Raw genomic sequence first — 56,934 nt, forward strand, 5'->3', positions numbered from 1 at the left:
TTCCCGGTGGTGCCCCGGGCGGCCGCGCCGGACGCGCTGCCGGACGTGCTCGGCGCGGCGGACGCGGCAGCGGCCGACCCCGTCGCGGGCGCGCCCTTGCGCATGGACCAGCGAGGCGCGCGAGGCCGCTCCCCGGCCTCGTCGCCCCGCTTGGTCCCGAGCGCGCCGAACCCGCCCTTCTTGGGCCGCTCCTGAGGCACCACCGGCAGCGGCACGAGCTGTGTCGCGTCCAGCGGCGCGGCGTCCTTCGGGTCGGGCGCGTGGATGACCGTGTTGAGCATCGCCCGCGCGCCCGCGTCGTCGAGGCGCCGCTCGGGGTCCTTGGTGAGCAGCCCGAAGATGACGTCCTTCAGGGGCCCGCCGCGCTTCGGCTCCGGGACCGGCTCGGTCATCACCGCGGTCAGCGTCGCTATGGCCGACCCCTTGTCGTACGGCGGCACGCCCTCGACCGCCGCGTACAGCAGACCGCCGAGCGACCACAGGTCCGCCGCGGGGCCGGGCTTGTGCCCGCGCGCCCGCTCCGGCGAGATGTACGAGGGGGCGCCCACGAGCATGCCGGTCGAGGTGATGGACGGGTCGCCCTCGACCTGCGCGATACCGAAGTCGGTGAGGACGACCCGGCCGTCGTGCTTGTCGATCAGCACGTTCGACGGCTTCACGTCCCGGTGCAGGATGCCCTCGCGGTGCGCGGCGCGCAGCACGTCGAGGATCGCGAGCCCCACCTCGGCGGCGCGCCGCGGTTCGAGCACCCCGTCCTCACGGATGACCTCGGCGAGCGACTTGCCCTCGACGAGTTCCATCACGATCCACGGCCGGTCGTCCTCGTGGACGACGTCGAACACCGTCACCGCGCCGTTGTTGCGGATCCGTGCGATCGCCTTGGCCTCGCGCAGTGTGCGCGTGATCAGCCGCCGCTTCTCGTCCGCGTCGATGCTCGACGGGAACCTCAGCTCCTTGACGGCGACCGTACGGCCCAGCGTCTCGTCCTTGGCACGCCACACCGTGCCCATGCCGCCCCGACCGAGCACCCCTCCCAGCCGGTACCGCCCGGCGAGGAGACGTGCGTCCTTGTCCTGACGGGATTCCCCAGCCCGCTCCGCCTCCGACATGCGTCCCCTCATGCAACCCGCCCTGACAGAGCCTCCATTGTCACCCACCCGCCAAGCGCCCCTCGCCCAGGGTGCCCCTCAACCAGCCACCGCATCTCCCAAGACCCTCACTCCGCCCACCCACACTTCACAGCCGGGTCGGGCATAGTCGGCCCGTCGGCCCGGTTCACGCACCCCGTCCGGCGTGCGGGAAAGCGCTTCTGAGGCGTCGGACAGGGTTCCCGGGCACGCCCTCGGGAGGCGGGTCGGGACGGCACGGCGGGGACGACGAAAACCGGCCAGCGCAGGCGTGGCACGTCGGGCCGCCCCGGAGTCGGCCCCCGCCCCGGCGCCGCCCGGAGCCGTCCCGCATGATGTGCCGCGACAGGAAGAACCGATGCCACCGACCAGGACGCCCATGACACTCAGGAAGCCCATGGCGCACCTGGCCGTCCCCGTGGCCCTGTTCCTCCTGGCCGTGACCCCGACGGCCTCCCGGGCGCAGGTCGTTGCGGGCACGGACGCCGCCCTCCCCCTCCTGGTCACCCGGGGCCACGCCCCCGCCGCCGCCCTCCTCGCCGACGACCCGTCCGGCACCCGTTACGCCCACGCCGAAGCGGAGGCCCAGGACGAGGACGAGGGCGCGGCCGAAGTCGGCCGAGAAGGCACGCCCGAGCAGAGGCCCGAGCCGCTCCGCCGCGCCGACCGCTTCCGGGCGGGCAGCATCACCAAGACGTTCATCGCCACCGTCGTGCTCCAGCTGGCCGCGGAACACCGGCTGTCGCTGTCGGACTCGGTGGAGGACCACCTTCCGGGCCTGGTCCGAGGCGAGGGCGCGGCCCGGGCCGACGACGGCCGCCGCATCACGTTGCGCGCACTGCTCACGCACACCAGCGGCCTCGCCGACTTCACGGCGGTCACCGGGGGAACCACCCCCGTGACCCCGCGTCAGGCCGTACGCCTCGCGCTCGCCCTCCCCCCGGCCGTCCCCGGCCGCTTCTTCTACTCGAACACCAACTACGTGCTGCTGGGCCTGGTCATCGAGCGGGTCACCGGCAACTCCTACGCCACCGAGGCCGAGCGCCGCGTCATCGCGCCCCTCCGTCTGACGGGGACGTCCTTCCCGGGTGCCCGCTCCTCGCTGCCGGAGCCGCACGGCCGCGCCTACTCCGCCGACGGCTCCGACGTCACCGACCTCGACCCGCGCGCCGCGGGGGCGGCGGGCGAACTCGTCACCACGCTGCCCGACGTGAACCGCTTCTACGGGGCGCTGCTCGGCGGCCGACTCCTGCCTCCCCGTCAGCTCCGCGAGATGCTCGACACCGGGACGGCGCACGGCGCGTACGGCATGGGCCTCTACCCCGTGAGGCTGCGGTGCGGCACGACGGTGTGGGGGCACAACGGCAGGATCTCCGGCAGCTACGTACGCACCGCGGCGACCGTCGACGGCCGTCACGTCCTCACCTACCGCGTGAACACGGACGCGCCCGAGGACCCGGACCTGGAACCGGCGCTGCTCACCGTTGAGTTCTGCCCCCGCATCCTCAAAAGGCCTTAGGTCGCCACAGCGGCACGCTGCTACAGGGGCACATTGCTACAGCGGCACGATGTCCGGTGCGCCCAGCCGTGCCGCGTCGGCCGTCAGGTCGTCCGGCTGGCGCTGCGACTCCCGCTCGGCCTCCACCCTCTTCTCGTAGTGCTGGACCTCCCTCTCGATCTGGTCCTTGTCCCAGCCGAGCACCGGCGCCATCAGCTCCGCCGCCTCGCGCGCACTGCGCGTCCCCCGGTCGAAGGTCTCGATGGAGATCCGGGTGCGCCGGGTGAGCACGTCGTCGAGGTGGCGCGCGCCCTCGTGGGAGGCCGCATAGACGACCTCGGCCCGCAGGTAGTCGTCGGCGGCCTGGAGCGGCTCGGCCAGGGAGGGGTCGTCGGCGATGAGGTCGAGGAGTTCCTCGGTCGCGGACCCGTACCGGTTCAACAGGTGCTCCACGCGCACCACATGGAGCCCGGTGCCGGCCGCGATCCGCGCCCGCGCGTTCCACAGCGCCCGGTATCCCTCGGCCCCCAGCAGCGGCACGTCCTCGGTGACGCACTCGGCGACCCGCTGGTCGAGCCCGTGCACGGCGGCGTCCACCGCGTCCTTCGCCATCACCCGGTACGTCGTGTACTTGCCGCCGGCCACGACCACCAGCCCCGGTGCGGAGTGGGCGACGGTGTGTTCGCGCGAGAGCTTGCTGGTCGCCTCCGACTCGCCGGCGAGGAGCGGTCGCAGCCCGGCGTACACGCCCTGCACGTCGTCACGGGTGAGCGGCACCGCGAGGACGGAGTTCACCTGCTCCAGCAGGTAGTCGATGTCCGCGCTGGACGCGGCCGGATGGGCCTTGTCCAGGTCCCAGTCGGTGTCGGTGGTACCCACGATCCAGTGCCGGCCCCAGGGGATGACGAACAGCACGGACTTCTCGGTCCGCAGGATGAGCCCGGTCGTGGAGTGGATCCGGTCCTTGGGTACGACCAGATGGATGCCCTTGGACGCCCGCACATGGAACTGGCCGCGTTCCCCGACCATCGCCTGGGTGTCGTCGGTCCACACCCCGGTGGCGTTCACGATCTGCTTGGCGCGGATCTCGTACTCCCCGCCCCCTTCGACGTCCCGCACCTTGGCGCCGACGACCCGCTCGCCCTCGCGCAGGAACCCCGTCACGCGCGCGCGGTTGGCGACCTTCGCGCCGTAGGAGGCGGCCGTGCGCACCAGGGTGGCCACGTAGCGGGCGTCGTCCATCTGGGCGTCGTAGTACTGGAGGGCTCCGACCAGCGCGTCCTTCTTGAGGCAGGGCGCGATGCGCAGGGCGCGGCGGCGGCTGAGATGACGGTGCAGGGGCAGGCCCCGGCCGTGGCTGCGGGCCATCGACATCCCGTCGTACAGGGCGACGCCGGATCCCGCGTAGAACCGCTCCCAGCCCTTGTGCTGCAAGGGGTAGAGGAACGGCACGGGCTTCACCAGATGGGGTGCGAGGCGCTCCAGGAGGAGCCCGCGCTCCTTCAGGGCCTCCCTGACGAGGGCGAAGTCGAGCATCTCCAGATAGCGCAGGCCGCCGTGGATGAGCTTGCTCGACCTGCTCGACGTGCCCGACGCCCAGTCACGCGCCTCGACGAGGCCCGTGGACAGGCCGCGTGTCACGGCGTCCAGGGCCGTACCCGCACCGACCACGCCACCACCCACGACCAACACGTCCAGCTCGCGCTCGGCCATACCCGCCAGTGACTCGGCGCGCTGCGCCGGTCCCAGTGCCGCTGTCCTCACCGCTGCCTCCCGCTGTTTGTCGCGCCGGTCCCACCTGTCGATGCCCGTCAAGCAAGACCCTGCTCACATCCCCCTGCCCAGAATTCTGACCGTGTTGCCTGACATCGGCCACCACCCGCCCCCAGCCTGTGGACAACCCTCCGGGACGCGCGACGACATACCCCAACCAATCCAGCACATCGGTCATATTTACTCCTAGTCTGACATTGCGCTCGCTCATCCAGTCCACAGGGCTTGCGCGTCTGTCCCGCTTCGGTTATTGGGAAGGACGGCTCACGCCATGCCCGCAGATCTCGCCGTCATCGGACTCGGCCAGCTCGGCCTGCCGCTGGCCCAGGCCGCCGTCGCCGCCGGCATCCCCACGCTCGGTTACCGCACCGGCCCCGAACGCGGCTCCCTCACCCCCGCCGAACTGCGCCGCATGCTCGCCAGCGGCTTCAGGCCCGGCACCAGCCCCGCGGAACTCGGCCGGGTCCGTACGGCGGTCATCTGTGTCCCCGTGCCCATGGGCGCCGACGGAGCGCCGGACCTCACCCAGGTGGAGGAGGCCGCCCGGGTCCTGGCCGCCCGTCTGCGCCCGCACACCACGGTCATCCTGGAGTCACCGGTCCACCCGGGCACCACCGAGGAGTTCCTGCGTCCGCTCCTCGAAGAGGGATCGGGTCTGCGCGCGGGCCGCGACTTCCACCTCGCCTATTCGCCCGCCCGTGTCGACCCGGGCAACCGCGACTTCGGTCCCGCGAACATCCCCAAGGTGATCGGCGGCGTCACCCCGGCCTGCACGGAGTCGGCGGCCGCCTTCTACGGCCGGCTCACCGACAAGGTGGTACGCGCGCGTGGACCGCGCGAGGCCGAGACGGTGCAGTTGCTGGAGACCAACTACCGGCACGTCAACATCGCCCTCGTCAACGAGATGGCCGTCCTCTGCCACGATCTCGGCGTCGACCTGTGGGACGTCATCCGCTGCGCCGAGACCAAGCCGTTCGGCTTCCAGGCGTTCCGCCCGGGACCCGGCGTGGGCGGCCACGCCCTCGCGCAGGACCTGTCGGGCCAGGCCCCCCACTCACTGCGCATGGTCGAACTGGCCCAGCGGGTCAACCACCGCATGCCCCAGTACATCGTCCAGCGCGCCGCCACCCTCCTCAACGAGCACGGCAAGTCGGCCCGCGGAGCCCGCGTCCTCCTCCTCGGCGTCACGTACAAGCCCGATATCGCCGACCAACAGGGCACCCCTGCGGAGGAGATCGCCCGCCGGCTCCTCCAACTCGGCGCGCACGTCAGCTACCACGACCCGTACGTCCCCGCGTGGAGCGTCCTCGACCGCCCGGTCCCTCGTGCCGACTGCCTCTACGAGGCCACCGCCGACGCCGACCTGACGATCCTCCTCCAGCACCACCGCACCTACGACCTCCAGGGCCTGTCGGTGAAGGCCCAGCTCCTCCTGGACACCCGCGGAGCCACTCCGACGGGGGCGGCGCACAGGTTGTGAACGGGGCGCACGCCGCCGCCCGAACACTCCGGGGCCGGTGGCAGAGGTGCCCCCACGCCGGTACCGTACAGACCCAGGTGGAGCCCACCGCAGCGGCTACTGCGACAGGCTCCTGGATGGTTCACGGAGTGTCCGCCCCCAGTCTTCGTGGGGGCGGCCGCTCACCGCCTCACAAAAAGGTGGAGCCCACCGCAGTGGCTGCTGCGGCAGGCTCCTGGATGGTTCACGGAGTGTCCGCCCCTACTCTTCTTGGGGGCGGCCGCTCACCATCCGTAAAGCCGCAAGACCCACCTCCTCCGGCACTGCACCATCCGAAGACGGAGTCGGTCCCAGCGGGTGGGCTTGCGGTGACGTCCCATGGGCGCCCCCTTCCACGACACCGCCCAGTAGCCCGGTGGACGGTTCGTCGGAATCGGGCCGGGCCCCGAGGGCGGGGTCCGGACCATGTCCTTGGAAGGGGGCCCCAGAAGAACTGGGGCGCCGATCACGAACGCTATCGGCCCACTTCGCCCGTTCGGCCCACATTCGCCCCGAACGCAACCGCGCGCCCCGCCCGCAACTCACGCCCCCACCAGTCCCTTTGGGCACACGAAAAGGGGCCCGGTCGCCCCCGTGGGTGACCGGGCCCCTCTCTCCGCTCAAATCGAGCGCGGTGTCATGTTCACCGCTTGTGCTGCGAGTCGGCGATCGTCACCTCGACGCGCTGGAACTCCTTCAGCTCGCTGTACCCGGTGGTGGCCATGGCCCTGCGCAGTGCGCCAAAGAGGTTCATCGAGCCGTCGGGCGTGTGCGAGGGTCCGGTCAGGACCTCCTCGATCGTGCCGACGGTGCCGAGGTCGACCTTCTTGCCGCGCGGCAGCTCCTCGTTCACCGCCTCCATGCCCCAGTGGTGCCCCTTGCCGGGCGCGTCCGTGGCGCGGGCCAGCGGGGAGCCCATCATCACCGCGTCGGCGCCGCAGGCGATCGCCTTGGGGAGGTCGCCGGACCAGCCGACACCGCCGTCGGCGATGACGTGCACATACCGGCCGCCGGACTCGTCCATGTAGTCGCGGCGGGCCGCGGCCACGTCGGCCACCGCCGTCGCCATCGGGACCTGGATGCCCAGCACGTTCCGCGTGGTGTGGGCGGCGCCGCCGCCGAAGCCGACGAGGACGCCGGCCGCGCCGGTCCGCATCAGGTGCAGGGCCGCCGTGTACGTGGCGCAGCCGCCGACGATCACCGGGACGTCCAGCTCGTAGATGAACTGCTTCAGGTTCAGCGGCTCGTGCGAGCCCGAGACATGCTCCGCCGACACGGTCGTACCGCGGATGACGAAGATGTCGACGCCCGCGTCCACGACGGCCTTGGAGAACTGGGCCGTGCGCTGCGGGGAGAGCGCCGCCGCGGTGACCACACCGGAGTCGCGCACCTCCTTGATGCGCTGCCCGATCAGCTCCTCCTTGATGGGAGCCGCGTAGATCTCCTGGAGGCGGCGCGTCGCGGCCTCGTCGGGCATGCCGGTGATCTCGTCGAGCAGCGGCTGCGGGTCCTCGTACCGCGTCCACAGACCTTCGAGGTTCAGTACGCCGAGGCCACCCATCTCGCCGATACGGATCGCGGTGGCCGGGGAGACGACCGAGTCCATGGGGGCGGCCAGGAAGGGCAGCTCGAAGCGGTAGGCGTCGATCTGCCAGGCGATCGAGACCTCCTTCGGGTCGCGCGTACGACGGCTGGGGACGACGGCGATGTCGTCGAAGGCGTACGCCCGGCGGCCGCGCTTGCCGCGCCCGATCTCGATCTCAGTCACGTGTGTGGCCTTTCCCTGAAGCGTTCAGCGTCTTCCAGTATCGCCGACATGCACGACGAAGGCGGCCCCGGATGCACCGGGACCGCCCTCACCAGGTCCGTTGCCCACCTACGGCTGTCTACTTACGGCTGTAGTTCGGCGCCTCGACGGTCATCTGGATGTCGTGCGGGTGGCTCTCCTTCAGACCCGCGGAGGTGATCCGGACGAAGCGCCCGTTGGCCTGGAGGTCCGGGACCGTCCGGCCGCCGACGTAGAACATCGACTGGCGCAGGCCGCCGACCAGCTGGTGGACGACCGAGGAGAGCGGGCCGCGGTAGGGCACCTGGCCCTCGATGCCCTCGGGGACGAGCTGCTCGTCGGAGGCGACACCCTCCTGGAAGTAGCGGTCCTTGGAGAACGACTTGCGGTCGCCGCGGGACTGCATGGCGCCGAGCGACCCCATGCCGCGGTACGACTTGAACTGCTTGCCGTTGATGAACATCAGCTCGCCCGGCGACTCCTCGCAGCCCGCGAGCAGCGAGCCGAGCATCACCGTGTCGGCGCCCGCGACCAGGGCCTTGGCGATGTCGCCGGAGTACTGCAGGCCACCGTCGCCGATGACCGGGATGCCGGCCTCCTTGGCGGCGAGGGACGCCTCGTAGATCGCGGTGACCTGCGGGACGCCGATGCCGGCGACGACGCGGGTCGTGCAGATGGAGCCGGGGCCGACGCCTACCTTGATGCCGTCCACGCCGGAGTCGATGAGGGCCTGGGCGCCGTCCTTGGTGGCGATGTTGCCGCCGATGACGTCGACGCCGGTCGAGTTCGACTTGATCTTGGCGACCATGTCGCCGACCAGGCGGGAGTGGCCGTGCGCGGTGTCGACGACGATGAAGTCGACGCCTGCCTCGATGAGGGCCTGGGCGCGCTCGAAGGCGTCACCGGCCACACCGACGGCCGCGCCGACGAGGAGGCGGCCCTCGCCGTCCTTGGCGGCGTTCGGGTACTTCTCGGCCTTCACGAAGTCCTTGACCGTGATGAGGCCCTTGAGGATGCCGGAGTCGTCGACCAGCGGCAGCTTCTCGATCTTGTGCTTGCGCAGCAGCTCCATGGCCTCGACGCCGGAGATGCCGACCTTGCCGGTGACCAGCGGCATCGGCGTCATGACCTCGCGGACCTGGCGCGAGCGGTCCGTCTCGAAGGCCATGTCGCGGTTGGTGACGATGCCCAGCAGCTTCTTGTTGCCGTCGGTCACCGGGACACCGCTGATGCGGAACTTGGCGCACAGCGCGTCGGCCTCGGCGAGCGTGGCGTCCGGGTGCACGGTGATCGGGTCGGCCACCATGCCGGACTCGGAGCGCTTCACCAGGTCGACCTGGTTGGCCTGGTCCTCGATGGACAGGTTGCGGTGCAGGACACCCACGCCGCCCTGGCGGGCCATGGCGATGGCCATGCGGGACTCGGTGACCTTGTCCATCGCGGCCGAGAGCAGCGGGATGTTCACCCGAACGTTCTTGGAGACGTACGAGGCGGTGTCGATCTCGTCGGGAGCCATGTCCGACGGGCCCGGCAGCAGCAGCACGTCGTCGTAGGTCAGCCCGAGCGTCGCGAATTTGTCGGGCACTCCGTCGACGTTGGCAGTCATGACACCTTCCCCAAATGGCCTTGATCGGTGCGGATGTCCATGCTAACGGGAAGCGCGGAGCACACATTCCACGGTACGAAGTCATCCCGGGCTTCGTATGTTCGTACGGACTTCATACGGAAAGGGCACCCCGCCTGTTCAGACGGGGTGCCTTCCGGGCTACGACACGAACGTCGGCCCTCCTGCTCGACCGACGTGGTTCCTATTGGTTCCTGCTGGTTCTTGCTGGTTCCTACTGTTCGGCGAGGGCCCTGAGCCTGCTCAGTGCCCGGTGCTGCGCCACCCGGACCGCGCCGGGCGACATGCCGAGCATCTGTCCCGTCTCCTCGGCCGTGAGCCCGACGGCGATCCGCAGCAGCAGCAGTTCCCGCTGGTTCTCGGGCAGGTTGGCCAGGAGTTTCTTGGCCCACTCGGCGTCGCTGCTGAGCAGGGCGCGCTCCTCCGGGCCGAGGGAGTCGTCGGGGCGCTCGGGCATCTCCTCCGAGGGCACGGCCGTCGACCCGGGGTGACGCATCGCGGCGCGCTGAAGGTCGGCGACCTTGTGGCCGGCGATGGCGAAGACGAAGGCTTCGAACGGCCGTCCGGTGTCCTTGTAGCGCGGCAGCGCGAGGAGGACGGCGACGCAGACCTCCTGCGCCAGGTCCTCCACGAAGTGCCGCGCGTCACCGGGCAGCCGGGACAGACGGGTGCGGCAATAGCGCAGGGCCAGGGGGTGGACATGGGCGAGCAGATCGTGGGTCGCCTGCTCGTCCCCGTCGACGGCGCGATGCACGAGCGCACCGATCACTGTCGTCTCGTCGTCGCGCATCGGTCCATGGTGCCTTGCGGCCGTCCGGTCCGTGGCGCCACGTCCATGGTTGTGCACCGAAGCGTTATGAGTAGGCGCGCCGGAACTCATCTCCTGCGCCCTCCCCTCCCGCTCGTTCGACTGCTCCCCGAGGAACTCCACACCTCAAGGATGCGGCATCCGCGGCGAAACGAGCAGCGGGCATCCGGTGGACCGCTCGGCCACCCCCGCCCACCTGGTGGTGAGCGGGGATTCTCCTACCCCCGTCACGGCTCAACTCAGCGGACCAGACCCCAGCGGAAGCCGAGCGCAACGGCGTGCGCGCGGTCCGAGGCACCGAGCTTCTTGAACAGCCGCCGCGCGTGGGTCTTCACGGTGTCCTCGGAGAGGAACAGTTCGCGCCCGATCTCCGCGTTCGAGCGGCCGTGGCTCATGCCTTCCAGCACCTGGATCTCCCGCGCGGTGAGCGTCGGCGCGGCGCCCATCTCGGCGGACCGCAGCCGGCGCGGGGCAAGCCGCCAGGTGGGGTCGGCGAGCGCCTGCGTCACGGTGGCGCGCAGTTCCGCGCGGGAGGCGTCCTTGTGCAGATAGCCACGGGCACCGGCGGCGACGGCGAGCGCCACGCCGTCCAGGTCCTCGGCGACGGTGAGCATGATGATGCGCGCACCGGGGTCGGCGGACAGCAGCCGCCGAACGGTCTCGACGCCGCCCAGACCGGGCATGCGTACGTCCATCAGAATCAGGTCCGAGCGGTCGGCCCCCCAGCGGCGGAGGACTTCCTCGCCGTTGGCCGCCGTGGTCACGCGCTCGACGCCGGGCACGGTCGCCACCGCACGGCGCAGCGCCTCTCGGGCAAGCGGGGAGTCGTCGCAGACGAGGACGGATGTCATGGCCGTCCTCCGCAGCTGATGCGCGTCACCTTGAGCCTCCAGGCTGGTACGAAATCGTCACCTGTGCGGTCGATACTCACGAGCGGACACGAACGCCTGCCCGAGCGCTTGTTCCTTCAACCGCCTCCGACCTCTCAACGATGGTCACTCGAAAGAGTTACGGGATGGCTGGCCACCTTCGGCACTCTACGTGAGGGCACGGACACGGTGCAGACATGCGCAACAGACCCTCAACGTTTCATCACAACCTATGCCCCATTCAGCCGTTTTTGTTCCTATTTGCTGGCGTCTGGAGCTAGATTCGCAATGAGTCATATTTTCATCTCCTTAGATAGTCCATGTACGGTCATGGGCACCATCTCCTCTCAGAACGGCAACAAGGGGACACGTAATGGCAGATTTCTCCCGCCTTCCCGGACCGAACGCTGATCTGTGGGACTGGCAGCTCCTCGCGGCCTGCCGAGGGGTGGACAGCTCGCTGTTCTTCCACCCCGAGGGAGAGCGCGGCGCGGCGCGGAGCGCTCGTGAGAACTCGGCCAAGGAGGTCTGCATGCGCTGCCCGGTACGCGCCCAGTGCGCGGCCCACGCCCTCGCGGTCCGTGAGCCGTACGGCGTGTGGGGCGGGCTGACCGAGGACGAGCGCGAGGAGCTCATGGGGCGCGCCCGGCACCGCCTGGTGTCGGCGTCCACACCCGTCGGCGATGCCGGTTCGAACAACTGAAGGAACGTTTCACCAGGCGCCGCCCTGCGGACGCCCACGACAGCGCGTACGACCGCTCCACGACCGGGCGGTCGCTCGGGGGGAGACTCCAGCTCCGGAGAGGCCCGGCCCCAGCCCGGCACCAGCACCAGCACCAGCACCAACTCTGGCTTCAGCCGGCTCGAGCCTGGTCGGCCGGGAGCGACCAAGGCGGCCGGAAGCCGCGGCTAGCGGGTCGCCGCCTTCGTCAGTTGGTCCAGGGTCGCGGCGACCGTGGGGACCTGGGCCAGGTCCGGGAGGGTGAGCGCCACGATCTCGCGGTGCACCACCGGCTCCACCGTGATCATCCGTACTCCCTTGGGCCGCACGGACTCGATGGCCAGTTCCGGCAGGACCGCGACGCCGAGGCCCGCGCCCACCAGGCCGACCACCGCCGGGTAGTCGTCGGTGGCGAAGTCGATACGCGGGGTGAAGCCCGCACTCTCGCAGACCCGCACCAGCTGGCCCCGACAACGGGGGCAGCCGGCGATCCAGGGTTCCCCGGCGAGTTCCCCGATGCCGATGGACCGCGTGCTGGCCAGCCGGTGCCCCTGCGGGACGAGGCCGACGAGACGGTCGGTGAGCAGGGGGCGTACGACCAGGTCCTCCCACTCCTCGGCGTTCGCCGCGCCCTCGTAGCGGAAGGCGAGCGCGATGTCGCAGTCGCCCTCGCGGAGCAGTTCGACGGAGCGGGGCGGTTCGGCCTCCTCCAGGGAGACCCGGGTGCCGGGGTGGGCGGCGCGGAGCGCGGCGAGGGCGGTGGGGACGAGCGTGGAGCTGCCGCTGGGGAAGGAGACCAGCCGGACCCGGCCGGCGCGCAGACCCGCGATCGCGGCGACCTCCTCCTCTGCCGCCGTGAGACCGGCGAGGATTCCGGCGGCGTGCCGCACGAGCGCCTCGCCCGCCTGGGTCAGCCGCATCTCGCGGCCGCCGCGGACCAGCAGGGGCGTGCCGACGGACGATTCGAGCGCCTTCATCTGCTGGCTCACGGCGGGCTGGGTGCAGCCGAGTTCTCGGCCGGCCGCCGAGAAGGAGCCGGTGGCGGCGACGGCGCGCAGGACGCGGAGATGACGGGCCTCGATCACGGGTCGAGCATAAGGGTGGCTTGGAAGGGACGGCGAATATTGCGTCGACGCTTTGACCGGTGCTCGCCTAGCGTGCCGGTATGAAGCTTTTGTCACTGAACCTCGGGCAGGCCGCCGCGGTCGACGTTCCCGAGGAGTCGAAGAGCGTGACAGGGATCGACAAGCGGCCGGTGGCCGGGCCGGTGCGGGTGGCCGCGCCCGGGCCGAAGGGGGTGGGCGGCAGCGGGCTGGCCGGGGACGCGGTGTGCAACAGACGGCATCACGGCGGGAACGACCAGGCGGTCTACGCGTTCGCCCGCGAGGACCTCGACGCGTGGGAGCGGGAGCTCGGCCGCGACCTGCCCAACGGGTCCTTCGGGGAGAACCTGACGACCGAGGGCCTCGACATCTCCGGAGCGCTCATCGGGGAGCGTTGGCGGATCGGCGCGGAGGTCGTGCTGGAGGTCACCGCCGGTCGCGTCCCCTGTCTGACTTTCCAGCGGCACCTCGGGGAGCGCGGCTGGGTCAAGCGTTTCGCGGGGAAGGCCGAGCCGGGGGCGTATCTGCGGGTGGTGCGGCCGGGCGAGATCCGGGCGGGCGACCCGATCGAGATCGTCCACCGCCCGGACCATGACGTCACCGTCGCCCTCACCTTCCGCGCCACGATGAACGAGCGGGCGCTGCTGCCGCGTCTGCTGGCCGCGGGCGAGGCACTCCACCCGGAGATCCTGGAGTCGGCCCGGACGTACGCGGCCCAACTGGACGGAAACACCGACTCCGCAACTCGAGGATGACGCCGGACATCTGAGACACCGTGACCCGTGAAGGCCTTGCGCCGCACGGCTCTCAGGGGGCACGTCGAGGAGACGGTCACCCGGAGGACGACGGAGGTGTGGACGGTCCGCGACGGCAACGGGATGCCGCACAACTTCCATGTGCACGACGTGCAGTTCCGGGTGCTGGAGGTCGACGGGGAGAAACCACCGTCCGCGCTTCGAGGGGTTGGAGAGGGGACGGCGGGCCCGCATACCGGCGCCGCACCCGACGCACGCGCGGCACGCCCACGGGCGGGGATGATCGGGGAGGGTTCCCGCCGCCGTGGGCAGCGGATCAGCGCAGTCCGGGTCACTACCCTTGCGCCATGACAACGGCTCTGATTACGGGATCGACCGCGGGCATCGGCGCAGCCTTCGCGCGGCGGCTGGCGGCGGACGGGCACAACCTGGTGCTGGTGGCGCGGGACACGAAGCGGCTGCGGGAGCAGGCCACGGAGTTGCACGACCGGCATGGCATCGAGGCGGAGGTCCTGACGGCGGATCTGGCGACGGACGACGGCATCGAGGCGGTGGCGAAGCGGCTGTCCGACCGTAAGAACCCGGTCGACCTGCTGGTCAACAACGCGGGGTTCGGCAACAAGGGCCGCTATCTCGACGTCGCGATGGCCGACGAGTTGAAGATGCTCAAGGTGCACTGCGAGGCGGTGCTCCGGCTGACCTCGGCGGCGACCGAGGCCATGCGGGAGCGCGGCCGGGGCGGTGTCGTGAATGTGGCGTCGGTGGCGGCGTTCGTGCCGCGGGGGACGTACGGCGCGTCGAAGGCGTGGGTGGTGCAGTTCACCCAGGGCGCGGCGCGGGACCTGGCCGGCAGCGGTGTCCGTCTGATGGCGCTGTGCCCGGGCTTCGTCCGTACGGAGTTCCACGAGCGGGCGGGCATGGGCACGGACAACATCCCGGGCTGGATGTGGCTCGACGCGGACAAGCTGGTCACGGCGGCCCTGGCCGACCTGTCCCGCGGCAGGACGGTCTCGATCCCCGACCCGCGCTACAAGGCCCTGATGGGTGTGGTGAAGGTGATGCCGCGGGGGCTGCTGGGTGGGGTCAGCTCGAAGACGGGACGGAAGTACGGCCCCCAGTAGCGGGGCGGGCCGGGGCGGCCTCGCGGCGCAGCGGGTGAGAGGGAGGCGGCGCGGGGTGAGAATGGAGCTGTCCGACCGGACCCAGGGGGGCCGGAGGTGGTCTTGTGACGTTTGTGCAGCTCATCGACTGTAGGACAAGCCGGTTCGACGAGATGGACCGGCTGATGGACAGGTGGGTCGAGCAGACCAAGGGAAAGCGGACGGCGACGCACAACATGATCGGGAAGGACCGGTCCGACGAGGCGCACTTCGTCGAGATCGTGGAGTTCCCGTCGTACGAGGAGGCCATGCGGAACTCCCAGCTGCCGGAGACGGACCGGATCTTCAACGAGATGGTGGCGCTCTGCGACGAGATGCCGACCTTCACGGATCTGGACGTGGTGCGGGACGAGCAGCTGAACGCGGACACCGTGCGGATGTTCTTCGAGACGCTGGGGACGCGCGGCGAGCTGCCGCCGATGAACGATCTGCTGGTGGAGGACTATCACGACCACGATCCGGCCAACCCGCAGGACGTGATCGGCATGGACGCGGCCCGGCGTGAGTTCGCGATGTGGCGGGCGGGCTTCGACTTCTCGTTCATCATCGAGGACCAGATGGCCCAGGGTGACCGGGTGTGCACGCGATGGACGTGGAACGCCACGCACAAGGGCGAGTTCCTCGGTATCGCGCCCACCGGGAGGAAGGTCTCCATGACCGGGACGACCATCCACCGCTGCTCGCCGGACGGGAAGCTCGCCGAGGGGTGGTGGCAGTACGACCGGCTCGCGCTGATGGCGCAGCTGGGGGCCCTGGAAGCGCTGGAGCGCTGAGCGAGCGGTAGGCGAGCGCTGGGCAGGGCGGCGGCCGGGGTTTTCCGAGGGCCGCGGTAGGGCGCACGTGCACCGTGCACGGGAGAAGCCCCCGTTCCGGCGGGCGGAACGGGGGCTTCTCTCAGGCTTCCGGGCGGTGTCCGGCCTCAAGGGGCGACGTCGCCTCGGAGGGCGGCTTGCCTCAGTGGGCGTGGCCGTGACCGTGGCCGTGGCCCGCGTCGGCCGGCTCCTCTTCCTTCTTCTCGACGACCAGGGTCTCGGTCGTGAGGAGGAGGGAGGCGATGGAGGCGGCGTTCTCCAGGGCGGAGCGGGTGACCTTGACCGGGTCGATGACGCCGGCCTTGACCAGGTCGCCGTACTCGCCGGTGGCGGCGTTGTAACCGCTGCCCTTCTCCAGTTCGGCGACCTTGGAGACGATGACGTAGCCCTCCAGGCCGGCGTTCTCGGCGATCCAGCGCAGCGGCTCGACGGCGGCCTTGCGGACGACGGAGACACCGGTGGCCTCGTCGCCGTCCTTGCCGAGGTTGCCCTCGAGGACCTTCACGGCGTGGACGAGCGCGGAGCCACCACCGGAGACGATGCCCTCCTCGACCGCGGCGCGGGTCGCGGAGATGGCGTCCTCCAGACGGTGCTTCTTCTCCTTCAGCTCCACCTCGGTGGCGGCGCCGACCTTGATCACGCACACGCCGCCGGCCAGCTTCGCGAGGCGCTCCTGGAGCTTCTCGCGGTCCCAGTCGGAGTCGGTGTTCTCGATCTCGGCCTTGATCTGGGCGACGCGGCCCTGGACGTCCTCGGAGTTGCCGGCGCCGTCGACGATCGTGGTGTCGTCCTTGGTGACGGTGACGCGGCGGGCGGAGCCGAGCACGTCGATGCCGACCTGGTCGAGCTTGAGGCCGACCTCCTCGGAGATGACGGTGGCGCCGGTGAGGACGGCCATGTCCTGCAGCATCGCCTTGCGGCGGTCACCGAAGCCGGGGGCCTTGACGGCGACGGCGTTGAACGTGCCGCGGATCTTGTTGACCACGAGGGTGGAGAGGGCCTCGCCCTCGACGTCCTCGGCGATGATCAGCAGCGGCTTCGAGGCGTTGGTCTGGATGATCTTCTCCAGCAGGGGCAGCAGGTCGGCGATGGCGCCGATCTTGCCCTGGTGGATGAGGATGTAGGGCTCGTCGAGGACGGCCTCCATGCGCTCCTGGTCCGTGACGAAGTACGGCGACAGGTAGCCCTTGTCGAAGGCCATGCCCTCGGTGAAGTCCAGCTCCAGACCGAAGGTGTTGGACTCCTCGACGGTGATGACACCGTCCTTGCCGACCTTGTCCATCGCCTCGGCGATGAGCTCGCCGACCTGCTGGTCCTGGGCGGACAGCGCGGCGACGGCGGCGATGTCGGACTTCTCGTCGATCGGGCGGGCCGAGGCGAGCAGGTCCTCGGAGACCGCGGCGACGGCGGCGTCGATGCCCTTCTTCAGGGCGGCCGGGGAGGCGCCCGCGGCGACGTTCTTCAGGCCCTCGCGCACCAGCGCCTGGGCGAGCACGGTGGCGGTGGTGGTGCCGTCACCAGCGATGTCGTTGGTCTTGGTCGCCACCTCCTTCACCAGCTGCGCGCCGAGGTTCTCGTACGGGTCCTCGATCTCGACCTCGCGGGCGATGGTCACACCGTCGTTGGTGATGGTGGGGGCGCCGAACTTCTTGTCGATGACGACGTTGCGGCCCTTGGGGCCGATCGTCACCTTCACCGTGTCGGCAAGCTTGTTGACGCCGCGCTCGAGGGCGCGACGGGCGTCCTCGTCGAACTTCAGGATCTTCGCCATGGCAGCGGGAGCCCTCTCGGAAATCTCGGGTGAATGCAGGCTGCGCCCCGGGCGCCCGGGTTTTTAGTGGTCGCGGGGGCCAGGGGCGCAGCTCAAAGCAATGTGTTTCGCGAAGTGACGCGCCGCTGTGGGCGGCGGCTGCCTCGCGAGAGGTGAACTACTTCTTGTCGATGATCGCGAGGACGTCGCGAGCCGACAGGACGAGGTACTCCTCGCCGTTGTACTTCACCTCGGTGCCGCCGTACTTGCTGTACAGCACGATGTCGCCGGTCTGGACGTCGAGCGGCAGGCGCTCGCCGTTCTCGAAGCGGCCCGGGCCCACGGCCAGGACGACGCCCTCCTGGGGCTTCTCCTTGGCGGTGTCCGGGATGACCAGGCCAGAGGCGGTGGTCTGCTCGGCGTCGAGCGGCTGGACCACGATGCGGTCCTCGAGCGGCTTGATGGCAACCTTGGAGCTGGTGGTCGTCACGATCCGACCTCCCCCTTCGGAGATCTCACGGGGTTAACTGTCTGAGGTGGCGACCAGGTGGATCCGTCGTCGCGGGTGCCGGACCTGCCCGTCGCTTAGTTGGCACTCTCCAGGGGGGAGTGCCAGACCTGAGACTATGACCGTGGTTAGCACTCGGTCAAGCGGACTGCTAATTGCGGCCGCGTGGCGTGGTGCGGGACCCCGGGTTGCCGCGAGGTTCCGCCCCGCGGAGGCGGCCCTCAGAGGTAATCCTCCAAACGACCCACCGTCAGGCCTTGTTCCTGGATGCGGCGCAGGAGATCGGTCGTCATGCGGGTGAGCGCGGCGCCGTCCGGCCGGCCCGGCCCCTGGCCCCGGACATGGACACGGACATCGACGTGGACGTGGACGATGTCGCCGGGCCGGAGCCGGTCGCCGGGGGCGGCGGTCGCGGAGCCAGTGGCGGTGTCAACGGTGGCGGTCGCGGTGCCAGCGGGGCGGAAGCCGTCGGCGCTCATGGACACGCGCCACAGGACGACGGCGGCGATGCCGCAGTCGGCGGCGGCGCGGAGCGTGGTGGTGTCGTAGACGCCGTACGGCGGGCGGAACAGGGTGGGGCGGACACCGAAGCGCTGCTTCAGCTTGTCCTGCTGGCCGCAGATCTCGGCCCGCTGCCCGGCGTACGGCAGGCCGCGCAGGGCGGTGTGGTCGAGGGTGTGGTTCTGCACGGTGGCGCCGACCTCGCGGAGCCGGGCGAGACGGCCGTAGCCCGGCCCGACGACGCTGTCCGTGAGGAACATGCTGACCGGCAGCCGCAACTCCCGCACCATCCACACGAATCCCGGGTCCTTCTCCGCCCCGTCGTCGAACGTCAGGAACACGACGTTGTCGCGCGTCGCGACGCGATCGACGACAGGGGCCAGACCGGGGCGCACGGCTCGGGGCACGGGTGGCCGGTCGGGCTTCTCGGGAGCGGGGACGAGCGGCCTGACGAGCCCCCAACGACGGTACGCGGGCGGACGGGCGGGGGCGTGGGGCGAGTCGGTGTGACGACGGGGCGGGTCGGTGCGGTGATCGGACAGATCGGCGCGGTGCCCTGGCGCGTCGCCATGGTGACCGGACGGGCCATCCCGGTGACCTGGCGCGCCAGCGCGGGGCCCTGGCTGGTCGGCGCGGGGCCCTGGCTGGTCGGCGCGCTGACCCGGCGACGGGGCCGCGCGACCATGGGCCGGGGCCGCCGTCTGCCGCCCTCTCTCCATGGATCGTCGCGTCGCGGGGGCGCCGTCCTCCGAGGTGCTTCCGCCAGTGCCGCCGACCCCGGCACCCCCGGCGGCACCCCCGGCGCACCCGGACACGACGATCGCCACGATCACCACGGCGAGCGTCAGCGCAGACATGGCACATGTGCGCCGGAGGCCGCCGGCCGGTCTCCGACAACTCGTCCGCTTCACCCTCGTTTCATCATTTTGTCGCACGAGCCGCATGGCGCCGCATCCTCGCAGGGCACGTCCAGCGCCCCGGCCCGACACCGCCGCCACCGGCGCGCCGTCCACCGAGTGGCCCACAATGGCCCGGTGAACGACCTCTCCCCCGACTCCTTCCTCGCGCCTCTGCTGACCCCCGAGGGCCGTGCCCTCCTCGACGAGGTGCGCGGTGTGGAGCCGGCACGGGAGCTGGCCGTGGCGACCCGGCTGCGCCGCACGCACCCGGCGGAACTCGTCTCGGCGGCCATCGCCCAGGCGCGGCTGCGGCAGCGGGCCGTGGCGAAGTTCGGGGCCGAGGACGCGGCGCGGATGTTCTTCACGCCGAACGGGGTCGAGCAGTCGACGCGGACGAGCGTGGCGACGTACCGCGCGGAGTGCTTCCAGGCGCTCGGCGTGCGGTCGGTCGCCGATCTGTGCTGCGGGATCGGCGGGGACGCGATCGCGTTCGCGCGGGCCGGCATCCGCGTCCTGGCCGTCGACCGCGACCCGCTGACCGCGGCGGCGGCCCGTGCCAACGCGGACGCGCTCGGGCTCGCCGATCTGATCGAGGTGTGCGAGGCGGATGTGACGGAGGTGGACACGGCCGGGTACGACGCCGTGTTCGTGGACCCGGCCCGGCGTTCCTCCAAGCGCGGCCGGATCTTCGATCCGGAGGCCTACTCACCGCCCCTGTCGTGGGCCGTGTCGGCCGCGCTGAAGGCACCGCTCGGCGCGCTCAAGATCGCACCGGGCATCCCGCACGAGGCGATTCCGCCCGAGGCCGAGGCCGAGTGGATCTCGGACGGCGGGGACGTGAAGGAGGCCGTGCTGTGGTTCCGCGCGAGCGGGACGCCGGGGGCGCGGCGGGCGGTGCTGCTCCCCTCGGAGTCGGCGATCCACGCCGCCCCCGACACGATGCTGCCCGACCCGCCGGTCCGGCCGGTCGGGCGGTACCTGTACGAGCCGGACGGCGCCGTCATCCGCGCCCATCTGGTCGCCGAGGTCGCCGACGATCTGGAGGGCGGGCTGATCGACCCGACGATCGCGTACATCACCGCCGACGAGCACCACGTCACCCCGTACGCGACCGCGTATGAGATCACCGACGTGCTGCCCTTCAACGTGAAGAAGCTCAAGGCGCTGCTGCGGGAGCGCGGGATCGGCATCCTGACGGTGAAGAAGCGCGGGTCGGCCGTCGAGCCGGAGGAACTGCGCCGCAAGGCCCTGCCGAAGCCGCACGGCACCGCCTCGACGACGGTCTTCCTGACACGGGTGGCAGGCGCGCCGACGATGCTGCTCGGCCGCCCGGCCTGAGCCGACCGGGTCGGAGCGACGCCCGCGCGGCGCAGGGCCGAGGACGACCCTCTTCGACGCGCCGCCCGCAGGGGTGGCCGGCCGGGTTGACCGGCAGGGCCAGGCACACGCGCCGAGCCCTCTGCGGGGGCCGATCCGGTCTAAGGGGGGCGCCCCGGTCTACGGGGGCGCCGGTCTACGGGGGCGCCGGTCTACAGGGGCGCCGACCGGTCTGCGGGGGGCCGATCCGGCCCAGGGCTCACGCGCCGGGCCGCGTCAAAGGCGGCCGGCTCTCCGGCCTCCTGCGCCCTCACCCGCCTTCTCCGCCCTCCCCGCCTCCTTCGCCCTCACCCGCCCTCTCCACCCTTCCCAACCCCCGGCTCCGCCCGCTCCCCCGGCTCCCCCATCTCCGCCCCCTCCCCCGCCGCCCGCTCCCCCACCCGCTCCGCCCGTGCCAGCAGCAGCCGGCGTTCTCGTTCGTTGCGGGCGAGGGTGGCCGCTCGTGCGAACTCCTCTCGGGCCTCGTCCGGGCGGTCCAGGCGGGCGAGGAGGTCGCCTCGTACGCTCGGCAGCAGGTGGTAGTCGCTCAGGGCCGGTTCCGAGGCCAGGCGGTCGACGATCTCCAGGGCGGCGGCCGGGCCCTCGGCCATCGAGACGGCGACCGCGCGGTTCAACTCGACCACCGGCGAAGGGGAACGGGCGGCCAGCAGGGCGTACAGGGTCGCGATGCGCGGCCAGTCGGTCTCCTCGTAGGTGTACGCCTGGGCGTGGCACGCCGCGATCGCGGCCTGGAGCGCGTACGGGCCGGGGCTGCCCTGGGCCGCGGAGGTGGCCCGGCCCAGCGCGGTGAAGCCGCGGGCGATGAGGAGGCGGTTCCAGCGGCGGCGGTCCTGGTCCTTGAGGAGCACCGGCTCACCGGTCGGGCCCGTGCGGGCGGCGGCCCGTGACTCCTGGAGTTCCAGCAGTGCCACCAGCCCGTGCACCTCGGGTTCCTTCGGCATCAGCTCCGCGAGGACGCGGGCGAGCCGCAGCGCGTCCTCGCACAGCGCGGGGCGCAGCAGGTCGTCGCCGGCGGTGGCCGCGTACCCCTCGTTGAAGATGAGGTAGATGACCTCCAGGACGGAGTCGAGGCGGGCCTCGCGGTCGGGGCCGTAGGGCACCTCGAAGGGGACGCCCTTCTTCGCGAGGGTCCGTTTGGCGCGGACGATGCGCTGGGCGACGGTGGCCTCCGCGGAGAGGAAGGCGCGCGCGATCTCCGTGGTGGTGAGGCCGCCGAGGAGGCGGAGGGTGAGAGCGATGCGGGCCTCGGCGGAGAGCACGGGATGGCAGGCCGTGAAGACGAGGCGCAGGAGGTCGTCGTCGATGTCGTCGGGGTCGGACGGCGTGTCCTGGTACTGCCCCGCCGGGTTCGCCGCCTCCAGGTCCCGGCCGACCTCCGCCAGCTTGCGCGCGTAGCGTTCCCGGCGGCGCACCAGGTCGATCGCCCGGTGCTTGGCGGCGGTCATGAGCCAGGCGCCCGGGTTGTCGGGGACGCCGTCGCGCGGCCACTGCTCCAGCGCGGCGACCAGCGCGTCCTGCGCCAGTTCCTCGGCGATCCCGACGTCCCGCACGATCCGGGCGACCCCGGCGATGACGCGGGGCGCCTCGATACGGAAGACCGTCTCGATGGCCTTCCGGGGGTCCGCCGGGGCACGCCCCGCACGGTCGGCGTCGGTGGTGGGCTGTGCTGTCACAACCCACCATCAGACACCCGCGGGGCGCCCCGGCCAAGCGGGTTCAAGGACCCCTCAGCCCTCCGCGATCTCCCGCACCTCGCAGGTCACCGTCCAGTGCTCCTCGTGAACCTTCAGGAACCGCGAGGCCCACTCGACGGCCTCGTCCATGTCCTTGCACTGCATGAGGGCGTAGCCGCCGACGACCTCCTTGGTCTCGGTGAACGGCCCGTCGGTGACGGACAGCTCGCCGCCCGCCCAGTGGACCCGCTTGCCCTGGGCGCTCGGCAGCAGTCCGGCGGTGTCGAGCATGACGCCGGCCTTGGTGATCTCCTCCAGCAGGTCGCCCATCCGCTGCATCAGCTCGGGGCTCGGGCCCTCGGCGGGGGCGGTGGACTCGTCGATCCGGACCATCGACAGATAGCGCGGCATGGTGGCTCCTTCGGTAGGGGAGGCGGGGTCTCTCCCCGCCTCTCACCCCTTGCGTCGAACGAGGAGACACCGGATCGACACGCGAGCCGAACTTCTTCGAAGAATTTTCGCGACGGGTCCTCCGCGCCGGTCACCTCACCTCAGTGACTTCACCTCAGTGACTTCACCTCAGTGACTTCACCTCAGTGACTTCACCTCAGTGACTTCACCTCAGCGACTCCCACAGTTCCTTCGCCTCCGGCTCGTCCGCCACGACGCGGTTGGGGTCGTAGGGGGCGGGGACGACCGGCATCATCACCGTCCTCGTCGCGTCGGACGACAGTCCCTTCAGGCTCTGGCCCAGTCGCACCAGATCGTCGAGGGAGTCGAGGCCGGTGTCGGTGGTGAGACTGCGGGTGACCGCGTCGGCGGCCCGGTACAGCTCGGCGGGGTCGGTCAGGAGGCTGGTGGCGGCGATCTGGTCGAGCAGGGCCTTCACGAGCTTCTGCTGGAGCCCGATGCGGCCGAGGTCGCTGCCGTCGCCGATGCCGTGGCGGGTGCGGGCAAGGGCCAGGGCCTGCTCTCCGTCGAGGTGATGGGTGCCCGCCGCCAGTTTCAGGTGGCTGTCCTCGTCGTCGATGTCCTCGTCCGTGGTGACGGTGACGCCGCCGAGCGCGTCGACCAGTTCGGCGAAGCCCGCGAAGTCGATCTCGATGTAGTGGTCCATGCGGACGTTCGTCAGGGACTCGACGGTCTTCACGGCGCAGACGGGGCCGCCGACCGCGTAGGCGCTGTTGAACATCGCGTTGTACGCGACCGCCGTCGAACCGCCCGACTCCCGCGGGCAGGACGGGCGGGTGACCAGGGTGTCGCGGGGGATGCTGACGACCGTCGCCGCGGTGCGGCCCTCGTCGATGTGGACGACCATCGCCGTGTCGGACCGGGCGCCCGAGGTCTCGCCGCCCCCGCCCAACTCGGCGTTCTCCTTGCCGCTGCGCGAGTCGGAGCCGAGGACCAGGATGTTCAGGGCGCCGCTCGGCAGCGGTTCGGCGGCGGTGGACGCCGAAGGGCTCGCGGTCGGCGGGGCCTTCGGCGGGCGGTCGTCGCCGAGCGCGGTGTTGATGTCGACGCTTCTGATGTTGTGGTTGAGCCGCCAGAACGCCCAGCCCGCCCCGCAGGCGCCGAGTACGAGGACGCCGGCGAGCGCGCCCCCGGCGATTTTCAGCCAACGCGGCCGTCTGCCCGCGCCCTCGTACTCCTCGTCTTCTTCACCCTTCACACACAAGAACGTACGTCCGAATTATTACGAGCACGCACTCCCGCGGCCGTCCCTGCGGAAATTCTCATACTTTTCGAAGCGACCCTCGCGTGACCACTCAACCCAGCGTCACCGCTCAGCCCAGCGCCGCCACTCAACCCAGCGTCACCGTCGGAACCGGATTGCTGCCGCTCCAGGACGCGTTGAAGCCGAACATCACCGAACCTCCGCTCGGCACGCTCCCGTTCCACGACGCGTTCGAACAACTGACCGTCGCCCCGGTCTGGGTGCAGACCGCGTTCCACGCCTGGCTGATGCGCTGACCGGCCCCGAACGTCCAGTTCGCCCGCCAGGAGGAGAGCGAGGACCCGGCGGCGCAACTGATCGTCACATAGCCCGTGAAGCCGGTGTTCCACTGGCTCTGGACGCTGTACGCGGCCGAGCAGCCGGTCGGCGGCGGGGGCTCGGTGACCGTGCCGCCGAGCGCGGTCACGATGCCGTAGTACGCCGGTTTCGGCTGGAAGTTCGCGTCGTACGGGGTGGCCGCGCCCTCGCCCGGGAAGGTGTCCGGGATCCAGGAGTCGGAGTCGGTGAAGCCCCAGACGGTCACTCCGGTGCAGCGGGGCACGGCCACGCACGCCTTGAACACGGCCTCGTACTCGGTGCGCTGCTGCGCCAGCTTGGCGTCGGTGGCGGGCGTCTGCATCCGGATGTCGAGTTCCGTGATGGCGACGTCCAGGCCCAGGTCGGCGAAGCGCTGGATGTTCTGCTGGAAGGTCGAGGGGACCTGACCGAGGATCAGATGGGCCTGGAGGCCGACCCCGTCGATCGGGACGCCGCGCGCCTTGAGGTCCTTGACCAGGTTGTACAGGGCCGTGGACTTCGCGTTGACGCCCTCGACGTTGTAGTCGTTGATGTAGAGCTTCGCGGCCGGGTCGGCGGCGCGGGCGGCCGTCAGGGCCTGGGCGATGTAGTCGGCGCCGAGGCCGTTGTACCAGAGGGTCGGGCGGAAGGTGCCGTCCTCGTTGAACGGCTCGTTCACCACGTCCCAGGCGGCGAGGCGGCCCTTGTAGCGGCCCACTTCGAGCGCGATGTGGTCGGTCATCAGCTGACGCAGCTGGGCGGGCGTCCAGGTGCCGTTGTCCAGCCAGCTCGGGTTCTGGCTGTGCCAGACGAGGGTGTGGCCGCGTACGTCCTGGTCGTGGGCCTCGGCGAAGTCGACGATCTGGTCCGCCTCGGTCCAGTTGAAGTTGCCGCGGCTCGGCTCGACGGAGCCCCACTTCATGGCGTTGCCGGGGGTGAGCCAGTTGAACTCCCGGCCGGCGAGGTCGCCGTAGGTGCCGGTGAGCTTGGAGCCGGTCACGGCGGTGCCGATCGCCTTGCCCTTGGCGGCGGCGAGGTCGCGCAGCGGGGTGTCGGCGGCCTGGGCGGCGGGCGCGGCGACGAGCAGGGCGGTGATCGCGGACACGCCGGTGAACAGGGCGGCGAGGCGGGCCCCTGAAGACGGGCGCCGGGTTCCGGGGGACGTCCCGGGGGATGTTCTCAGGGAGGTTCTCATTGCGGGTGCCTCCGAAAGTTTCGGCCGTGCATCCGATTGACTGCGGAGCAGTGTGGGGGCGCCCGGAACCCACGTCAATACGCACGGAACACCACGTCAATACACACGGAACACACGGAACAGGCGGAACACCGGCCCATACGGCACCACGAGGCGACCCGGCGCCGCCCTACGCCTCCGGCGGCGGCGCCGTACTGCTGCGGACGACCAGGCTCGTGGCCAGCTCCACCCGGGTCGCCGACGAGGCGCCGTCCTGTCGCCCGAGGTCCAGCACCAGCCGGGCCGCCGCCTCCGCCATCTCCATCAGCGGCTGCCGTACGGTCGTCAGCGGCGGCCCCACCCAGCGGGCCACCGGCAGATCGTCGAACCCGACCACGCTCAGGTCCTCCGGGATGCGCAGCCCCAGCTCCCGGGCGGCCTCGTACAGGCCGAGCGCCTGGAGGTCGTTCCCGGCGAAGACGGCGGTGGGCCGGCCGGGGCGGCGCAGCAGCTCCAGGCCCAGCCGGTAGCCCGTCTCGTGGTGGAAGTCCCCGGCCCTGATCAGCCCCGGGTCGACGGGCAGCTCGGCGGTCTCCAGCGCGGCCCGGTAGCCGTCCACACGGGCCCGGCTGCACATCATCCGGGAGGGCCCGGTGATCGCGCCGATGCGGCGGTGGCCCAGCTCGACGAGGTGCCGGGTGGCGGCAAGGCCACCCTGCCAGTTGGTGGCGCCGATCGACGGCACGTCGGCGCCGGGGTCGCCCGCCGGGTCCATCACCACGAAGGGGATGGAGCGGCTGGTCAGCAGGGCGCGCTGGGACTCGTCGAGCCCGGACAGGACGAGGACGACGCCGTGCGGGCGGCGGGCGGCGACCTGGTCGGCCCAGGTCCGGCCGGGGGTGAGCCGGCCCGCGCTCTCGGAGAGCACGACGCTCAGGCCCTCCTCGCGGGCGACGTTCTCGACGCCCCGGATGACCTCCATGGCCCAGGCGCTCTCCAGCTCGTGGAAGACGAGGTCGATGAGCGGGGACCGGGTCGCCTCGGCACGCCGGCGCCGGTAGCCGTACTCGCGCAGGAGCTCCTCGACCCGGGTGCGAGTGGCGGGGGCGACGTCCGCACGGCCGTTGAGCACCTTCGAAACAGTCGGAGCGGAGACGCCGGCCTGACGGGCGATCTCGGCGAGCGTCGCGGTCTGCGTGGACTGCGACACGCGCGCTCTTGTCTGGGTTTCCTCTGGCTTCGCGGAGTTCATGAGCCGGATCGTATCCCTGCGCGACCTCTTGACGAACCCTTTCGACGGCCATACGTTCCCGGAACATTCGAAGAGGCACGCGAAACATTCGCACCACCGCGTGGCCACAGGACCCTGTGGACGCGCGTCCCGCACCGCCGTACCACCCGCACAACCGCACGGCCGATACATCCGAAACGTTCGTGAGAGGTGCTGTCAATGGAGTCGAACAGAGGGCGGACGTTCAGCAGGCGCTGGTTCCTCGGCGCCGGTACCGCCTCCTTGGCCACCGCGGGACTCGGCGCCGGCCTCACGGCCTGCGGCTCCGGCGGCTCCGGGGCCGGCGACGGCAAGACGGTCACCGCGTTCGTCTACGGCGACGACGCGGTGAAGGTCCAGCAGGCGGCCGTCGACCGCTACAACAAGTCGGCCGCCGCCAAGAAGGCCGGCGGCACGATCAAGCTCCAGAAGGTCCCCGGCTCCGACTACTCCCCGAAGCTCCGCACGGCCATGGGCTCCCCGAGCGCCCCCGACGTGTTCTTCAACTGGGGCGGCGGCTCCATCAGGACGTACGAGGAGGCCGGCAAGCTCGTCGACCTCACCGACATCATTGCGGACGACCCGGTCCTCAAGAGCGGCTTCCTGCCGTCCGTGCTGTCGGCCGGCGACCTCAAGGGCCGCCACTACGGCATCCCGATGCGCGGTATGCAGCCGGTGATCCTCTTCTACAACAAGTCCGTGTTCGCCGAGCACAAGCTCCAGCCGCCCACCACCTGGGACCAGCTCCTCGACATCAACGCCAAGCTGAAGAAGGCGAAGATCACCCCGTTCGCCCTCGGCGGCTCCGACCTCTGGCCCAACCTGATGTGGCTGGAGTACCTCGTCGACCGTCTCGGCGGCCCCGAGGTCTTCAAGCGCATCCAGGACGGCGACTCCGAGGGCTGGGGCGACCCTGCCGTCCTCAAGGCCGCCGAACTGGTCAAGCAGCTCGTGGACGACGGGGCGTTCGGCTCCAAGTTCACCTCGGTGTCGTACGTCAACGGCGGCGCCCCCGCGGTCTTCGCCAAGGGCAAGGCGGCCATGCACCTGATGGGTTCCTGGGAGTACTCCACGCAGCTCGGCAAGTTCCCGGACTTCGCCAAGAGCAACCTGGGCTGGGCCGCGTTCCCGACCGTCGAGGGCGGCACGGGCGACGTCCGCAACGTCGTCGGCAACCCCACCAACTACTGGTCGATCAACGCCCGTACCAAGAACAAGGACCTGGCCGTCGGCTTCCTGAAGGAGTGCGCGTCGGAGGCGTACGCCAAGGACCTGGTCGCCAACGGTGACGTCCCGACCACCTCGAACGCGAAGAAGCTGCTGGCGTCCGCGCCGAACCCCGAGTACGCCACGTTCCAGTACGACCTGGTCGAGAAGGCGCCCGCGTTCACGCTCTCCTGGGACCAGGCGCTCGGTGACGCGCTCGGCACCAAGATGCACACGGAGATAGGCAAGCTGTTCGCGGGGAAGTCGTCGCCGAGCGAGTTCGTGACGGCCTGCAAGGGGCTGAAGTGACCTCGACGGTCCAGAAGACCCCCGCGGTCGAGCAGGGGTCCCGGAAGGCGTCGCGGGTGGGCCGCCCGCACGCCGTCTGGGCCCTGCCCGCCGTGCTCTTCTTCACCTTCTTCGCCGTCGTGCCGATGGGCCTCGCGCTCTATCTGTCCTTCACCAGCTGGGACGGCCTCGGCGACCCCCGGCCGGTGGGCCTCGACAACTGGAAGAAGCTGCTCGACGACCCCCGCCTCACCCAGTCGCTGACGCTGACGGTGGTGCTGACCGTGGCCAGCTGGGCGTTCCAGACGGTCGTGGCGCTGCTGCTCGGCGTGTGGGCGGCGGGACGGCAGCGCAACCGGGCGGTGCTGTCCGCGATCTTCTTCGTGCCGTTCCTGCTGTCGTCCACGGCCATCGCGATCCTGTTCTACGCGCTGCTCGACCCGAACTTCGGCATCATCCAGGCGGACACCCTGGGCTCGCAGAGCGGCGCGTTCCTCGCGATCGTCTTCGTCGGCGGCTGGCAGTTCATGCCGTTCCACACACTGATCTACCAGGGCGGCGCCCGGCAGATCCCCGAGGTCCTCTACCAGGCCGCCGCGATCGACGGCGCCGGCCGCTACCGCCAGTTCTTCTCGATCACGCTGCCGCAGCTGCGGCACACGATCACCACGTCCACGGTCCTGATCGTCGTCGGCTCGCTGACGTACTTCGAGACGGTCCTCATCCTCACCAAGGGCGGCCCGGGCACGGACACCGCGGTCCTGCCGTACCTGATGTACGAGGCGGGCTTCAAGCAGTACGACTTCGGCTACGCGAGCGCCATCGCGACAACCCTGGTCGTCGCCGCGACGGGCCTCTCGCTCGTCCTCGTGCGGCTGACCGGGTTCGGCTCCATGCGCAGCACCCGCGAAGGGATGTGACGGCATGTCACACGACACGTTGGCGCGCCCCGCGAAGACCCGGCGGCCGGACGGGGGAGAACCGCCGACGGCCGCCCGGCGACGGCGCCACTGGACGCGGCGGGCCAACCCCGTCGCGGGCCTCGGCGCGTTCGTCTGGCTGGTCATCGTCCTGATCCCGATCTACGCGATGCTGTCGGCCTCCCTCACGAGCGCGGACAAGGCCCTGACGGGCAATCCGCTCAAGCCGCCCACGGACCCGACGCTCGACAACTACAACACCGTCCTCAGCAGCGGCTTCGGCCATCTGCTGACCAACACGGCGATCGTCGCCGTGGCGGTCGTCGGTATCGTCCTCGCCCTGTCCGTCCCGCTCGCGTACGTGGCCGTCCGCACCCGGAACCGCTGGTCGAACGCCGCGTTCCGGCTGTTCCTCCTCGGCGTGGCGATCCCGGCCCAGGCGGTCGTCGTCCCGCTGTACCTGCTGATCGCGAAGCTCGATCTGTACGACACCCTCCTCGCGGTCATCCTGCCGACGGCGGCCTTCGCGATGCCGGTGTCCGTGCTGGTGCTGGTCGGCAGCCTGCGGGACGTCTCGGAGGACCTGTACGAGGCGATGGCCCTGGACGGCGCCTCACCCTCACGGATGCTCTTCCAGCTGACGATCCCGCTGGCGAAGGGCGGCATCAGCACCGTGGTGATCTACTCGGCGCTCCAGGCGTGGAACGGTTTCCTGTTCCCGCTGATCTTCACCCAGTCCGACGGGCCGCGGGTCCTCACCCTCGGCCTCTTCAACTTCGTCAGCCAGTTCGGCGTCAACATCCCCGCCGTGCTCGCCTCGGTCGTCCTCTCCGGCATCCCGATCTTCGCCGTCTACCTGGTGGCGCGACGGGCCCTGGTGGGCGGGCTGATGGGCGTGGGCGGCAAGTGAGCGCGCCCACCGCCCCCGAACCCCTCCCGCTCCGTGAGCACCCCCGCTCGAACCCTTTCCGCACCCCTGAAACTCACCACCACCGACAGGAGTTTCATGACCACCCCTTGGCGTGACCGCGCCCTGCCCGCCGCCGAGCGGGTCGAGGACCTGCTGTCCCGGATGACCCTCGAAGAGAAGACCGCGCAGTTGTACGGCGTGTGGGTGAAGAACGACGCGAACGGCGAGGACATCGCCCCCGACGAGGCGGGCATGACGGAGGCGTTCGACTTCGACGAGCTGATCACCCGGGGTCTCGGCCAGCTCACCCGTGTCTTCGGCACGGCGCCCCTCGACCCCGAGGAGGGCGCGCGGGTCCTGGCCCGTTTCCAGCGCCGCATCATGGCCGCGAGCCGTTTCGGCATCCCGGCCGTCGCCCACGAGGAGTGCCTGGCCGGCTTCACGAGCTGGCGGGCGACGGCGTACCCGGTGCCCCTCGCCTGGGGCGCGACCTTCGACCCGCCCCTGGTCGAGGAGATGGCCCGGAGCATCGGCCGGGACATGGCGTCGGTCGGCGTCCACCAGGGCCTGTCCCCCGTTCTCGACGTCGTCCGCGACCCGCGCTGGGGACGGGTCGAGGAGACCGTGGGCGAGGACCCGTACCTGGTCGGCACGATCGGCTCGGCGTACGTCCGGGGCCTGGAGTCCGCCGGGATCGTGGCCACCCTGAAGCACTTCGCCGGGTACGCGGCGTCCGTGGGCGCCCGCAACCACGCACCCGTACGCGCGGGCGTACGCGAGTTCGCGGACGTGGTCCTGCCGCCGTTCGAGATGGCGCTGCGGGAGGGCGGAGCCCGCTCGGTGATGGCGGCCTACACGGAGACCGACGGCATCCCCGTGTCGGCCGACCGGGCCCTGCTCACAGAACTCCTCCGCGGCGACTGGGGCTTCACCGGCACGGTCGTCTCCGACTACTTCGGCATCGGCTTCCTGGAGACCAACCACCGCGTGGCGAACAGCCGAGCGGAGGCCGCGCACGCCGCGCTGGCCGCCGGGATCGACGTGGAACTCCCGAGCCTGCGCTGCTACGGCGAGCCCCTGATCGAGGCCGTGAAGGCGGGCGAGATCCCCGAGTCCCTGGTGGACGTCGCCGCCCGCCGGGTCCTGCTCCAGAAGTGCGAACTGGGCCTCCTGGACGAGGACTGGAGCCCCGAGCCCGCCACCGCGTCGGTCGACCTGGACCCGCCCCGCAACCGCGACCTGGCCCGCCGCCTGGCCGAGGAGTCGGTGGTGCTGCTGGACAACCCCGACGCCGTCCTGCCGCTCGCCCCCGACCTCAGGATCGCCGTCGTCGGCCCCCGCGCCGACGACCCCCTCGCCATGCTGGGCTGCTACTCCTTCCCCTCCCACGTCCTGCCCGCCCACCCCGGCACCGCCCTCGGCATCGAGATCCCGACCGTCCTGGAGTCCCTGCGCACGGAACTCCCCGACGCGAAGATCACGTACGCCGCCGGCAGCGCGGTCGACGGCGACGACACGGAAGGGTTCCCGGAGGCGGTCGCCCGCGCGTCCGAGGCCGACATCTGCGTGGCGGTCCTCGGCGACCGCGCGGGACTGTTCGGCCGGGGCACCTCCGGTGAGGGCTGCGACGCGGAGGACCTCCGGCTGCCCGGCGTCCAGGCGAAGCTGCTGGACGCGCTGGTCGCCACGGGCACACCGGTCGTGCTGGTCCTCCTCACCGGCCGCCCCTACGCGCTGGGCCGCTGGCACGGCGGGCTCGCGGCCTCCGTCCAGGCGTTCTTCCCCGGGGAGGAGGGCGGCCCGTCGGTGGCGGGAGTGCTGTCGGGCCGCATCTCCCCCTCCGGCCGCCTCCCGGTCAGCGTCCCGAACCGCCCCGGCGGCCAGCCGTGGACGTACCTCCAGCCGCCGATGGGCCTGTTCGGCGGCGCGAGCAACATCGACCCCACCCCGCTGTACCCGTTCGGGCACGGCCTCTCGTACACGACGTTCGAGTGGACCGACTTCGAGGGCGGGGGTGACGGCGACCGGGTCCCGGAGATCGGCACGGACGGCGAGCACGACATCGCGGTGACCGTCCGCAACACCGGGGACCGCGCGGGCGCGGAGGTCGTACAGCTCTACCTCCACGACCCGGTGGCCACGGTGACCCGCCCCGACATCCGCCTGATCGCCTACCAGCGCGTCGAGTTGGCCCCCGGCGAGGCCCGCCGGGTGCGGTTCCGCTTCCACGCCGACGTGTCGTGCTTCGCCGACCGCACGGGGCGCCGCGTGGTGGAACCGGGCGAGCTGGAACTGCGTATGGCCGCGTCCAGCACGGACGTACGCCACGGGGTGCGCGTCGCGCTGACGGGCCCGGTACGCGAGGTGGGCCCGGACCGCCGCCTGCACTGCGAGACGGAGGTCCGGGAGGCCTTCTGACGCGCTCAGTCCGCCTGGGCCGCCGCGAACGGAACGAAGGCGGCCCAGGCGGAGGGGTGGAGGCCGAGGGGGGTGCGGGTGGTGTCCTTGGAGTCACGGACGTGGATGGTGGCGGGGGTGGCGGCAACCTCGACGCAGCTGTCGGCCTGGGGGCTGCTGTAGGTCGACTTGCGCCAGTCCAGGGAGACTTCGACGCAGTCGTCGCCCTGCGGGCTGCTGTAGGTGCTCGTGAACCACGTGAGGTCGTTGCTCATAGCGCTCCTCGGATGTGCCTGAGCAGGTCCTTGGAGTCACCCGGCGGGAGGGCCTGCGAACGCAGTGTCGCATACCGCTGGCCAAGGGTAACGACCTCTTTTACGTCCGCGATCAGCCGACCGTGCTGCTGGCCCTCGGCGTACGCGTACCGTCGGCCGTCCTCCGTTTCCAGGAGTTGCAGCGGCCCCGCCAGACAGGCGTGCGCCTCGAAGGCCATCGGCATGATCTGCACCTGCACGTTCCGCGTCTCCGCGCAGGCGAGTACGTGGGCCAGCGCGTCGCTCATGACCGCCGGGCCGCCGAGCCGACTCCGCAGCACCGCCTCGTCGATGATGAAGCTGAACGACGTGGCGGGGCGCTCACGCAGAAGCTGCTGCCGCTGCACGCGCGCGCGTACCTGCGTCTCCAACTCCTCCTCGTCGACCAGCGGGATGTTGTTGGCGAAAGCGGCCCGCACGTATGCCTCCGACTGCAACAGCCCCGGCAGGATGCGGCACTCATAGGTGTCAAGGCTCACCGCCTCCCGCTCAAGCCTCGCCCACGTTCTGAACCAAGCCGCCAGACCCGGCTGTCGGCTCATGTGTCTGAACGCCCCCCGCACCGCCCCCGTCGCTCCCGTCGCCCCCTCCGCCAGCTCCACGAACCGCTGGTCCGCCAACCGGCGCCCCAACTCGATCGAAGCCACCGAGTGCTTGGACAGATGGACGCGCGTCCCGAACTCCTCCCGGCTCAACCCGGCGTGCTCCCGCAGCGCCTGCACCACCGCACCGAACGCCTTCATGCTGTCCGACGACTCGGGCTCACCACCCGGCCCCTGTGACGCCCACTCAACACCGTGCACCATCAACCCAGCGTGACCGGACGATCACCGTACTGTCCATCGAACGCCACGTACTCTCCTCCCAGTACGCGCGTACGTGAACGGAGTGGCGATGAGCGAGCAGGACAGCGGCGGCATAGCGCGGGAGTACCGCAGGACCCGGCGCATGCCACCCCAGGCGGCCCTGACGATGATCGCCGCCGCACTGGTCGGCACCGTCTCCGTGCTGTCGATGACGGTGTCCTCCCGCGAGTCGGCCTGGAACGGCTTCGCCCTCGCGACCTGGACGGTCGTCGTCGCCCGGACCGCGCTTGAGCAGTGGCGGGCGCGGACGTCCGTCACCGCCGACGGCGTCACCGTACGCGGAGCGCTGCGCACCCGTACCTGGCCCTGGTCCGACGTGTACGGCCTCCGCGTCGAGGACAACAGGCACGGCTTCCCTCGCTGGTCGGGGTATCTGTACGCCGTTGACGGGCGCCGGGCCCGCCTCCCGCAGATCGACGAGTACCAGCTGGCCGACCCGATCGCCGAGGTCGCCGACCTGTACGCCACCGCCGTAGGGCTCGGGCTCATGTCGCCGGAGGCGCGGCCCGACGTGGAGGCGCGGATCGAGCGCGGGGCGCGGCGGCGCAAGGCGTGGCAGCGGTCGGCCATCACCGTCGTGGTGGTCGCGGCCGTCATGTTCGTCCTCGACAGCTGGCTCCTCTTCACCGACCGGCCGTCAAACACGTTCCTGCTGGTCCTGTGCGTCCCGCTGCTCTGCCTCCCGCTCGCCTTCCTCGTCCTGGACCGCGTCGGCGAGGCACGGGCCGCCCGCGCCTCGTGACACCGGATCCTCAGTCCTCGTCCTCCTCATCGGGCAGCTCGAACACGAAGTACACGCTCAGACACAGCGGCTCGTCCTCTCCTTAGAGGTGGTCCCACGACACGTCGGTGACGAGATGTGCCACCGGTCCGCGACGTGAATCACGTCCGGGGCGCCGAGTCGTCCGGCCTCGGCGTATGCGGTGGCCCTGTCACGACAGATCACCTCGACGCCGGGATGGTCGGCGAGCCAGGCGGCCACCGTCGCCGTGGCCCGGTCGGGCAGCAGATCGATGGGACGGCGCGTGTCGACATCCAGCAGGATCGTGCCGTAGTTGTGTCCCTTGCGCAGGGCGAACTCATCCACCCCGAGCACCCGCGGCGTGTGCACTTTGGCTCCGACAGACGGCGTATCAGCCGCAGGAGCGTCGACCGGCTCGCCCGGACCGCGAGCGTGTTCGCCAAGCGGACCCCCGGCCCGGCCGGCCGGCGCCACCCCCACCTGTTGCAGCACCTTCTGCAGCCCGGTGCTTCGCCTCCCGTGCCGGAGCGTGAGTCCGTCGACCTGCTCGACGAACACGGCCCGCCGGCAGGCGCGGTCACGACAGCGGAACCGCCGGACCTGTCACATGCACGGGCCCGCACTGCCACCAACTCGCCGTCGGCCACTGCGTTTTCGATCATTACGCCATCGACCTGGTGGAACCACAGGCCCTGGAGGAACGCATCACCCACGGCCGTTCATGATCGCGCTTGTGGTGACCCTCCGTGGCCCCGGCACGCCCCGACCTGTGGGCTTTGACAGGTTCGCGATCTGTGCTCCATCATCAAATCACTAGTCGACTAGTGAAATGGTGGTGAAGGGGTTGGAGTTCCGCATCGACAGGCGGAGCGGGGTCGCCGCCTATCAGCAGATCGTTCAGCAGACCAAGCAGGCGCTGCGGCTCGGCGTACTCGGGCCCGGCGACCAGTTGCCCACGGCCAAGTCGGTGGCGCAGACCTCCGCGGTCAACCCCAACACCACGCTCAAGGCGTACCGCGAGCTGGAGCGGGAGGGGCTGGTGGAAGCGCGGCCGGGGCTGGGGACGTTCGTGCGTCAGTCGCTGGCCCGTCCGCAGGCGCCGGTGGATTCGCTGCTGCGCGGCGAGTTGGAGAGCTGGATGGACCGGGCCCGCGAGGCGGGTCTTGAACAGGACGACGTGACCGCTCTGGTCACGTCGGTGATGGAGGAGCGGTACGCCGGGACCGGGCCTGCCGCCGACCACGCGGGACCGACGGGCCCAGTGGAACCAGCTGGACCGCAGCACCAGCAATAACCGCAGCACCAGCAATAACCACAGGAACGACGGGGACAAGGGGACACGCATGATGAGTTACGAAACGGGCTACGGGGGCCCGGCCGAAACGTCCGCGATAGAAGCCCGCGGGGTGGGCCGGAAGTACCGCCGTGGCTGGGCGCTGCGGGACTGCTCCTTCCGGCTGCCGGCCGGGCGGATCTGCGGTCTGGTGGGTCCCAACGGGGCCGGCAAGACCACGCTGATGGCCATCGCCGCCAACCTGCTGGCGCCGACCACCGGCACCCTGCGCGTGTTCGGCGCGGCCCCGGAGTCGGCGGAGGCAACCCGGCGTACCGCGTTCCTCGCCCAGGAGAAACCCCTGTTCCGGCGCTTCACCGTCGCCGAGACCCTGCGGATGGGGCGGGAACTGAACCCCGGCTGGGACCAGCGGGCCGCCGAGGACATCGTCCGCGCGGGCAATGTGCCCCTCGACGCGAAGATCGGCACCCTCTCCGGCGGCCAGCGCACCCGGGTGGCCTTCGCCGTCTCCTTCGGCAAGCGTCCCGACCTGCTGCTCCTCGACGAGCCGATGTCCGACCTCGACCCGCTGGTGCGCCACGAGCTGATGGGCACCCTGCTGGCCGAGGCGGCCGAGCGCGGCACCACCGTGCTGATGTCCACCCACATGCTCGCCGAGCTGGAGAACACCTGCGACTACCTGCTGGTCATCGCGGGCGGCCGACTGCGTATGGCCGGTGAGGTCGACGAACTGCGCACCTCCCACGCCGTGCTGACCGGGGTCCACTCCGACGGGCGGACGCCCCCGGAGCTGGCCTACCACACCGTGGTCGAGACCCGCACCAGCGGACGGCAGTTCACCTCACTGATACGCCCCGACGGGCCGGTCGCCGGCGGCCCCTGGGAGGCGAGCACCCCGAACCTGGAGGAGCTCCTGCTCGCCTATCTGCGCTCGCCCGAGGCCCCGCCGCTGATCAGTCCCAGTTCCTACGTCGCCCCGCAGGCGGTGGCGGCATGAGCACGATGACCGGCACCGGCAGCACCGGCAGCACCTCCTACGACTCCGCCGCGGCGGAAGCCGGCCGTGGCCGCGGCCTCCGGCTCAGCGGCATGAACTGGCTCGTCTGGCGTCAGCACCGCGCCGCCTACTGGACGCTGCTGGCCGCCGCCGCGGTCACCGTCGCGGTGCTCGTGTACCAACGCCAGCAGATGATCACGTACCTCGACGGGTACGGCTATCCCCACCTCAAGTCCGGCTGGGAGGAGAAGTTCGACCAGAAGCCGCTCAACGCGGCCGCCGGTCTGCTCGGGCTCCTGCCCGTCGTGATCGGCGTGCTCCTCGGTCCGCCCCTGCTCGCCGGCGACCTGGAGACCGGCACCGCCAAGCTGGTCAACGCGCAGTCCGTGAGCCGTGTCCGCTGGCTCGCCACCAAGCTCGGTATGACCACGCTCGTGGTCGTGGTGTGCGCCACGGCGGTCTCCGCCGCGTTCACCTGGTGGTGGTCGCCGGTCAAGTCGACGTCGTACGTCCTGACGTGGGCCGAACCCGGCGCCTTCGACAACAGCGGACCCGTGCCCGTGGCGCTCACCCTGCTCACCGTCGTCGGTGGCGTGGCCATCGGCATGCTGCTGCGCAGGACCCTGCTGGCCATGGTCGTCACCCTGGGCTTCGCCGTCGCGCTGCAGGTGGCGTGGTCGTACGTCAGGACGTCCCTCGGGAACGTCATCACGGTCACCAGCCACAACGGTGTGGGTGACAACAGCCAGCCGAACCTGCCCGACAACGCCTACGTCCTGGACGAGTTCTACCTCACGGCCTCCGGCGACCTCATGGGCTGGGGCAGCTGCGCCGAGGCCACGGAGAAGGCCCGCAACGCCTGCCTGGACGAGGCGCAGGTCGTCGGCTGGTCGGTCGACTACATCCCGTTCTCCCAGATGGCGTCCATGCAGTGGCTCGGCGCCTCGATCCTGCTGGCCCTGACCGCCGGCATCGCGGCGTTCGTCATCCTCTGGGGTCGCAAGCGCCTCGTCTGACATCTGTCCGAGCGCCTCGTCCGACCCGATCCTCCTCGCAGTTCTCTCTCTGTACGCGGCCGAGCGGCCACAGTGCCGCTCGGCCGCGCCCTGATGCTGCCCCGATTCGGCGAGTGAATCGCCATGAACCATGTCGAAAGGCCTGAGTTGAAGTCGCACAAACGCAGGAAACGAATGGTCACCACCGTCCCGTCGGCGGCCGTGCTGGCGGCGGCGCTCGGCGCCGGACTGCTGATGAGCACGTCCGACAGTGCCGAGGCCGCCCGGTCGGGGCCCCCGGCCGGCGCCCCCGCGAGGACCGTCACCCTCGTCACCGGCGACAGAGTGACCCTCGACGCCGAGGGCAAGGTCACCGGCGTGGTGGCCGCCGAGGGCCGCGAGGGGATGGCCTTCCGCGTCCAGCAGGCCGAGGGCCACGCGTACGTCCTGCCGCGCGACGCCGAACCGCTGATCGCGAACGGGACCGCCGACCGGCGGCTGTTCGACGTGACGCGGCTGGTGAGTTCGCGCTACGACGACGCCCGCCGCTCCGACCTGCCGCTGATCGTCACCTACGACAAGGGCACGTCCCTGTCGGCGAGCACGTTCCGCGGCGCGGGCGCGACCGTCCGGCGGGATCTGCCGAGCATCAACGGCGACGCCGTACGCGCCCGAAAGTCCGAGGGCTCGGACCTGTGGGAGACCCTCACCAGCGGCACCGGCTCCGCGAAGGTCAGAAAGATCTGGCTGGACGGGAAGGTGAAGGCGACCCTGGACAGGAGCGTGCCGCAGATCGGCGCGCCCGCGGCGCACACGGCGGGATACGACGGCAAGGGCGTCGAGGTCGCCGTCCTCGACACCGGCATCGATGCCACGCATCCGGACCTCAAGGACCGTATCGAGGCGGTGAAGAACTTCTCCGCGTCCGCGGACACCGTCGACCGCGCGGGCCACGGCACCCATGTGGCCTCGACGATCGCGGGTTCCGGGGCGGCCTCTCCCTCGGGCGCGAAGTACGCGGGCGTCGCGCCCGGCGCCCGGCTCCTCGTCGGCAAGGTGCTCGACGACTCCGGCGAGGGCGACGACTCCGGCGTCATCGCCGGCATGCAGTGGGCCGTGGCGCAGGGCGCCAAGGTCGTCAACATGAGCCTGGGAGGGGAGGACCGCCCCGGCATCGACCCCGTCGAGCAGGCCGTCAACGACCTGTCGGCCGACTCCGGCGCCCTGTTCGTCATAGCCGCCGGCAACGAGGGCCCGGGCGAAGGCACCATCGGTACCCCCGGCAGCGCGGCCGCCGCGCTCACCGTCGGCGCGGTCGACCGCCGGGACGCCATCGCCGAGTTCTCCAGCCGAGGCCCCACGGCCGACGGCTTCCTCAAGCCCGACGTCACCGCACCGGGCGTGGACATCGTCGCCGCCAAGGCCGCCGAAGGCGACATGGGCGACCCCGCCGCCGACGGCTATGTCTCCATGAGCGGTACGTCGATGGCGACCCCGCACGTGGCGGGCGCCGCGGCGATCCTGGCCCAGGAGCACCCGGACTGGACCGGCCCGCAGATCAAGGCCGCCCTCACCGCCTCCGCGAAACCGGCCGCCGCCACCTCCGCGTACACGCAGGGCACCGGCCGGGTGGACGTCGCCAGGGCGATCGCCCAGCAGCTCACCAGCAGTCCGACCTCGCTGGGCTTCGGGACACAGGCGTACCCCCACACCGACGACCGGCCGGTCACCAAGGACGTCACCTACCGCAACGCGGGCACCGAGCCGGTCACGCTCGACCTGGCCACCGAGGCCTACGGCAACGACGGAAAGCCTGCCGCCGAGGGCCTGTTCACCGTCTCGCCGCAGCGGCTCACCGTCCCGGCGGGCGGTGAGGCGAGCGCCACCGTGACCACCGACACCCGCGTGGGAACGGCCGAAGGCAGCTTCGGCGGCTCGCTGACCGCCACCACCGCCGACGGCACGACGACCGCGCGCACCTCCCTGGGCGTGGTCCGCGAGGTGGAGTCGTACGACCTGACCCTCAAGCACCTCGACCTCAAGGGCAAGGCCCTCGGCGACGCCTCGACGAGTGTCTACGGCCTGGACAACGACATCTGGACGGAGGCCTTCGACGAGAAGGACGGCGAGGTCACCATCCGTCTGCCGAAGGGGCGTTACGCCCTGGAAGGCCTGCTCCGCACCGGTGGCGACGGAGGGTCCGTGCTGCTGCACCCGAAGTTCGCGCTGACCAAGGACACGACCCTGGTCATGGACGCCCGGAAGACGAAGCCCGTCAGGATCACCGTGCCGGACGGTGCGGCCAGGCCCGCGGGCGCGATGTTCTTCTTCCACGTCGACGTCAACGACAACGACAAGCCGTACACCTCCATCTACGACGGCCCCTCCTTCGGCAGCATCCGCGTCGGACAGCTCGGCGCCCCGGCGCCGGCCGCCGAGGTGTCGGCGATGTACCACGGCATCTGGAGCCACAAGGCCGTCAACTATCGGCTGGCCTGGAACCGTACGGGTGACCTGTCCGGCTTCACCAAGAACGTCGAGCGGGCCCAGCTCACCAAGGTCAAGGTCGTCGTCGGTGCGCCCGTCAAGGGCAAGACCACGACGATCGCCGCCGCACCACTGATGTACGGCGGCTTCTACAACCTGCACTCGACCACGGGCCGTCTGCCGCTGACCGGCACCGACTACGTGCTGCCCAACGGAATCAAGTGGTTCTACCAGGCCAGCCAGTACGGCGCCCCCGACGCCGAGGGCGAGCCGACGTGGGAGAGCACGCAGGCCGGCATTCCCCGGGCGTACGCGGCGGGCAAGGTCCACACCCAGCGGTTCAACGTCGGCGTCTTCGGTCCGTCCCTCCCCTCGGGCCCCCTCTCGGCCGTCCTCGACCGGCCCGAAGCGGTACGCGTCGGCGACACCTTCACGGCGTACGTCCCGCTGTTCTCCGACGGCGTCGGCAACCTGGGGACCTCCGACCACACCAAGGCCAGGAGCTCGCTCCACGCCGACGGCAAGAAGATCTTCGCCGTGAACGCCCCGCTGAACGGCGACTCGTACACGGTCCCCGCGGGCAAGCGCACCTACAAGCTCGCCGTGGACGTCTCCCGCGCCCCGGCACGGTTCGCGGTCAGCACCCGTACGACCGCCACCTGGACCTTCACCTCGGCCCATGTCCCCGGCGACACCCCCGAGCGGCTCCCGCTGACGGTCGTCCGCTACACGCCCAAGCTGTCGACGGCCAGTACAGCGAAGGCCGGTACGACCCTCACCGTGCCCTTCAGCCTCCAGGGCGCGGCCACCAAGGCCACCACGCTGCGCAAGCTGGCCTTCACCGTCTCCTACGACGACGGCAGGACCTGGAAGAAGGCCCCCGTGGTGAACGGCAAGCTGCTCAAGCTGCGCAGCCCCGCCGAGCCCGGCCCCGTCTCTCTTCGGGTCGCCCTCACCGACGCCGACGGCAACACCCTGACCCAGACCATCCACCGCGCGTACCGCACCACCAAGTAGACGACAACGACGCAGTCGGCCCCTGCCGGGCGCCCGGCGGGGGCCCACTGCGTCGCCGCCGGGCAGCGAAGCCCCACCGCGCACCGCACCAGCTCGCTGGTCAGGTGCCGGAAGTCCGCGGCCGCAGTGCTGTGCATCCCCGCGTTGGCCCGCTCGTGTTCGGGGACGGCCTGGAGGCCGCGGTGCAGAAGGCGTTCACCCGCCCGGCGCCGAGGTCGGCCGGCGCGCAGAAGCGGTACCTGGTCAAGGGTCGCGGCAATCGGCTCGCGTTCCCTCTTGCGTGCGCGCCCGACGAGACCCCATCATCAGGAATCCTGTTGGTTTAACTTTGCAGTGATGGGACTCACCGTGCCACTCAAGTCGCAGATGCAGGCCAGAGGCGTCCAGTTGCTCTTCGGCCGGATCATGAGCCGCGTACACGAGGACCTGCGCTTCGCCGACATCCCGAAGCACACGGAAACCCTCCAGGTGGAGACCGGCGCGGGGGCGGTGACCTGCACCGTCTACCGTCCGCCTGCCACGACCCCCGACCCCGCCCCGGTGTACGTGAACTTCCACGGCGGCGGTTTCGTGGTCGCCCGCCCCGAGCAGGACGACCATCTGTGCCGCTACATAGCCGCCACCGCCGGCTGTGTGGTGATCAACGTGGACTACGGCGTCGCCCCGCAACAGCCGTACCCCGCACCCGTCGTCCAGGCGTACGACGTCACCGCCTGGGTGGCCGAGAACGGTTCCGCCCACAACTGGGACGGCTCGCGGCTCGCCGTGGGCGGACACAGCGCCGGGGCCAACCTGACCGCCGCGGTGTGCCGCACGGCCCGGGACCGCGGCACCTTCACGCCCCGCCTCCAGATCATCGACTCGGCGCCGCTCGACCAGCTCGTCGACCCGGCCACCAAGCAGTCACCCATCGCCAAGCCGCTGCTCGCGCCGGGGCTCCTGCGGATCTTCACCGCCGCCTACGTCCCGGACCCCGCCGACCTGTCGCATCCGCTGGTGTCGCCCGGCCTGGCCGACGACCTGGCCGGACTGCCGCCCGCGCTGGTCATCACCGCGGAGCACGACCGGCTGCGCGACGAGGGCGACGCCTACGCCAAGGCCCTGGAGGCCGCGGGCGTCCCGGTCACCCACCGTTGCTTCGAGGGCGTCGACCACTACTTCACGCACACCGGCCCGGTGGAGGCCGGGAAGGAGGCCATCGACCTGATGGCCACCACCCTGCGCACGGCACTCAGCGCCTGACACGGCTGATCAAGCCGCCGGACCGAGCCGCGTCAACAACAGGCCAGTCACTCGCCCGGTGACGCGCCCAGTGACTCGAACCGCCACCGGTGGACCGCCCGGCCGACCAACCCGGCGTCGGGCTCCGGAAGTTCCGGCAGCTCGGCGTCGAACTCCGCGTCCCACCAGGTGATGACGAGCACCCGGTCCTGCGGCGCCCGGAACGTCTCGCGCCGCAGCGGCCGTACCGGGAGCCGCTGGTCCCGGGCCCAGGCGAGCAGGTCCTCGCCCCGGCCGGGGACCGCCCGGGCCTCCCACATCAGGGCGACGGTCACGAGTACAGGTTCTCCTTGCTGACCTCGTGGACGTGGTCGTGCGTGTGCGAGGCGCCCGGCACGTGCGGGTCGGTGACGGGCAGGGAGGAGTCGGCGGACAGGTCCCAGTCGGAGGCGGCGCGGTTCCGCGCGACCATCTCCGCGCCGAGGGCGGCCACCATCGCGCCGTTGTCCGTGCACAGCTTGGGGCGCGGCACCCGCAGCCGGATACCGGCCGCCTCGCACCGCTCCTGGGCGAGCGCCCGCAGCCGGGAGTTGGCGGCGACGCCCCCACCGATCATCAGATGGTCGACACCCTGGTCCTTGCAGGCCCGTACGGCCTTGCGGGTGAGGACGTCCACCACCGCCTCCTGGAAGGAGGCCGCCACGTCCCGCACCGGCACGTCCTCGCCGGCCGCGCGCTTGGCCTCGATCCAGCGGGCCACGGCGGTCTTCAGGCCGGAGAAGGAGAAGTCGTAGATGGGGTCGCGGGGGCCGGTGAGCCCGCGCGGGAAGGCGATCGCGTCCGGGTCGCCCTCCTTGGCGTAGCGGTCGATGACCGGGCCGCCGGGGAACCCGAGGTTCAGCACGCGGGCGATCTTGTCGAAGGCCTCGCCGGCCGCGTCGTCGATGGTCGACCCCATCGGCCGGACGTCCGAGGTGATGTCCGTCGACAGCAGCAGCGACGAGTGGCCGCCGCTGACGAGCAGCGCCATCGTCGGCTCGGGCAGCGCCCCGTGCTCCAGCTGGTCCACACAGATGTGGGACGCCAGGTGGTTGACGCCGTAGAGCGGCTTGCCGAGCGCGTACGCGTACGCCTTCGCCGCGGAGACGCCGACGAGCAGCGCGCCCGCGAGTCCGGGACCGGCGGTGACGGCGATGCCGTCGAGGTCCTTCGCGCTGACACCCGCCTCCTTCAGCGCGCGGTCGATGGTCGGGACCATCGCCTCCAGATGGGCGCGGGAGGCCACCTCGGGCACCACGCCGCCGAATCGGGCGTGCTCGTCGACACTGGACGCGATCGCGTCCGCGAGGAGGGTGTGGCCGCGGACGATGCCCACGCCGGTCTCGTCGCAGGAGGTCTCGATCCCCAGGACCAGGGGTTCGTCAGCCATTGATCTCGGTTCCTTGTACGGATGTGGAGGGGTCGTTGAGGCGCATGACGAGGGCGTCGACGTTCCCCGGCTGGTAGTAGCCGCGGCGGAAGCCGATCGCCTCGAAGCCGAAGCGCTCGTACAGCTTCTGGGCGCGGACGTTGTCGACCCGGCATTCGAGCATCACCTGGGCGCACTCGAACGCGGTCGCGGCCCGCAGCAGCTCGGTCAGGAGCACCGCGCCGAGTCCGGTGCCCCAGTGGTCGCGGGCGACGGCGATGGTCTGGACGTCGGCGACGTCACCGGCGGCCGCGAGGCCCCCGTAGCCGACGATCCGCCCGTCCTCGGGGGACTCGGCCACGTAGTACCGCCGGGTCGCCTCGGGCCCGCGCGCGTGGGCCAGGTCGGACCAGAACATGCCGCGGGACCAGGCGTCCTCGGGGAAGAGGTCCTTCTCCAGCTCCAGGACGGGCTCGATGTCCCACCAGCGCATCTCGCGCAGCACCGGGGTCGTCACTTGGGCGTGACCACCTTGTAGTTCTTGGGCACCTGGGCGTCCGGGCGGCGCAGGTAGAGCGGCCGGGGGGCCTCCAGTTCCTCGCCCTTGGCGAGCCGCTCCGCCGCGAGGGACGCGAGCGCGGCCGCCGAGACATGCTCGGGGGCGCGGGCGTCGGGGAAGGTGTCGGGGTAGAGCAGCGCCCCCGCGCCCACGGCCGGGAGTCCGGCCACGGCCTCGGCGATCTCGGCGGGCCGGTCGACGGCCGGGTCCGTGACCCGGGTGCGCGGGTCCTCGTACCGCGCCCAGTACACCTCCTTGCGCCGGGCGTCGGTGGCCGCCACGAACGGCCCCTCGACCTCGGCCGCGTACGCGAGCGCGTCAAGGGTGCACAGGCCGTGGACGGGGACCCCGAGGGCGAGGCCGAAGGTGTCGGCGGTCATCAGGCCGACGCGGAGCCCGGTGTAGGGGCCGGGCCCGGTGCCCACGACGATCGCGGTGACGGCGTCGAGGCGGGCGCCCGCCTCGGCGAGGACCCGGTCGACGGCGGGCAGCAGCAGTTCCCCATGGCGACGGGCGTCCACCTGGCTCGACGCGGCGACGACATCCGTCCCGTCGTGCAGCGCGACGGTGACGGCGGGGGTGGCGGTATCCAGAGCGAGCAAGAGCACGCAAACAGCCTACGGCGCTTCGGCCCGGGCCACGGCCGACCCGGTGCACCGTCCCTCTGCTGCTACCGTCACAGCACAGACGTACATCAAGGGCGTACGTGCGTACGAGAGGTGGGCGCAGAAGGTGGCCAGCAGCAGCTCGGGATTCGTGGCCGGGCTCACGGCGGTGGCGATCGCCGCAGTCGGTTTCCTCACCTACCAGGCGTCGGCCAGCGTGCCGGACGACCTCGGCAAGCCGTCCCCCTCCGAGACACCGGCGGCCAAGAAGTCCAAGGCCCCCGCCGGCAAGGAGAAGGACGACGACCTCGTCCTGCCCAAGGGTTCGGGCACCGGCGAGCGTGTCGTCTACTCCCTGGACGAGGACCGCGTCTGGCTGGTCGGCGCGAACGAGAAGGTCACCCGCACCTTCGAGGTCACGCCCAGCACGGTGGACCCCACCCCCGCCACCTACACGGTGACGTCCCGCTCCGCCGCCATCACCGGCTCCGACGGCACCCCCATCGAGCACGTCGTCCGCTTCGCCTCGATCGACGGCGTGGTGATCGGCTTCAGCGCGGCGGTGGACGGCTCCACCCCCCAGCCCGACCCCGGCGTCAAGACGGGCGGCATCCGGGAGTCCCGCAAGGACGGCAAGGCGATGTGGCAGTTCGCAGGCATCGGCACGAAGGTGGTCGTGGTCAAGTAGCGGGAGAGGGTGTCCGCATAGTCACCGGCAAGGGGAACCGCCGGCCATTTGGGGGCGCGGGGAACTGCGCGCCAAGCCCCCACCCACCCGCAGCCGCGCCACGACCGAGCCACCCCTCCGAGAGCGCGACCTCTACGCCGCCCGAGGGTGCCGCCCCTCCACCGCCCGCCGTTCCTCCCCCTGAACCGGCGGAGCCGCCGGCGTGGAGACCGCCTTCGCCGCCGCACAGCTGGCCAACAGGTCCCGCATCGACACCCCGGCCACCCCGGAGGCAGAGGCCACCCCGGACGGCCGCCCATCCCGTCGCTCCGAACCCTGCATGGACGCCTCCTGATGCCACCGGCGAACCAAGTTAGGTAGACCTAACCAAGGACTGGTTACCATGTGACCACGCCGGCAGCGCCAAAGCAACATTTTGCCGACACCTTGTCGGAACCGACACAAGAGGCGACCGCCCGACGACGGAGCCACCCACTCGGCCGCGGCCCCACCAGGCGCCGCCCCGCTCAGGCGGGCAGCACTCCCGGCCTCAGGCGAGCAGCACTCCCGGCCTCAGGCCGACAGCACTCCCAGCTCGACGGAGGCCCACCGCTCCCCGAGCCCGGTGACGGTCACATGCCGCACCTCGTCGGTGGTGTCACCGACCGCTCGGTGGATGACGACATGGAGCCGGTCGTCGGTCAGCTCCTCGACCTTCCCCTCGCCCCACTCCACCACGATCACCGAATCCGGCAGCGAGACGTCGAGATCGAGGTCCTCCATCTCGTCCAGCCCGCCGCCCAGGCGATACGCGTCGACATGGACGAGCGGCGGCCCCTCCACCAGCGAGGGATGCACGCGCGCGATGACGAACGTCGGCGAGGTGACGGCCCCGCGCACCCCGAGCCCTTCCCCGAGCCCCCGGGTCAGGGTCGTCTTCCCGGCGCCCAGCTCCCCGTTGAGCATGACGAGATCACCCGGACGCAGCAGTTTGGCCAGCCGACGGCCCAACTCCAGCATCTGCTCGGGAGACTGCACGACGGCCTCGAAGGGCGTCACGGACGACGAAGGCGACGAAGGTGAAGAGGACGAGGTGGGCGAAGTGGGGACGGCCCCGGGCTCACCCGGGACGTACCGTGCTGCTGGCGCTTCCATAACCACTTACGGTAGCCCCCGTCGGCACGGCACCGGCCCGGGTCAGCAGGTCGGCGAGCCGGTCGGTGACCACCTCGGGGTGCTCCAGCATCACCAGGTGCCCGGCGTCCGGCACGAGCACCAGCTCCGCGTCCGGCAGCAGATCGGCGATCGCCTCGCTGTGCTCGCTCGGCGTGACGAGGTCCTTGACCCCGGCCAGCACGAGCACCGACAGCTCGGCGAACGCCGAGAGCGCCTCCGTCTTGTCGTGCTCGGTGAACGCCGGGTAGAACTCGGCGACGACGTCGATCGGTGTGCCCTCGATCATCCGCTCGGCGAACCGCGCGATCGCCGGGTCGACGTCCCGCGACGCGAACGAGTACCGCTTGATGATCCCGGCGAACAGATCGGCGGTAGCCCGCCGCCCCCGCTCCACCAGCGCGGCCTGCTGCCCGAGCGCCCTGAGCACCCCCGGCAGCACCCGCCGCACCGCGTTGACGCCCGCGACGGGCAGCCCGAAGTTGACCTCGCCGAGCCGCCCCGACGACGTACCGACCAGGGCGACGGCGACGACCCGCTCGCGGATCAGCTCGGGGTAGTGGGCGGCGAGGGCCATGACGGTCATGCCGCCCATGGAGTGCCCGACGAGCACGATGGGCCCCTCGGGCACGGCCGCGTCGATCACGGCCTTGAGGTCGCGCCCGAGCTGGTCGATGGTGACCGGCGACCCGTCGACGGCCTGGGCCCGCCCGGAGCGGCCGTGGCTGCGCTGGTCCCAGTGCACGGTCCGTACGACACCGCGCAGCGCGGCCCGCTGGAAGTGCCAGGAGTCCTGGTTGAGGCAGTAGCCGTGGCTGAAGACGACGGTGACGGGGGCCGGGGACTTGCGGCCGAAGAGGCGGCGTCTGCGGGGCGCGAGGCCGGCCTCGGGCTCGATGTCGTCGACCTCGTAGTACAGCTCGGTGCCGTCGTCCGCGTACGCCTTGCCGGGGGTGCCGCGCAGCGTCCCGTAGGGGCCCGTGGAGTCGAGCGCGAGCCGGGCCTTCCTGCGCATGCCGCGGCCCACGGTGAGCCGCTCTATGGCGACACCGGCGGCCGCGCCCGCGGCGACCACACCTATCGCCGCCCCCGCGACACCGGCCCTGCGCCAGGTCCCCCCGGCGGCGGCGGACGCGGCTGTGGCGGCCGCGCTCGCGACGGCCTCCACGGCCTCCGCGCTGCTCTCGCTCACATCCCGCTCCTCTTCGCCGGCCCTCGGGCCCTAGCCGCTCCGCACACCCGTACGGAGTTTCCTGTCTCGTTCGTCTTTCACTTACCCGTGGTGTGTACTCGCACTTACTCGTGTTGTACTCGCGTCGACGCGGGCGCGTTCACAGCTGCGGGGCAGCTCACACGCTCACCCGTTCGGGGGTACCGGATTCCTCACGCCTGCTCACCCGTGTCGACGTAGACGCGCGGTACGCGGGTTCCGATGCGGGTCACGATCTCGTAGGCGATGGTTCCGGCCGCCTTCGCCCAGTCCTCGGCGGTCGGTTCGCCGTCGTCGCCGGAGCCGAACAGCACCACCTCGTCGCCCACCGCGGGTTCGTCCCCGCCGAGGTCGACGACGAACTGGTCCATCGCTACCCGGCCCGCGACCGTCCGCCACTTCCCGCCGACGAGCACGGGCCCGGTGCCGGAGGCGTGCCGGGGGATGCCGTCCGCGTAGCCGACGGGGACGAGGCCGAGGGTCGTGGCGCCCGGGGTGAGGTAGTGGTGCCCGTAGCTGACGCCGTGCCCCCCGGGGACGTGCTTGACCAGGGCGAGCGAGGCGCTGAGCCGCATCACGGGACGCAGCCCGAGGTCGGCCGAACTGCCCAGCTCCGGGCTGGGCGAGATGCCGTAGAGGGCGATGCCCGCCCGGACGAGGTCGAAGTGGCTCTCCGGGAGGGTGAGCGTGGCGGGCGAGTTGGCGATGTGCCGCACCTCGGGCCGTACGCCCTGGTCCTCCGCGTACGTCACCATCTCGCGGAACAGACCGAGCTGCACGGCGATGGACGGGTGCCCCGGCTCGTCGGCGCACGCGAGGTGCGACCAGATCCCGGTGACGGTGACGAGTCCCTCGGCCTCGGCGGCCAGCGCCTCGGTGACCAGCTCCGCCCAGTCCTCCGGCTGGCAGCCGTTCCGCCCGAGCCCCGTGTCGGCCTTGAGCTGCACACGCGCGCGTGCCCCCGCCGCACGGGCGGCGTCGGTGACCTCCCGCAGCGCCCACAGCCCGCTGACCGACACGTCGAGGTCGGCCTCGATCGCCTCTCGCCACGGTCCGCCCGGCGCCCAGAGCCAGCACATGATGCGCCCCGGCAGCCCCGCCGCGCGGAGCGCCAGCGCCTCCTCGGGCGTGGCCGTACCCAGCCAGGCGGCCCCCGCCTCGACCGCGGCCCGCGCACACCGCACCGCCCCGTGGCCGTACGCGTCGGACTTGACGACGGCCATCAGGGCGGCATCCGGCGCCAGCGCGCGCAGGGTCCGCACGTTGGCCCGCAGGGCATCCAGATCGATCTCGGCGCGGGCCCGCAGGGGCGCGGTCCGCGAAGGCGCTGTCTCACTCATGTCAGCCCCAGTGTCTCAGAGCCCGGGGACACCCCTCCGGCGCCCCATGCACGGGGGCTCACTTGCCCGCCCGCCGCCCCCACACGAACACCCGGTCCTTGGTCTTCAGCACCCCCCACAGGGTCCGCGCGTCCGCCAGCCGCAGATTCACACACCCCATGGACCCGATCTCCGTGTAGATGGACCCGTACACGGCGTGGAACGCCTGCCCGCCGCTGAAGAACTGCGCGTACGGCATCGGCTGGTGATACAGCGTCGACCAGTGGTTCTTGTGCTTCCAGTACACCGTGTGCCAGCCCGCGCGGGTCGGGTACTGCCGCCGCCCGCTGCGGATCGGCGCCGGCCCGAAGACCACCTTCTTGCCCTTCTGCACCCAGGTCACCTGCCGCGTCAGGTCCACGCAGGCCACCCGGTAGGTGCGGACCGGGCACTTCCCCGCCGCGTTGGGGTTCTTGCGGGCCGAGAGGAACTGCATCCGCGCCCAGGTCACCGGCCCGGCGAAGCCGATCGCCGGCTTGATGCCCTCCTTGATCTGGAACGCGCGGATGGCGAGGCAGTCCGCCTTCGACTGCTTGGCGTTCGCGTTCTTCAGCTTGAGCCACCGCTCGACCTGCTTCTGGTACGGCCCCGTCGCCGTCGTACAGGTGACCTTCGCGTCGGCGACCGCCTCGGCCTCACTGAGCGGCACGTACTCGATGAGGTCGTACGTCCCCGCCGCCGCGCTCCTGGGCTCCACCGCCTCCTCCAGGGCGCTCGGCCGATACACCCGGGGCGGCAGCACCTGGTCGGGCGTGTCGAGGTGCCAGGGCTGATGGGGGCCGGGCGGCACACCGGGGACGAGTTGCTCGTCGACCGGTGCGGGGGCGGGCGGCGGTGCCTCGGCCAGGGCGCTGTCCAGGGGCAGGACGCTCACCAGGGCGAGGAGTACGGCGACACACCGGAAGGTCATGCGCCGGCCGCGGTTCTCGGGGCGTCGCGCGACATGGTGGGGGGTGGTTTGTCCGCTCGTCATGTGATCAGCCATACGTGGCGCCCACCTGCGCGGGAGTGCGCCGCGCGCGCCGGGTCACCCGAATATCGCGCGCCAGGTCACCCGATGTGAGGGCTCACCCAGGACCCGATCGTCACGTACAGTCACAGAGGGCACACAGTATGTCGCGTTCGACGGCATCACCGGAAGACGACAGCACCATCAGGACCACAGGCACCGCCAGGACCACAGGCACCACCAGGACGACAGGCACCACCAGGACGACAGCACCGGACACCATCGGACACAGGGGTTGATATGTGCGGAATCGTGGGATACGTCGGATCACAGTCCGCGCTCGACGTGGTCCTGGCCGGGCTGAAGCGGCTGGAGTACCGGGGGTACGACTCGGCGGGCGTGGCGGTGCCGGCCGACGGGGGCCTGGCCGCCGCCAAGAAGGCCGGGAAGCTGGTGAACCTGGAGAAGGAACTGGTCGGCCGGCCGCTGCCCAGCGGCTCCACCGCCATCGGCCACACCCGCTGGGCCACCCACGGCGGCCCCACCGACGTCAACGCCCACCCGCACCTGGACAACGCGGGCCGGGTCGCCGTCGTCCACAACGGCATCATCGAGAACTTCGCGGGCCTGCGCGCCGAACTGACCGAGCGGGGCCACGAGCTGGCTTCCGAGACGGACACCGAGGTCGTCGCCCATCTCCTCGCCGAGGAGTACTCGTCCTGCGACGACCTCGCCGAGTCGATGAGGCTGGTCTGCCGCCGTCTGGAGGGCGCGTTCACCCTTGTCGCGGTGCACGCGGACGCGCCTGACGTGGTCGTGGGCGCCCGCCGCAACTCCCCTCTGGTGGTCGGGGTCGGCGAGGGCGAGGCGTTCCTCGCGTCGGACGTCGCCGCGTTCATCGACCACACCCGCTCGGCCATCGAGCTGGGCCAGGACCAGGTGGTGGAGCTGCGCCGCGACGGCGTGACGGTGACGGCGTTCGACGGCCGCCCCGCCGAGGTCCGTTCGTACCACGTCGACTGGGACGCGTCGGCCGCCGAGAAGGGCGGCTACGACTACTTCATGCTCAAGGAGATCGCCGAGCAGCCGAAGGCGGTCGCGGACACCCTGCTGGGCCGTATCGACACATCGGGCTCACTGACCCTGGACGAGGTCCGCATCTCCGACCAGGAACTGCGCGAGCTGGACAAGGTGGTCATCGTCGCGTGCGGTACGGCCTTCCACGCCGGCCTCATCGCCAAGTACGCCATCGAGCACTGGACGCGGGTGCCCTGCGAGGTGGAGCTGGCCAGCGAGTTCCGCTACCGGGACCCCATCCTCGACCACCAGACGCTCGTCGTCGCGATCTCCCAGTCCGGCGAGACCATGGACACGCTGATGGCCGTGCGCCACGCGCGCGAACAGGGCGCCCGGGTCCTCGCGATCTGCAACACCAACGGCTCGACGATCCCCCGCGAGTCGGACGCCGTCCTCTACACCCACGCGGGCCCGGAGGTCGCCGTCGCCTCCACGAAGGCGTTCCTGACCCAGTTGGTCGCCTGCTACCTGGTCGCCCTGTATCTGGGGCAGATCCGCGGCACCAAGTGGGGCGACGAGATCCGGGCGGTGATCCGCGACCTGTCCCGTATCTCCCGCGAGGTCGAGCGGGTCCTCGAAACGATGGAGCCGGTACGGGAGTTGGCGCGCACCCTCGCCACGAAGAACACGGTGCTGTTCCTCGGCCGCCACGTGGGCTACCCGGTGGCCCTGGAAGGCGCCCTGAAACTGAAGGAACTGGCCTACATGCACGCGGAGGGCTTCGCCGCGGGCGAACTGAAACACGGCCCGATCGCCCTGATCGAGGAGGACCTCCCGGTGGTCGTCGTGGTCCCCTCCCCCGCGGGCCGCTCCCTCCTCCACGACAAGATCGTCTCCAACATCCAGGAGATCCGCGCCCGCGGCGCCCGCACGATCGTCATCGCCGAGGAAGGCGACGAGACGGTCGCCCCCTACGCCGACCACCTCATCCGCATCCCCGCGACCCCCACGCTCCTCCAACCCCTCGTCTCCACGGTCCCCCTCCAGGTCTTCGCCTGCGAACTGGCCACGGCCCGAGGCAACGAGGTCGACCAACCGCGCAACTTGGCGAAGTCGGTGACGGTGGAGTGACCGGAGCGGGGGGCTACCGCCTCAGCGACCCTGGTTCGGGTCCGGGTTCGCCCTGATCCGCAGGACGAGCGAGATGGCGCCACGCAGTGCCGTGTTCGCCGTGATGACGTCGGCGCGGCCGGGCCGGCCGATAACAGGGCGTGGCGCGAAGGGATTTGGCCGTCGGCGCCGCACGCGGGCGGGGCGGGCCCGGTGTGGTGCCCCTGGCGGGGGCGGCGCGCCGTAAGGTGCAGATCATGCCCATCATCGGAGTCGGCATCGACGTCGCCGAGATCGACCGTTTCCGCGCGGCCCTGGAACGGACCCCCTCCATGGCCGAACGCCTCTTCGTGCCCGACGAACTGCTCCTCCCGAGCGGCGAACGCCGCGGCATCGCCTCCCTCGCGGCCCGCTTCGCCGCGAAGGAGGCCCTCGCCAAGGCCCTCGGCGCCCCGGCGGGCCTCCACTGGACCGACGCGGAGGTCTTCGTCGAGCCCTCCGGCCAGCCCCGCCTCCGGGTGAGGGGCACGGTGGCGGCCCGCGCGGCCGACCTCGGCGTCAAGTCCTGGCACATCTCGCTGAGCCATGACGCGGGGGTGGCCTCAGCGGTGGTGATCGCCGAGGGCTGAGGCCGGAGTGCCCAGTAGCTCGGGGGTACGTGTGGTTCTGGCGGGTGCGGGCGCATCGTGGTTTCTCGCGCAGTTCCCCGCGCCCCTGGAGGGACGGGCCTACGGCCCCGGAAGGCGTGGGCCTGACGGCCCGGCCTTCACCCGATGGCGCCGGTGAAAAGCACGGGACGTGGCCCCGGTCGCTTTTCAGGGGCGCGGGGAACTGCGCGAGAAACCCCCACCCGCCCGCACCCGCCAACGAACCGCGCACCCCCGAGCTACCAGGCGCCCAACCCCAACCCCGCGCACCCAACACTCCCAAGGCCCCCTCCTCCCCCGGCCAAAAAGAGAAGGGCACACTCGACCCCATGCGCTCAGCCCACCGCGTAGAAACCGTCCGCTCAGCCGAACGCACCCTCATGGCCCAACTCCCCCCGGGCGCCCTGATGCAACGCGCCGCCGCCGGTCTCGCCGCGGCGTGCGCGGACGCGCTCCGCCGGGTCTACGGCAGCCGCGTCGTCCTCCTCACCGGCAGCGGGGACAACGGCGGCGACACCCTGTACGCCGGCGCCCGCCTCGCGAGGCGCGGCGCGGGAGTGACGGCCGTCCTCCTCAACCCCGACCGCACCCACCCGGACGCCCTCAAGGCCCTCCTCCGAGCCGGCGGCACCACCACCACCCCGTCCGCCGCGGCGCAGCCCATCGCCCGCGCCGACCTCGTCCTGGACGGCATCGTCGGCATCGGCGGCAAGGGCGGTCTCCGCCCCGACGCCGCCCACCTCGCCGAACTCGTCACCGCCTCCCGCGCCACGGTCGTCGCCGTGGACCTCCCGAGCGGCATCGAACCGGACACGGGCGAAATCCACGGCACAGCCCTCCGCGCCGACCTCACCGTCACGTTCGGCACCCACAAGCCGGGCCTGCTCATCGACCCGGCCCGCGCGTACGCCGGCTCCGTACGCCTGATCGACATCGGCCTGGGGAGCACCCTCCCCGCCAGCCCGGACGTGGAGTCCCTCCAGCACGCCGACCTGGCCGCCCTCCTCCCCCACCCGGCCGCGGAGAGCGACAAGTACCGCCGGGGAGTCGTGGGCATCGCCGCCGGTTCGGCCCGCTACCCGGGGGCCGCGGTCCTCGCGGTCGCCGGCGCCCTGCGCTCCGGCGCCGGCGCCGTCCGCTACGTGGGCCCGGCCGCCGACGCCGTCCTCGCCCGTTTCCCGGAGACCCTGGTGTCGGACAGCGGCCCGAAGAAGGCCGGCCGGGTCCAGGCCTGGGTGACCGGCCCCGGCGCGGGCGACGACGCGGCCCCGGTCGCCGAGGCCCTCTCCACCGACGTGCCCGTCCTCCTGGACGCCGACGGTCTGCGCCTCGCGGACGTGGCCGCCGTACGGGCCCGTACCGCCCCCACCGTCATGACCCCGCACGCGGGCGAGGCCGCGGCGCTGCTGGGCGTCGCCCGCGAGGAGGTCGAGTCGGCCCGGCTGACCGCCGTTCGGGAGCTGGCCCGCCGCTACGCCGCCACGGTCCTCCTCAAGGGGTCCACGACCCTGATCGCCGGGCCCGACGACGCCACCCCGGCCCGGGTGAACCCCACCGGCACCCCGTGGCTGGCCACCGCCGGCAGCGGCGACGTCCTGTCCGGCCTCACCGGCTCCCTGCTGGCCGCGGGCCTCGCCCCCCTGGACGCGGCGAGCGCGGCGGCGTACCTCCACGGCCTGGCGGGCCGCTACGCTGCGAACGGCGCCCCCACAGCCGCCCAGGACGTCGCGGACGCCCTCCCGCAGGCATGGCGGGACATCAGGGCCTGACCGTCGTCACCACCTACGGCGAGGACGCGAGGCGGGGGCCGTCACTCCCCCTCCTCGATCCGGTCGATGGCGTCCCGCACCATCCCCAGATACTCGACCTCCTCGCACCGCGGCTTGCTGCCCATCCGATACATGTCCATGGCGTCGTCGAGGCACTCACCCAGATCCTCGTCCGGCAGATCGTCCGCCAGCTCACTGCAGACCTGCCCGGCGAACTCCTGGTCAGCGCGCGTAGACCATACGGAAGCCACCCGATCGCCCCTCACATAAGTCAGGAGGCGGCTCCCTCCCGACTGCCGGGGACGCTAGTCCTCCCCACACCCCAGGTCCATACCTTCACCACAGTTCACCCACAGTGAGGAACCGATCCACAGCCGGTCCGCACCCCGGTCCCCACCGTGCCCCGGCCGGGAGGGTGACGGACCCCACCCCGCCACCCCGTTCAAACTCCGTTAACAATGGACTGTGATCTCACCGGTCTCCTCGTTGCCGCGGAGCGCCAACCGGCCCAGGCCGGAGGCGACTCCCTACGTCGACCTCACCCGTACCGAGTGGAGCGCGCTGCGTGACAAGACGCCGCTGCCACTGACCGCCGAGGAGGTCGAGAAGCTGCGTGGCCTGGGCGACGTCATCGACCTCGACGAGGTACGGGACATCTACCTGCCGCTGTCCCGGCTCCTCAACCTCTACGTGGGCGCCACCGACGGCCTGCGCGGCGCCCTGAACACGTTCCTCGGCGAGCAGGGCTCCCAGTCGGGCACTCCGTTCGTCATAGGCGTCGCCGGCTCCGTGGCCGTCGGCAAGTCCACCGTCGCCCGTCTCCTCCAGGCCCTCCTCGCCCGCTGGCCCGAGCACCCGCGTGTGGAGCGGGTCACCACGGACGGCTTCCTGCTTCCCATGAAGGACCTCCGCGAACGCGGCCTGGTCTCCCGCAAGGGCTTCCCCGAGTCGTACGACCGCCGTACGCTCACCCGCTTCGTCGCCGACATCAAGGCCGGCAAGGACGAGGTGACGGCCCCCGTCTACTCCCACCTCATCTACGACATCGTCCCCGACAAGCGGCTCACGGTCCGCCGCCCCGACATCCTGATCGTCGAGGGCCTGAACGTCCTCCAGCCGGCCCTCCCTGGCAAGGACGGCCGCACCCGCGTCGGTCTCGCCGACTACTTCGACTTCAGTGTGTACGTCGACGCCCACGCCGACGACATCGAGCGCTGGTACCTCAACCGCTTCCGGAAGCTGCGGGAGACCGCCTTCCAGGACCCGTCCTCGTACTTCCGCAAGTACACCCAGGTCTCCGAGGAGGAGGCCCTCGACTACGCCCGCACCCAGTGGCGCACCATCAACAAGCCCAACCTGATCGAGAACATCGCCCCCACCCGGGGCCGCGCCACCCTGATCATCCGCAAGGGCTCCGACCACAAGGTGAAGCGCCTCAGCCTGCGCAAACTGTGAGGCCCGGCCGAGTGCCGCACCGTGACGGCGGGCCGTTCGACGGGTGCTGTTAAAAAGGCACCATGCTGCATCTGCGCCTGATCACCCCGGCCGACCGGACCGACGAGGTGGTGCGCCTGATCGAGAACACGGTCGGCGCCACCCATCTCGTCGTGGTGCCGGGCGCCGCCCGCAACCCCGTCGGCGACGTCGTCATGTGCGACGTCGCTCGCGAGGCGGGCGACGAACTGATCGGCGCGCTCCGCGAGCTGGGCCTCGACAGGACCGGCTCGATCGCCGTCGAGAACATCGACCTGTCGCTCTCCGAGCGCGCCGACGAGGCGGAGAAGGAGGCACCGGGCGAGGGTGCCGACGCCGTGCTGTGGGAGCACCTGGCGGACGCGACGCACGAGGAGTCGACGCTCTCCGTCACCTACGTCGCCTTCATCACCCTCGCCACGATGATCGCCGCGTGCGGTGTGGTCCTCGACAACGCGATCCTCATCGTCGGCGCGATGGCCGTCGGCCCCGAGTTCGGCCCCCTGGCCGGCTTGAGCACGGCCATCGTGCAACGGCATCCGCGGCTGGCGCTCCGCTCCCTGATCGCCCTGCTCGTGGGCTTCGCGATGGCGATGGCGGTGACGGTCGGCTTCACC

The 56,934-nt window shown here is 71.3% G+C and carries 52 protein-coding genes and 1 pseudogene (1 of these 53 only partly in view); 26 read left to right on the plus strand and 27 right to left on the minus strand.

What is annotated here, in order from left to right; all coding sequences use genetic code 11:
* Positions 1-1,109, minus strand: a 1,109-nt coding sequence (locus M8J73_RS23515; protein WP_249829043.1) for a serine/threonine-protein kinase, incomplete at its 3' end; no start/stop codon positions are given.
* Between the two features lie 376 nt (positions 1,110-1,485).
* Here M8J73_RS23515 and M8J73_RS23520 point away from each other — a divergent pair.
* The gene (locus M8J73_RS23520; RefSeq protein WP_372504000.1) at positions 1,486-2,646 is read left to right on the plus strand and encodes a serine hydrolase domain-containing protein; all 1,161 of its coding nucleotides are present in this window, start codon (positions 1,486-1,488) and stop codon (positions 2,644-2,646) included.
* Between the two features lie 36 nt (positions 2,647-2,682).
* Here the strand turns inward: M8J73_RS23520 and M8J73_RS23525 are convergent, their stop codons facing one another.
* Complete coding sequence (locus M8J73_RS23525) at positions 2,683-4,389, minus strand: glycerol-3-phosphate dehydrogenase/oxidase (RefSeq protein WP_079055013.1); 1,707 nt, start codon at positions 4,387-4,389, stop codon at positions 2,683-2,685.
* 280 nt (positions 4,390-4,669) lie between these two features.
* Here M8J73_RS23525 and M8J73_RS23530 point away from each other — a divergent pair, with 280 nt between their 5' ends.
* On the plus strand, positions 4,670-5,878 hold the full coding sequence (locus tag M8J73_RS23530) for a nucleotide sugar dehydrogenase (RefSeq protein ID WP_055540440.1): 1,209 nt from the start codon (positions 4,670-4,672) through the stop codon (positions 5,876-5,878).
* A 661-nt stretch (positions 5,879-6,539) separates the two neighbouring features.
* On the opposite strand, the gene M8J73_RS23535 is transcribed toward M8J73_RS23530, so the two are convergent.
* The 4 genes from M8J73_RS23535 to M8J73_RS23550 form a co-directional block, all read right to left on the minus strand.
* The gene (locus tag M8J73_RS23535; protein ID WP_055522669.1) at positions 6,540-7,664 is read right to left on the minus strand and encodes a GuaB3 family IMP dehydrogenase-related protein; all 1,125 of its coding nucleotides are present in this window, start codon (positions 7,662-7,664) and stop codon (positions 6,540-6,542) included.
* A 118-nt stretch (positions 7,665-7,782) separates the two neighbouring features.
* Positions 7,783-9,288, minus strand: a complete 1,506-nt coding sequence (guaB, locus tag M8J73_RS23540) for an IMP dehydrogenase (RefSeq protein ID WP_055540439.1) — start codon at positions 9,286-9,288, stop codon at positions 7,783-7,785.
* Between the two features lie 232 nt (positions 9,289-9,520).
* Positions 9,521-10,096: a sigma-70 family RNA polymerase sigma factor gene (locus tag M8J73_RS23545; protein ID WP_055540438.1), complete on the minus strand. Its 576-nt coding sequence runs from the start codon at positions 10,094-10,096 to the stop codon at positions 9,521-9,523.
* A gap of 257 nt (positions 10,097-10,353) precedes the next feature.
* The gene (locus tag M8J73_RS23550) at positions 10,354-10,965 is read right to left on the minus strand and encodes a response regulator transcription factor (RefSeq protein WP_003948568.1); all 612 of its coding nucleotides are present in this window, start codon (positions 10,963-10,965) and stop codon (positions 10,354-10,356) included.
* A gap of 391 nt (positions 10,966-11,356) precedes the next feature.
* Between M8J73_RS23550 and M8J73_RS23555 the strand changes: the two genes are divergently transcribed.
* Positions 11,357-11,686 (plus strand): WhiB family transcriptional regulator, encoded by a 330-nt coding sequence (locus M8J73_RS23555; protein WP_055540437.1) that lies wholly within the window; start codon positions 11,357-11,359, stop codon positions 11,684-11,686.
* A gap of 206 nt (positions 11,687-11,892) precedes the next feature.
* Here the strand turns inward: M8J73_RS23555 and M8J73_RS23560 are convergent, their stop codons facing one another.
* Positions 11,893-12,789, minus strand: a complete 897-nt coding sequence (locus M8J73_RS23560) for a LysR family transcriptional regulator (protein ID WP_249829022.1) — start codon at positions 12,787-12,789, stop codon at positions 11,893-11,895.
* An 80-nt stretch (positions 12,790-12,869) separates the two neighbouring features.
* Here M8J73_RS23560 and M8J73_RS23565 point away from each other — a divergent pair, with 80 nt between their 5' ends.
* From M8J73_RS23565 to M8J73_RS23580, 4 genes are all read left to right on the plus strand, one after another.
* On the plus strand, positions 12,870-13,562 hold the full coding sequence (locus M8J73_RS23565) for an MOSC domain-containing protein (protein ID WP_055538678.1): 693 nt from the start codon (positions 12,870-12,872) through the stop codon (positions 13,560-13,562).
* A 27-nt stretch (positions 13,563-13,589) separates the two neighbouring features.
* Positions 13,590-13,913, plus strand: coding sequence for a multicopper oxidase domain-containing protein (locus M8J73_RS23570; protein ID WP_055538677.1), 324 nt, complete (start codon positions 13,590-13,592; stop codon positions 13,911-13,913).
* A complete protein-coding gene (locus M8J73_RS23575; RefSeq protein WP_055538676.1) occupies positions 13,910-14,683 on the plus strand; it encodes an SDR family NAD(P)-dependent oxidoreductase in 774 nt (257 codons plus the stop codon). The genes M8J73_RS23570 and M8J73_RS23575 overlap by 4 nt, the downstream gene beginning before the upstream one ends.
* Positions 14,684-14,787: 104 nt before the next feature.
* Complete coding sequence (locus M8J73_RS23580) at positions 14,788-15,495, plus strand: ester cyclase (protein WP_055538675.1); 708 nt, start codon at positions 14,788-14,790, stop codon at positions 15,493-15,495.
* A gap of 181 nt (positions 15,496-15,676) precedes the next feature.
* On the opposite strand, the gene groL is transcribed toward M8J73_RS23580, so the two are convergent.
* From groL to M8J73_RS23595, 3 genes are all read right to left on the minus strand, one after another.
* On the minus strand, positions 15,677-17,305 hold the full coding sequence (gene groL, locus M8J73_RS23585; RefSeq protein ID WP_055538674.1) for a chaperonin GroEL: 1,629 nt from the start codon (positions 17,303-17,305) through the stop codon (positions 15,677-15,679).
* 157 nt (positions 17,306-17,462) lie between these two features.
* Positions 17,463-17,774 (minus strand): co-chaperone GroES, encoded by a 312-nt coding sequence (gene groES, locus M8J73_RS23590; protein WP_055516095.1) that lies wholly within the window; start codon positions 17,772-17,774, stop codon positions 17,463-17,465.
* A 239-nt stretch (positions 17,775-18,013) separates the two neighbouring features.
* Positions 18,014-19,150 (minus strand): polysaccharide deacetylase family protein, encoded by a 1,137-nt coding sequence (locus tag M8J73_RS23595; RefSeq protein ID WP_372504001.1) that lies wholly within the window; start codon positions 19,148-19,150, stop codon positions 18,014-18,016.
* A gap of 177 nt (positions 19,151-19,327) precedes the next feature.
* On the opposite strand from M8J73_RS23595, the gene M8J73_RS23600 reads away from it, so the two are divergent.
* Positions 19,328-20,530: a class I SAM-dependent methyltransferase gene (locus tag M8J73_RS23600; RefSeq protein ID WP_055543186.1), complete on the plus strand. Its 1,203-nt coding sequence runs from the start codon at positions 19,328-19,330 to the stop codon at positions 20,528-20,530.
* A gap of 326 nt (positions 20,531-20,856) precedes the next feature.
* Here M8J73_RS23600 and M8J73_RS23605 read toward each other — a convergent pair whose 3' ends face one another.
* The 5 genes from M8J73_RS23605 to M8J73_RS23625 all read right to left on the minus strand — a co-directional run bounded on the left by M8J73_RS23605 (position 20,857) and on the right by M8J73_RS23625 (position 26,679).
* Positions 20,857-22,242, minus strand: coding sequence for an RNA polymerase sigma factor (locus M8J73_RS23605; RefSeq protein WP_372504002.1), 1,386 nt, complete (start codon positions 22,240-22,242; stop codon positions 20,857-20,859).
* 54 nt (positions 22,243-22,296) lie between these two features.
* The gene (locus M8J73_RS23610) at positions 22,297-22,653 is read right to left on the minus strand and encodes a YciI family protein (protein ID WP_055539056.1); all 357 of its coding nucleotides are present in this window, start codon (positions 22,651-22,653) and stop codon (positions 22,297-22,299) included.
* Positions 22,654-22,858: 205 nt separating this feature from the next.
* Positions 22,859-23,917: an LCP family protein gene (locus M8J73_RS23615; protein ID WP_283946942.1), complete on the minus strand. Its 1,059-nt coding sequence runs from the start codon at positions 23,915-23,917 to the stop codon at positions 22,859-22,861.
* Positions 23,918-24,044: 127 nt separating this feature from the next.
* Positions 24,045-25,448 carry a glycoside hydrolase family 10 protein gene (locus M8J73_RS23620; protein ID WP_079054869.1) on the minus strand — a complete coding sequence of 468 codons (1,404 nt, stop codon included), beginning with the start codon at positions 25,446-25,448 and terminating at the stop codon, positions 24,045-24,047.
* A gap of 169 nt (positions 25,449-25,617) precedes the next feature.
* Positions 25,618-26,679, minus strand: coding sequence for a LacI family DNA-binding transcriptional regulator (locus tag M8J73_RS23625; protein ID WP_055539058.1), 1,062 nt, complete (start codon positions 26,677-26,679; stop codon positions 25,618-25,620).
* A 198-nt stretch (positions 26,680-26,877) separates the two neighbouring features.
* On the opposite strand from M8J73_RS23625, the gene M8J73_RS23630 reads away from it, so the two are divergent.
* From M8J73_RS23630 to M8J73_RS23645, 4 genes are all read left to right on the plus strand, one after another.
* Positions 26,878-28,212, plus strand: a complete 1,335-nt coding sequence (locus M8J73_RS23630; RefSeq protein ID WP_055539059.1) for an ABC transporter substrate-binding protein — start codon at positions 26,878-26,880, stop codon at positions 28,210-28,212.
* Positions 28,209-29,111, plus strand: coding sequence for a carbohydrate ABC transporter permease (locus M8J73_RS23635; RefSeq protein ID WP_055539060.1), 903 nt, complete (start codon positions 28,209-28,211; stop codon positions 29,109-29,111). The genes M8J73_RS23630 and M8J73_RS23635 overlap by 4 nt, the downstream gene beginning before the upstream one ends.
* Positions 29,112-29,115: 4 nt before the next feature.
* Entirely contained in the window at positions 29,116-30,021 is a 906-nt protein-coding gene (locus M8J73_RS23640; RefSeq protein ID WP_055539061.1) for a carbohydrate ABC transporter permease, read from the plus strand.
* A gap of 96 nt (positions 30,022-30,117) precedes the next feature.
* Entirely contained in the window at positions 30,118-32,439 is a 2,322-nt protein-coding gene (locus M8J73_RS23645) for a beta-xylosidase/alpha-l-arabinosidase (RefSeq protein WP_249829023.1), read from the plus strand.
* A 5-nt stretch (positions 32,440-32,444) separates the two neighbouring features.
* Here the strand turns inward: M8J73_RS23645 and M8J73_RS23650 are convergent, their stop codons facing one another.
* Positions 32,445-32,693 (minus strand): DUF397 domain-containing protein, encoded by a 249-nt coding sequence (locus M8J73_RS23650; protein WP_249829024.1) that lies wholly within the window; start codon positions 32,691-32,693, stop codon positions 32,445-32,447.
* On the minus strand, positions 32,690-33,538 hold the full coding sequence (locus tag M8J73_RS23655; protein WP_249829025.1) for a helix-turn-helix domain-containing protein: 849 nt from the start codon (positions 33,536-33,538) through the stop codon (positions 32,690-32,692). Before M8J73_RS23655 ends, M8J73_RS23650 begins: the two co-directional genes overlap by 4 nt.
* Before the next feature lie 88 nt (positions 33,539-33,626).
* Here M8J73_RS23655 and M8J73_RS23660 point away from each other — a divergent pair, with 88 nt between their 5' ends.
* Complete coding sequence (locus tag M8J73_RS23660) at positions 33,627-34,340, plus strand: PH domain-containing protein (protein WP_055539931.1); 714 nt, start codon at positions 33,627-33,629, stop codon at positions 34,338-34,340.
* Positions 34,341-34,397: 57 nt separating this feature from the next.
* On the opposite strand, the gene M8J73_RS23665 is transcribed toward M8J73_RS23660, so the two are convergent.
* Positions 34,398-34,898: a transposase gene (locus M8J73_RS23665; RefSeq protein ID WP_079054966.1), complete on the minus strand. Its 501-nt coding sequence runs from the start codon at positions 34,896-34,898 to the stop codon at positions 34,398-34,400.
* Between the two features lie 271 nt (positions 34,899-35,169).
* Between M8J73_RS23665 and M8J73_RS23670 the strand changes: the two genes are divergently transcribed.
* From M8J73_RS23670 to M8J73_RS23695, 6 genes and pseudogenes are all read left to right on the plus strand, one after another.
* The gene (locus tag M8J73_RS23670; RefSeq protein WP_055539929.1) at positions 35,170-35,634 is read left to right on the plus strand and encodes a GntR family transcriptional regulator; all 465 of its coding nucleotides are present in this window, start codon (positions 35,170-35,172) and stop codon (positions 35,632-35,634) included.
* Between the two features lie 52 nt (positions 35,635-35,686).
* Positions 35,687-36,631, plus strand: coding sequence for an ABC transporter ATP-binding protein (locus M8J73_RS23675; RefSeq protein ID WP_372504009.1), 945 nt, complete (start codon positions 35,687-35,689; stop codon positions 36,629-36,631).
* The gene (locus tag M8J73_RS23680; protein ID WP_055539927.1) at positions 36,628-37,647 is read left to right on the plus strand and encodes an ABC-2 membrane transporter-related protein; all 1,020 of its coding nucleotides are present in this window, start codon (positions 36,628-36,630) and stop codon (positions 37,645-37,647) included. The genes M8J73_RS23675 and M8J73_RS23680 overlap by 4 nt, the downstream gene beginning before the upstream one ends.
* 174 nt (positions 37,648-37,821) lie before the next feature.
* The gene (locus tag M8J73_RS23685) at positions 37,822-41,130 is read left to right on the plus strand and encodes a S8 family peptidase (RefSeq protein WP_240501426.1); all 3,309 of its coding nucleotides are present in this window, start codon (positions 37,822-37,824) and stop codon (positions 41,128-41,130) included.
* A 155-nt stretch (positions 41,131-41,285) separates the two neighbouring features.
* A pseudogene (locus M8J73_RS23690) lies at positions 41,286-41,378 on the plus strand (telomere-protecting terminal protein Tpg); the annotation flags it as partial.
* A gap of 157 nt (positions 41,379-41,535) precedes the next feature.
* On the plus strand, positions 41,536-42,372 hold the full coding sequence (locus M8J73_RS23695) for an alpha/beta hydrolase (RefSeq protein ID WP_206187903.1): 837 nt from the start codon (positions 41,536-41,538) through the stop codon (positions 42,370-42,372).
* Positions 42,373-42,419: 47 nt separating this feature from the next.
* On the opposite strand, the gene M8J73_RS23700 is transcribed toward M8J73_RS23695, so the two are convergent.
* Genes M8J73_RS23700 through tsaB form a run of 4 tightly spaced genes read right to left on the minus strand, consistent with a single transcriptional unit; the run spans position 42,420 to position 44,926 of the window.
* Positions 42,420-42,686, minus strand: a complete 267-nt coding sequence (locus M8J73_RS23700) for a hypothetical protein (RefSeq protein WP_055539925.1) — start codon at positions 42,684-42,686, stop codon at positions 42,420-42,422.
* The gene (tsaD, locus tag M8J73_RS23705; protein WP_055539924.1) at positions 42,683-43,780 is read right to left on the minus strand and encodes a tRNA (adenosine(37)-N6)-threonylcarbamoyltransferase complex transferase subunit TsaD; all 1,098 of its coding nucleotides are present in this window, start codon (positions 43,778-43,780) and stop codon (positions 42,683-42,685) included. Before tsaD ends, M8J73_RS23700 begins: the two co-directional genes overlap by 4 nt.
* A complete protein-coding gene (gene rimI / locus M8J73_RS23710) occupies positions 43,773-44,276 on the minus strand; it encodes a ribosomal protein S18-alanine N-acetyltransferase (protein ID WP_055539923.1) in 504 nt (167 codons plus the stop codon). Before rimI ends, tsaD begins: the two co-directional genes overlap by 8 nt.
* Positions 44,273-44,926, minus strand: a complete 654-nt coding sequence (gene tsaB, locus M8J73_RS23715) for a tRNA (adenosine(37)-N6)-threonylcarbamoyltransferase complex dimerization subunit type 1 TsaB (protein WP_249829026.1) — start codon at positions 44,924-44,926, stop codon at positions 44,273-44,275. Before tsaB ends, rimI begins: the two co-directional genes overlap by 4 nt.
* Before the next feature lie 124 nt (positions 44,927-45,050).
* Here tsaB and M8J73_RS23720 point away from each other — a divergent pair, with 124 nt between their 5' ends.
* Both M8J73_RS23720 and M8J73_RS44880 read left to right on the plus strand, forming a co-directional pair.
* Positions 45,051-45,611, plus strand: a complete 561-nt coding sequence (locus M8J73_RS23720) for a hypothetical protein (protein ID WP_249829027.1) — start codon at positions 45,051-45,053, stop codon at positions 45,609-45,611.
* 202 nt (positions 45,612-45,813) lie between these two features.
* The gene (locus tag M8J73_RS44880) at positions 45,814-45,945 is read left to right on the plus strand and encodes a hypothetical protein (protein WP_274757568.1); all 132 of its coding nucleotides are present in this window, start codon (positions 45,814-45,816) and stop codon (positions 45,943-45,945) included.
* Positions 45,946-46,163: 218 nt separating this feature from the next.
* On the opposite strand, the gene tsaE is transcribed toward M8J73_RS44880, so the two are convergent.
* The 4 genes from tsaE to M8J73_RS23740 form a co-directional block, all read right to left on the minus strand.
* The gene (gene tsaE / locus M8J73_RS23725; protein ID WP_206187933.1) at positions 46,164-46,745 is read right to left on the minus strand and encodes a tRNA (adenosine(37)-N6)-threonylcarbamoyltransferase complex ATPase subunit type 1 TsaE; all 582 of its coding nucleotides are present in this window, start codon (positions 46,743-46,745) and stop codon (positions 46,164-46,166) included.
* Positions 46,711-47,955 (minus strand): alpha/beta fold hydrolase, encoded by a 1,245-nt coding sequence (locus M8J73_RS23730; RefSeq protein WP_055540548.1) that lies wholly within the window; start codon positions 47,953-47,955, stop codon positions 46,711-46,713. Before M8J73_RS23730 ends, tsaE begins: the two co-directional genes overlap by 35 nt.
* Before the next feature lie 191 nt (positions 47,956-48,146).
* Entirely contained in the window at positions 48,147-49,313 is a 1,167-nt protein-coding gene (alr, locus tag M8J73_RS23735) for an alanine racemase (RefSeq protein ID WP_055540547.1), read from the minus strand.
* A 58-nt stretch (positions 49,314-49,371) separates the two neighbouring features.
* Positions 49,372-50,262 carry a L,D-transpeptidase gene (locus M8J73_RS23740; protein WP_055540546.1) on the minus strand — a complete coding sequence of 297 codons (891 nt, stop codon included), beginning with the start codon at positions 50,260-50,262 and terminating at the stop codon, positions 49,372-49,374.
* A 339-nt stretch (positions 50,263-50,601) separates the two neighbouring features.
* On the opposite strand from M8J73_RS23740, the gene glmS reads away from it, so the two are divergent.
* From glmS to M8J73_RS23755, 3 genes are all read left to right on the plus strand, one after another.
* Positions 50,602-52,449 (plus strand): glutamine--fructose-6-phosphate transaminase (isomerizing), encoded by a 1,848-nt coding sequence (gene glmS / locus M8J73_RS23745; RefSeq protein WP_055540545.1) that lies wholly within the window; start codon positions 50,602-50,604, stop codon positions 52,447-52,449.
* 236 nt (positions 52,450-52,685) lie between these two features.
* The gene (locus M8J73_RS23750; RefSeq protein WP_055540544.1) at positions 52,686-53,057 is read left to right on the plus strand and encodes a holo-ACP synthase; all 372 of its coding nucleotides are present in this window, start codon (positions 52,686-52,688) and stop codon (positions 53,055-53,057) included.
* A 347-nt stretch (positions 53,058-53,404) separates the two neighbouring features.
* Entirely contained in the window at positions 53,405-54,844 is a 1,440-nt protein-coding gene (locus M8J73_RS23755) for an NAD(P)H-hydrate dehydratase (protein ID WP_249829028.1), read from the plus strand.
* Positions 54,845-54,885: 41 nt separating this feature from the next.
* Here the strand turns inward: M8J73_RS23755 and M8J73_RS23760 are convergent, their stop codons facing one another.
* The gene (locus M8J73_RS23760; RefSeq protein ID WP_055536765.1) at positions 54,886-55,095 is read right to left on the minus strand and encodes a hypothetical protein; all 210 of its coding nucleotides are present in this window, start codon (positions 55,093-55,095) and stop codon (positions 54,886-54,888) included.
* Between the two features lie 214 nt (positions 55,096-55,309).
* On the opposite strand from M8J73_RS23760, the gene coaA reads away from it, so the two are divergent.
* Both coaA and M8J73_RS23770 read left to right on the plus strand, forming a co-directional pair.
* Complete coding sequence (gene coaA, locus M8J73_RS23765; protein ID WP_055536766.1) at positions 55,310-56,299, plus strand: type I pantothenate kinase; 990 nt, start codon at positions 55,310-55,312, stop codon at positions 56,297-56,299.
* A 62-nt stretch (positions 56,300-56,361) separates the two neighbouring features.
* Positions 56,362-56,934, plus strand: the 5' portion of a protein-coding gene (locus M8J73_RS23770; protein WP_055536767.1) for a DUF389 domain-containing protein. The gene runs 369 nt beyond the window's last position; the window shows 573 of its 942 coding nt (coding positions 1-573); its start codon is at positions 56,362-56,364; its stop codon lies beyond the right edge, outside the window.

Origin of the sequence: Streptomyces neyagawaensis (genome assembly GCF_023516595.1) — a bacterium.
Classification (GTDB): domain Bacteria; phylum Actinomycetota; class Actinomycetes; order Streptomycetales; family Streptomycetaceae; genus Streptomyces; species Streptomyces neyagawaensis.

Coding starts and splice junctions, on each gene's coding strand:
- M8J73_RS23520 (WP_372504000.1), top strand. CDS start 1,486: ATGCCACCGACCAGGACGCCCATGACACTCAGGAAGCCCATGGCGCAC.
- M8J73_RS23530 (WP_055540440.1), top strand. CDS start 4,670: ATGCCCGCAGATCTCGCCGTCATCGGACTCGGCCAGCTCGGCCTGCCG.
- guaB (WP_055540439.1), bottom strand. CDS start 9,288: ATGACTGCCAACGTCGACGGAGTGCCCGACAAATTCGCGACGCTCGGG.
- M8J73_RS23545 (WP_055540438.1), bottom strand. CDS start 10,096: ATGCGCGACGACGAGACGACAGTGATCGGTGCGCTCGTGCATCGCGCC.
- M8J73_RS23550 (WP_003948568.1), bottom strand. CDS start 10,965: ATGACATCCGTCCTCGTCTGCGACGACTCCCCGCTTGCCCGAGAGGCG.
- M8J73_RS23555 (WP_055540437.1), top strand. CDS start 11,357: ATGGCAGATTTCTCCCGCCTTCCCGGACCGAACGCTGATCTGTGGGAC.
- M8J73_RS23565 (WP_055538678.1), top strand. CDS start 12,870: ATGAAGCTTTTGTCACTGAACCTCGGGCAGGCCGCCGCGGTCGACGTT.
- M8J73_RS23575 (WP_055538676.1), top strand. CDS start 13,910: ATGACAACGGCTCTGATTACGGGATCGACCGCGGGCATCGGCGCAGCC.
- groL (WP_055538674.1), bottom strand. CDS start 17,305: ATGGCGAAGATCCTGAAGTTCGACGAGGACGCCCGTCGCGCCCTCGAG.
- M8J73_RS23595 (WP_372504001.1), bottom strand. CDS start 19,150: ATGTCTGCGCTGACGCTCGCCGTGGTGATCGTGGCGATCGTCGTGTCC.
- M8J73_RS23610 (WP_055539056.1), bottom strand. CDS start 22,653: ATGCCGCGCTATCTGTCGATGGTCCGGATCGACGAGTCCACCGCCCCC.
- M8J73_RS23620 (WP_079054869.1), bottom strand. CDS start 25,448: ATGAGAACCTCCCTGAGAACATCCCCCGGGACGTCCCCCGGAACCCGG.
- M8J73_RS23625 (WP_055539058.1), bottom strand. CDS start 26,679: ATGAACTCCGCGAAGCCAGAGGAAACCCAGACAAGAGCGCGCGTGTCG.
- M8J73_RS23630 (WP_055539059.1), top strand. CDS start 26,878: ATGGAGTCGAACAGAGGGCGGACGTTCAGCAGGCGCTGGTTCCTCGGC.
- M8J73_RS23640 (WP_055539061.1), top strand. CDS start 29,116: ATGTCACACGACACGTTGGCGCGCCCCGCGAAGACCCGGCGGCCGGAC.
- M8J73_RS23645 (WP_249829023.1), top strand. CDS start 30,118: ATGACCACCCCTTGGCGTGACCGCGCCCTGCCCGCCGCCGAGCGGGTC.
- M8J73_RS23650 (WP_249829024.1), bottom strand. CDS start 32,693: ATGAGCAACGACCTCACGTGGTTCACGAGCACCTACAGCAGCCCGCAG.
- M8J73_RS23655 (WP_249829025.1), bottom strand. CDS start 33,538: ATGGTGCACGGTGTTGAGTGGGCGTCACAGGGGCCGGGTGGTGAGCCC.
- M8J73_RS23660 (WP_055539931.1), top strand. CDS start 33,627: ATGAGCGAGCAGGACAGCGGCGGCATAGCGCGGGAGTACCGCAGGACC.
- M8J73_RS23670 (WP_055539929.1), top strand. CDS start 35,170: ATGGTGGTGAAGGGGTTGGAGTTCCGCATCGACAGGCGGAGCGGGGTC.
- M8J73_RS23675 (WP_372504009.1), top strand. CDS start 35,687: ATGAGTTACGAAACGGGCTACGGGGGCCCGGCCGAAACGTCCGCGATA.
- M8J73_RS23680 (WP_055539927.1), top strand. CDS start 36,628: ATGAGCACGATGACCGGCACCGGCAGCACCGGCAGCACCTCCTACGAC.
- M8J73_RS23685 (WP_240501426.1), top strand. CDS start 37,822: ATGGTCACCACCGTCCCGTCGGCGGCCGTGCTGGCGGCGGCGCTCGGC.
- M8J73_RS23695 (WP_206187903.1), top strand. CDS start 41,536: ATGAGCCGCGTACACGAGGACCTGCGCTTCGCCGACATCCCGAAGCAC.
- tsaD (WP_055539924.1), bottom strand. CDS start 43,780: ATGGCTGACGAACCCCTGGTCCTGGGGATCGAGACCTCCTGCGACGAG.
- tsaE (WP_206187933.1), bottom strand. CDS start 46,745: ATGGAAGCGCCAGCAGCACGGTACGTCCCGGGTGAGCCCGGGGCCGTC.
- alr (WP_055540547.1), bottom strand. CDS start 49,313: ATGAGTGAGACAGCGCCTTCGCGGACCGCGCCCCTGCGGGCCCGCGCC.
- M8J73_RS23740 (WP_055540546.1), bottom strand. CDS start 50,262: ATGACCTTCCGGTGTGTCGCCGTACTCCTCGCCCTGGTGAGCGTCCTG.
- glmS (WP_055540545.1), top strand. CDS start 50,602: ATGTGCGGAATCGTGGGATACGTCGGATCACAGTCCGCGCTCGACGTG.
- M8J73_RS23750 (WP_055540544.1), top strand. CDS start 52,686: ATGCCCATCATCGGAGTCGGCATCGACGTCGCCGAGATCGACCGTTTC.
- M8J73_RS23755 (WP_249829028.1), top strand. CDS start 53,405: ATGCGCTCAGCCCACCGCGTAGAAACCGTCCGCTCAGCCGAACGCACC.